This window comes from Candidatus Gorgyraea atricola, from assembly GCA_030765235.1.
GTDB classification, from domain to species: Bacteria; Omnitrophota; Gorgyraeia; order Gorgyraeales; family Gorgyraeaceae; genus Gorgyraea; species Gorgyraea atricola.
Genome location: JAVCCW010000004.1, coordinates 1 through 45,573, shown reverse-complemented (window position 1 = coordinate 45,573; position 45,573 = coordinate 1). Strand labels below are relative to the sequence as shown.

Here is a 45,573-nt window from a genome sequence, read left to right as displayed (position 1 = left end):
CTTGCTGGCCCATTGTGATAATATCCCTTTCTGCCATAATGCCTCCTTTTTAAAGAGTACATTATAGCACTTTCATTTAGGACATTTTAACTTTGCCTAAATAGGACATTATCACTTTGGTATTACATATAATTTAAGGGAATTTAAGGAGGGTAAAGATTTTTGAAAGAAAACGGGGGTTGAGATGTGTCTATATATTAGAGAGGTAATTATGGAAAATCCCAATACTACCAATACTACCAAATCCCAAATAAATCCAAAATCCCAAATCCAAAACACGGAGGTTAAAATGAGTGAAAAATACTACAATTTGAAAGATAGAACATTTAAATTTGCACAGAGGATAATTGACATAGTTGAGCAGTTGCCTAATAATACTAGATGTGAGATAATAGGTAGGCAATTAACTAAAGCAGGTACGTCAATTGGTGCTAATGTAGAAGAAGCTGATGGAACTTTAACAAAGAAAGATTTTGTTAACAAAACGGTGATAGCTAGAAAAGAAGCCAAGGAAACAAGATATTGGCTGAGACTTTCTTCTGGCAGATATATCGAAGAAAAAGACATTATTATGGATATAAAAGAATGTCAAGAAATTATCAGCATTCTGAGCGCAATTATAAGTAAATCTAGATGATTGAAAAAATTGGGATTTGGAAATTGGGATTTATTTGGTAGTATTGGTATTTATTGGGATTTGGGATTTTTCAATATGCTACAAGGTTTAGGGTGTGGCGTTGGCTGTCTTGTTCGAGGATAACGCTGTTCTGGGTGATCTCAACTACTGTTGCAGTGCCGAGCGAGTCTCCTACTTTAATAACGTCACTATTGATGATCGCAAGTGGATTGGCTGGGTCCCACATAATGCCATTCAGGACAAGGCCTTCGAGCTCAATGTCTCCTGCTCCTGCCGAGCCTAAGGTAAAAGGATCGTGACCCCAACCTTCCTTTATGGTTGTCTCCTCTATCTCTGGCGCCTCAAAAGAGATCGGCACTGACAGAGAAGACGTCACTACATCTTGCTTTTTAGCCATGGAGGCCTTTTTAGTCTGAAACTTCTGCACATTGCCTATGACCATAAATATCAAAAATACGATACCAATAGCAGTTATCGCAATCTCAGTCTTCTCTTTTTTACCTAAATTTTCCAGCATATTATTTTCCCAGCATAAAGGCGTTTAATTCCACCTCTGTATCTACATTAGGTGAACTAGGTTCACTTTTTACTATACTCACTCTCTCCACAGAAACTAGCGGCAGCCTACTTTCCTCAAGACTCATGAGAAATTCACCCAATGCCTGATACCTTGACTGTACTTTCAGCGTCAATGGCATACATTTACAAAAATACTCTGATACCTTGATCTCTCCCCCGTGCTCGTCTTTATACATAACTAGATTCTTCGGCTTTATAGAAACTACGTTTATCTTAAATCTCTTTGCCTCTCTATTTAACTGCTTGATGATATTTGACACCTCTTTTTCAAAAGGAAACGCGCCCTCCAGCAGAGACATCTCCCTCCGCATATTGACGATATTATCCTTCAGATTCTCCTGGCCTCCGATAAAACTATAAAGCTCGTCTATATCTTTTTTTACTGTCTTATGTTCTGCCTCGAGTTTCTTTACCTGTCTATGTTTTGGAAAATATATAAACTGAAACACTATTAGCAAGATAGCTATAAAAATACCTGCGTGCATTAAACTTTTTTTATCTTTCAAGTTAAGCTTTACATTCATTACTGCCTCGTCAGATTAGCTGTGATCTCAAAATCCAATGCGCCTTTAGAATAATCCTGATTTCTCTCGCTGAATATCAATTTTACCTTTTCAAACATACTAGACTTCTCAAGACTGGACATAAACTCGCTCAACTCTTCTCCTTTTACAACAACACCTGATAACTCTATATTTGGCTCTTTGTCCCTTATAACCACATTGCCTAGCACCATAGAAGAGAGCACGATATTGCTTAATTCTTTCATTATCTTGCCTGTTTTTATGCTGCTAGAGGAAATAGTATTTACTGCTCCGCCGAGAACGATCATCTTATCCCTGATTACTCTTATGTCCTCGACTGTCTCTAAATGGGCTTTATATATCTGGAGTTCTTTGGTTAGATTAACTGCCTTGACTGACAAAAATCCATACGATAATAAAAATATAAATCCAGCCACTATAGAGATCATCCTTAAAGAAATATTTTTTAAGGCACTGCCTTTTTCTTCCTTGAATTTCGCTGGAAGCATGTTTAATTCATTGCTGCTGACTATAGCCAGGCCAACTGCTTCTGCGATCTCAGGAAGCGCATCTGTTACCTCAATGCCCATTTCCTTGGATAGATATTCCTTAAGGCCTTTTAACTTTGCGCCGCCTCCTGCAAGTATGATCTTTTTGACAGTCGCGCATCCAAACTGGTGCTCGCAATATTCAAAAGACCTCTTTATCTGAGTAACGAATCTCTCTAGAACCGGCCTCATCATTGACAAGATCCTCATATCATCTGAGACGCCCTGCTCGCGCTTTATCTTCTCTGCCTCTTCTTTTGAAAGCTCTATCTTACCTTTGTCTGAAAGAAGCGTGCCTGTCATTGCATCAGTAATGGTATCGCCGCCTATTGCCACGTCTCTTGTAAAAAAAAGTTTTTTGTTTTCAACTATAGATATTCTTGTAGTAGCGCTTCCTATATCTACGATAGCAGCAGTTTCGTCTGGAGATATTAAATTTTGAGAATTTATATAACTGGCAAGCGCGAATTCAGTAGGGATAATACTCTGTACATTCAGGCCAAGGCCCTTTAATTCTTTAACCTTTCTTTCAGCATCCTTTTCATTATATACTAATGCAATTACATCTATCTTCTTAGAGCCATCCTGTGCCTCTTTTTCTCCTATGATACTAAATTTTATCTCTGAGTTATCAATATCTGCCTGGATCTGCTCTTTCAGTTCCCACTTTAGCGCCTCTTTTATTTCCTCGACAGGCATAGAATGTATTCTTACTCGTTTTATTGTCAATGCCTCTCCGCTAAAATTTATAGCTACCCTCTCATCATCACCTATATTAAGCTGCGCAACCAAATCCTTAAGTGAGGACTTTTCTTTTATTAAGGTGTCTTTAAGCGGTATCTCTTTTACGCCCTGCCTAATTCTCGCAGCCCTGAAAGAGCTTGTGCCTAAATCCAGGCCAATGATACTTCCAGACTTTGCCTTTAGCCCTATGTCTGAAAGTATGGATTCGCTCTCTTTTTTAAGTTGTGCTAAAAGATCTTTCATATCTTTGTAATTATACCATAACTACAACGATTCTTGCCATCTAAATTACAAGCCTTCCCATGAATCAGGCTCAACTGAGATATGTCCATCAAAGCCTTCTGGTGGAACCGAAGGAAGACTTGTTGTGCTATAGGTTATTGTAGAATTTACAATGCGGTCATTTGTATATTGACTGGCAACTACTGATCCTGTAATCGTGGCATTATTCAGTCGTGTATACCCAGAGTTTGCCCCCCATTGATAGACAAGGCCTGTAGCTGATGCGCCATTATTTATAATCAAGCCAGGGTCCCTGCTTGAAACACTGATTACACTGCCAGAAACCAATGTTCCACTATTGGTAATCTGTAAATAATTATTATCATTAGAAAGATCACTTACATATAAAGTAGAATTTGTAACCTGAGCCCCGTTTTGTACAATAATCCTCCTTCTTCCAATAATAAAAGCTGAATCGATATCCGTGGTTGTGGCAGCGTGTTTACGAACTCTCGCTAACTGGTTATTGTTAGTCTGAGCCCTTGAATAAAGATAAGTGAGGCTGCCATCTCCACTACTTATTGTTACATTGGTGTCAGCCTTTGTAGAATTAACAGTAACATTCCTTGCTGCAAGAAAATAGATATTTCCACCCGAAGGCGTTATTGTGAGTGTTCCTGATGCGCCATTAGTAGAATGTAAATTAATATTCCGGTCCGCTACTATATAACCATAGCCTGCTATAGTAATATTGCCATTTGTAGTAAAATTCTTACAACCAATAATATCACCTGCCAATGTTAAATCTGTAGATTGATTGCGATTGCTGTTAGTTCCATAAGTATTGATGTATGAATTATAGGTACTGATCAAGCTATTATAATAACTCTCGTCTATCTGTGGCATGGACAGATATGGTGAATCTATCTTTTCTTCTGTGTAACTTCCTGCTCCAGTTATATCTCGATTGCTTGGACAGTAAGCAGTGCCAGCAACAGAACATCCACTTTTAACATCTGTAGTCCCCCTCGACCACAGGTCGCCATTGACCGTGGTAGAAGTTCTCAACTCTAACCACGATCCTGCATCTCTGCCCCAATATACAGCAAATCTCATGGCTTGCGGCTGTTTCTTCGCTGTTATATTTATATAGCGAGTTATATCCTGACCCTCTGAGGCACTAACGACTTCTCCTGTAGAGTTTATATCTATACTCGTTGAACTGACATTGGATACCGTTATAGTAAAAGACCCATTGGCAAAAGATTTTGTCTGGTTAGTTTCATCAGTCCAATCCGTATCATCATTTAACTGTTGTAAGTACCATTCAAGCCCGGCATGGGCAAGCCAGAAGGCCTGTGCTGACTGAAGGCCTCCTACAGAAGAATGACCACTCTTTGAAGTCAATAGCGACACCCCCACCAGCCCAAATAAAGAACATATGAGCATAACAACAACAGCTGCTGCTAATGCCTGGCCTTTCTGGTTAGTCATCTGTGTAATCATTAAAAAAATACCTCATTTGCATGCCTCAGGTTTCTGGGCCTTACTTGTGATTCATAATAAAGCGTTTGATCGCCACTCTGGAATTCAAGAGATATATCAATACGTCTTATGTCAGTCTCATTCGGGCTAACAACAGGTGTTGATATCGTACTGCCGCTGTCACCGTAATAAGTAAAGCTTAAACTTTGTACATCACTTGCCAGGATATCAGAATTCCGCATTAGATTCATACTGCTTAAAGAATAGCTTATCGTATTACTATTGACGTCATCAAACGAAAATTGAGAAGAAGCTGCAGTATTGACACTTGAATCATCTTTCAGCCTTCGCATCTCCCTTGCCATCCTGCTCAAGGCTATATCTGCGGCCTGATCCATTCCCGCCCTGCTAATTAAAAAAGTAACTGAGTCTGATATGGCTAATAATAAAGGGGTAGCGGTACTAGCAATAATACCGAGGATAACTATGACTATTACAAGTTCTATTAGAGTAAACCCTTTTTTCTTCATAATCTATCAGTTATTCGTAACAACAGTTGCCAAAGTAACGCTTCCTATGATGCCGTTTGACACAGTTACTTCTACTTGCTTGTAGTCAGTCATGCCTGGATCAATGGCTAAAGCAGTCGGCACAGCGCTCACAGTGATCTGCCAGGTATAATTTGAAAAATTTCCAGAAAATGCTGTTGGTCCATCATCAGCGACATCAGAATAACGAAAGCTAGTAACTTCTTCCATCTTTTGTTCAGACAATGCTGTAGCCACCTGCATAACCTCTGGCTCGGCATATGTCTTCATAACCTGACTGAACAAGAACGCAAGCGAGAGAATAGATATACCCGCTATCAGCATGGCAATTACCAATTCGATTAAAGAGAATCCTTTTGAATTACGGCACATCTTGAGTATTCACCCTCCCAGTATTCTGAGTTACTATAACATCCCTCGTCCCATTAATCCTGACCCCGGCAGGGTTCGTTAATAATGTTGCGACGCCGGTTGCGATATTATAGTCATAAGGTGTACCAAACATATCGAAAACTAAAGGCCTGCCAGCCACATTAAAAAATACCAAAGTAATGTCTACACCCGCAAATTCATTCTGATTTAGCTGGATCGTAAAATCATTCCTTGTCCTTGGATCTTTGACTATCACCCAGCTCCCAGGAGAATCTTCTATGTATACTGTATAATTATCATTAACACTGCTAAAGAACACCCCTGTCCTTTTCTGAATATCCATTGCCATTTTCTGGGCATACCTTATATCCGACTGCACCTTCTCAGCAGCCAGATTTATCCTCAGATTTGTTAAATCTATCTTAGGGATAGCTATAACTGCCAGAATCCCTAAAATAACTATTATCACCACCAGCTCGATTAATGTAAAACCTTTACATCTTCCCATAATATACCTAAACCTTACCCCATACCCCTAAAAAAGTCAACCTAGAGCATCATATGTCATTGCGAGGAACGAAGCGACGAAGCAATCTCATGAGATTGCTTCGGCTGGCTTCGCCAGCCTCGCAATGACAACATAATCACTATCAGTGTTATAAATGTTATTATTACTCCTATCTTAAATAAATATGGGTCATATATGAATTTTACAGTATGCTTGCCTGGCTCAAGATGTACAGCGCGTAAGATGTAGTCTGCCCTGTAGATCTTTGTTTGCTTGCCATCCACGTACGCCTTCCATCCAGGATAATATGAATCGCTCAATACAAGAAACTTTGGACTGCTTACTTCAGCCTCTACAATAACTTGATTAGCCTTATAATCCAAAATCCTAACCTTCCCTTGCCTGCCCCGTACCGGAGCGAAGCGACTGGTACGGGGTCCCTCTTCTAAAATCACCTCTTCTTCCGGCTTAAAGTCTTTGCTCGTCAGTTTCTCCAGGATCTCTTTTTCGTCCTTAATAACCACTGCCTTATCCACGAGAAACGCCCGCGGCAGCACATTTTCATTCTCGTAGATATTTGCCTTTTCACCCTTTTTGACCAGCCTGTATCCACTAGCCTCAAAATCCTTTGGTGAGATCACGTATTTTACATTCAAAAGGTCTAATAGATTTGTCTCAGTAGGCAAATCCTTTTCTGTTATTGCTTCTATCACCTGATCGTGTCTTTTATTGTAAAGCGAACCATACCCATATGCATCATATATGCCAAAGCTAACACCTCTATTCGACACCATCCTTTTCTTTAAAGCTGTCACGCCATCGAAATAATCCCTTTCTGGAACAAAGGTATTTTGTCTCAAGGTTGCAGGAGAATCGAATATCCTGAATAGGTCATTGTCCTTTTTCAAAAACTCTATACTCTCTCCAGGCCGCAGATGATCATTAGTATCCATATTCAGATAGAGATTTTTATTTGCTGTAAAAATATCTATTAGCGATATAAAGATCAATATCGGCAAAGCTATATTTAATCCTATCTTTTTCCTCGACGGTAAAAACATCAAAAGCAACAAAAGCATTAAAATACCAAAACCCCTTTTTATATTGTAAAGACCCACGCATACCAGCTGACCAAGTTCTGCTTTTTTATCTATAAAACCCAATACCTCGTTGTAAAAAAAGCTATAGATCTCTACGAAGTTTAAATTTATCAAAAGATACAGAATCGATGATATAAATCCTATGGCCAAGCCTATTTTCAAAAATCTTTTTAGCGCTAAAACATTCTGCCTGTAATAATCCAACCCCATACCTGCCAAAACTGCCAGAGAAAATGTCACCATGAAAAAGAATTTTATAGGGTATCGCGACAGGCTAAAACCTGGCATGAGTTTATACAATAAATAATATATTGGCGTGTATTTCCCAAAAGAAAGTACTAAACCAGCTGCTAAAATATAAAAAAACGCCTTTCTTCTCTTTGTGGTGTTAAACTTCAAAGATATGAAGGCGCAGATAATGCTAAACAACCCCATATAATAAACCAAAAGCCAACTTTGCCGCGTCCAATAATCCTTATAAAGGTAATCTGTTTCACTTAAATAGGGTACAAGAAGATCCAGAAGCGCATACGGAGGGAGCGACCACATAGCTGCTTCACTAAATGCCATGCTAGGCCGTGAGGAATGAAATAAAAATTCAATAAATGGTAAAATCTGAAAAGCAGTAAGCCCTATGGCGACAAGCAAAGATATTAAAAGGGCTTTATGCCTACCTAGAAATAACAATATTAAAATCGTACCAAAGATAATTGCTGGCTCGCCGCCGCCTAAGACCATAAAAGCCAAACAGATCCCAGTCCATATATAATTCTTTCTATCGTAAAATAAAATTATAAGCGGTAGCCATACTACTGAGCCGAGCGAGGCCAGAAGATTTATTACAGAGATGGTGTATCCACTCACCATAAATACCGACGCTGACAAAAACGAGGCATACCTAGAGTAGCTCCAGTGCCTCATCAAAAGATATGTAAAGAATCCTGCCAAGAACACATGAAATACTATGAAATAATTAAAGGCCTTCGCAAAAGGAAATAACAGATAGATTATACTGAAGGGATAAAATACGCAGGTCTGAAATTCTGCCAGGTGAGGACTGCCGCAATGTATGTACGGATTCCATAGCGGGATCTGGCCGAGTTTAAACTGCGTTACGCTAAATTCTCTTAGGGGATAAAAAAATCTTAAAAGGTCGCGGTGGATAAAGATTTTGTTTCCAAAAAATATATCAGAGAAAAATAAAACCGTAAATACTGCTAAAATAGAAATGGGGATAGTATCTTTCCACCATCCCCATCTAATATCTGTGTTAATCCGTTTCAAATCCGTTTAATCCGCGTTTTACCAGTCGTCTGTCTCGCTTGTTCCGTCAGAATATGCGCCTGCCCTGCCAGATGCTGATATATACCACCATCCATAATCTGCAGATGTGGCTGTGGCGCTTCCTGGTGCAGCAGTTGTAGCAACTACACCTGTAGCATCGTTTAACTTATTAGTGGGAATCCTCTCATCCGCAAATAAATCCGTTGTAATCGCAGAAGGGAATGCAGCAGTGCCAGAGGTGGCGCTCTTTGCATACTGAATGGCAATTACTGAGCGAATAGCGCCCAGTCCGCTCTTTGTAGCATTATCCTTTGCCATAGTCTGTAGATCTACAAATTTGGGAATAGCAATAGCTGCTAAGATACCAAGTATGACAATCACCATTACGAGTTCAATTAATGTAAAACCTTTACTATTCCTCATTTCTTGCCTCCTTTTTTTACACTCCCAGTTTTACTGTCGTACAGGAACCTATGGCCATATGGATCCACAGGATATCTTCCTTCGTCAAAAAACTGATCGTCTAAATACCTTCTTTCGTATATACTGTCGTCTATTTTTAACTTGTACTTCTTATCAAGCTCTCTCAGATCCTCAGGGTGCCTACCTTCCAATATCATATACAATTCTAATGACAATTTGATGTTTGTCAATTGATTTTCAAGCGTAACCTCTCGTGCCTCCTTAAGATTTACAATCCAGTACCTAGTAAATACAGCTGAGATAATAAATATAACCAGTACAGTAAAGGTGATCTCTATTAAGCTCCTGCCCAGCTTATTATCAAACATGGGCCCCGGTCTTATACAAATAATACGCAATAAAAAGTATTGTCAGGCCTGAGCATACGAGACACAGCCCAATACCCTGATTATATTGACAGACAAAATTATCTATATTACTCATCATCCTACTGACTTTCATATTCATCTTTCTTACTCCATCTGGAGATACCAATAATAAAATACCAAAGATTAGTGCTATTGTCCCTGAGACTATTAGAAAAGTCATTTTGTGCCTTCTCAAATGAGGCCATCACTTACGACAATCGAAGATTGACGTAAGTGATTTGGCCGAATTTGACCCCGCACCTTTTGACCATTCACGCTTTTTAAAGAAAAGCATGAATACAAAAAGGTGCGGGGTAAGTTCGGACTTATGAGTTACGACAATCTTAGATTGTCGTAACTCATGTCCTCACTTAATGTCTAAAAAGTGAGATCAGATTCCACATGGGCAAAAATATCGCCAATGCCAGGATCAAAACCATGATCCCCATTATAAATATCAGTATCGGCTCTATCAAGACCGTGAGGTTTTGGACCGTATAATTTACCTGCTCATCATAATAATCCGAGACCTTCATAAGCAATTCGTCTATCTTACCTGTCTCTTCTCCGATCTTCACCATCTGTATCACTATAGAAGGAAAAAGGCTGGTCACCTTCATTGAAGCTGCTATGCCCTCGCCTTCACTAACACCATTTATGATATTCTCAACTGAATTCGCGATGATCCTATTTCCAACCGCCTCTTTAACGATCTCCAGCGTATTTATTATAGGGACACCGCTTGCAGAAAGCGTAGCTGTCATCCTGCAAAATCGCGACATTGAGATCTTTAAGATAAGCGGGCCAAAAACAGGGATTTTTAATTTAATATTATCCCAGATAGCCCTGCCAAGATTGGTATTGATTAGATATCTAAATCCTATTATTAAAACAACGACTCCGACAATAACAAGCGGCCAGTAATTGACTAACATAAAATTCAAGGCCAGGAGTATACGCGTAGGAAGCGGGAGCTGGGTATCAAACCTTGCAAAAAGCGTGCTGAACTTAGGTATAATGAACATGATTGCCACGGGAAATGCAATACAGATGCTTGCTATTACGAGCAATGGATAGCGCGTTGCCTGCTTTATCTTCATCCTTATGTCAAGTTCATGCTCGAGGAGAGTGGCTAATCTATCCAAGATATTGTCCAGGATGCCAGCTGTCTCGCCTGAGCGTATCATATTGATATAGATATCGGAAAATACATCAGGAAACTTAGCAATCGAATCTGAAAGCGATTTGCCTGCCTCTATTGTGTGGGAGATCTCATTGATGGTATTTTTAAAATAGGCATTATTGACCTGCTCGCGGATGGCCTCGAGACTGACCAGTATTGACACGCCTGCGCGCTGCAGCGTCATTAGCTGTCGCGTAAAAACAATCAGCTCTTCTAATTTTACCCGACGAAAAAATCTTTCAAAGGGGTTAAATTTCTTTAAGGTGGGTCCGGCCTTTTCTATTGAGGTAGGCGCATAGCCCATGCGCTTAAAATGCGCTGCCACTGCCTCTTTAGACTCGCCCTCTATCGTGCCTGTAGAGGCCCGGCCATATTTGTCGCGGATCTTGTACTTGAAGTTTGGCATTGTTATTGTCACACTAAAGTGTGACCTACATATTTGTCGCAACGTCGCCCACCTCTGTAGGCCAGGTTTAAACCTGGCCTACAGAGGTGGGCGACTAAGGCCTTCATAAACAGGCAGATTAAAATCTGCCTATTCTCGGCCTTTGCCTTTATTCCTCTTGTGTAGCCTTGATTACCTCATCCGCAGTGGTAATGCCTCTTGTTGCCTTGTCCAGGCCATCACTGCGTAGCGTCTTCATGCCTGCCTCAATGATCTTTTTCTTTATGACATCGCTTGAGGCCTTAGCTACAATAAGTTTTTTAATGTCTTCATTCATGACTAACAGCTCAAATATCCCGATCCTTCCTTTATATCCAGTATTCTTGCAGGCATTGCAGCCTTTGCCTTTGAACAGCTTACCTTCCTGCATGATACCCAGGCCTTTTGAAATTTCTTCTGATGGCTTATCCTCTTGTTTACACTTCTCGCAAACCACCCTTACAAGCCTCTGCGCCAGGATACCTATGACAGAGCTCGAGATCAAAAACGGCTCCACTCCCATATCTACGAGTCGCGTCAATGCACCTGCAGCATCGTTTGTATGAAGCGTGCTAAAAACCAGGTGGCCTGTCATTGCTGCCTGCACAGCGATCTCCGCTGTCTCTTTATCGCGTATCTCTCCTACCATTATTATGTCAGGATCCTGCCTAAGGATCGAGCGAAGGCCTGAAGCAAAGGTAAGGCCAGCCTTTACATTTACCTGTGACTGCCTGATCCTACCCAGGTGATATTCTACTGGATCCTCCACAGTAATAATGTTTTTCTCTTCTGAATCAATTGTAGAAAGCGCTGAATAAAGCGTGGTGGTCTTACCACTGCCAGTAGGCCCTGTCACCAGGACTATACCGTGCGGCCGCTTTATCAATACCTCGAACTGTTTCTTCATATCCTTAGAAAAACCAAGCTTATCCAGATCAACCAAGACAGAACCTTTATCTAAGATCCTTATTACAATATTCTCACCATATATGGTAGGGAAGGTCGACACCCTGAGGTCCACATTCCTGTTTTCTACCTTTATATTAAAGCGTCCATCCTGGGGTTTTCTCTTCTCAGCTATGTCGATTCTAGAAAGTATCTTTATTCGAGAGAGAAGCGCTGACTCCAAATGCTTTGGCGGTGAAAACATCTCGTGCAGTACTCCATCGACCCTAAAGCGCACCTTTAGGCTGTCTTCCTCTGGCTCTACATGTATGTCGCTCGCCCTATCCTTTACTGCCTGCATGATTATAAGATTCACGAGCTTTATTACAGGTGCCTCTTCTGCCATTTCAGCAAGCTTTTTTGAATCTACCTCGACCTGTGGGCCTTTTTTCTTTTTTCCTTTATCAATATCCTTTATCACATCATCCACTGAACCTGTTACGCCATAATATTGATCTATTGCATTTAAGATACTGCTCTGGCTGGCCAATACAGGCTCTATCTCGCATTTGGACCGACGTGCCAGATCATCTATGGCCATAATATCCTTTGGATCTGACATAGCTACAGTAAGGCTGGTTCCTATTTTAAAGGTAGGGATGGCCTTGTGCTTACGCGCCACACTTTCAGGAATAAGCTTTAGGATGTTAGCATCCACTAAATAATTACTAAGATCGATATATGGCATCCCTAAGATCTCTGACATAGCCTGAGTATAATCATCTTCATTCACAATACCTGAACGCAGCAAGATTTTACCCAAGGCAATACCTTTTTTCTTAGAATCCTCTTTTGCCTTCTTAAGCTGTTCCTGTGTGAGAAGAGAACGCTCTATCAAAATCTCTTCTACAGTCTTTTTTGCCATTATTACCTCTCAGTACGTATGTCTTTCGGCAGCGTGAACGAGAATTTCGAACCTCTACCCACTCTGCTATTCACCCAGATCCGACCCCTATGTGCCTCGACTATCTCTTTTGTAATAGGCAGTCCTAAGCCAGTGCTCTTCATGCCGCTAGATTTTGCCTTGCTGACTGTGTAAAACTTATTAAATACCTTATTGAGGTCATTCTCTGCTATGCCAGGGCCGTTATCTGTTACACTCACCTCTACAAATTTTCCCAGATCTTCTAATTCTATATTAACTATGCCATTATTTTGCGTAAACTTGATGGCATTTCCTATGAGATTTGTAAATACCCTTTCGATCTGATCGCGATCAAACCACATCTCTAATTTCTTATGCGACAGATCCAACTTAAGTCTTACATCTCTTTTGTCAGCGTCTATCTTCATGGTCTCATAGGCCTCTTTTGCCACGACACATATATCCTGGAAACTTCTTTCTGTATCAACCTTACCTGCCTCGAGCCTGGAAAGATCCAAAAGTTCTTCTATGAGGCGCAAGACTCTATCTATGTTACTCTTTGAAATAGTAAGGAACTTTTTCTGGTTAGGATCTACTTCCCCTGTTAGCCCGTCGAGTAAAATATTCATGGCCTCTTTTACCGACGTAAGAGGCGAGCGCAATTCATGCGAGACCGTAGCTACGAAATCCAGCTTTAGCTGGCTCAATCTTTTTATCTCCTCATACTTCAAAGACTTATCGATCGCTCCAGAAACATGCGAGGCCATCTCTTTTAAGATATCGAGATCATTTTCCTGGAAGGTCTCTTTCGATGCCTTATTATTTACATTAATAACGCCAAGGAGTTCGTTGTTCGCCACTAGCGGCACGCTCAATAAAGAATTATTATGATAACCCTTGCTTCTTCTGCGAAACCTTTTATCCCTGGCTATATCCTTTATAAGAAGAGGCTCTTTATTTTTCGCAACCCATCCAGAAACGCCCTCTCCTACCTTAGTCTTGGCCTTTTTGATAATATTTTCATTCAGGCCCTTTGCTGCCCTAATAGAAAGCTCCTGGTTCTCTTTATCTAACAGCATCAATGAACCTCTTTCCACGCACAATAAGTCAGAAACCTTCTCCATGGAAGTCTTCAAGCACGCATCCAGGTCCAACTGCGCATTTATATCCCTAATTATCTCGCTCCAAACTTTCGTATCCATATATAGTCCTATCTGACAAATCCCAAATCCCAATACATACCAATACTACCAAATAAATCCCAATTTCCAAATCCCAAACATGGTTTTGGATTTGGGATTTTGGATTTATTTGGGATTTGGTAGTATTGGTAGTATTGGGATTTCATATCTTAAGTATCTCTTTTACCTTAGTAATTAAATCGTCCAGCTCAAATGGCTTTTCAATATATCCACTGATCTTCTGAAAGGCAAATAAGTCCCTGACCTTTTCTTCTTCCTTGCCGCTTAACATGAGAATAGGGATATCCTTTGTCTTTGGAAGCTTTCTTATGTCTTTTAAGCAGCTAAACCCATCTACCTTGGGCATCATGATATCCAGGATGATCAGATCAGGCAGCTCCTGTTCTGCTGTCTTCAATCCGATATCCCCATCGCCGGCTGTTACTACCTGAAAACTCTCCTGCTCAAGCCTCACCTTTAAAAGTTTCTGCATGTCCTCTTCATCGTCGATTACTAGAATCTTCTTCTGTATACCTGCCATCTTCTCCTCCTCTACTTTTCTAAAAGTTCTTTTATCTTATCCACCAGCACCTTTGGTTCAAAGGGCTTGGTTATATACGCGTCCGCGCCCATTTCTTCGCCGACTTTTTTATCTTTGTCTGTTGCGCGGGCAGTAAACATAATAATAGGTATATGTTTATGCTTCTCGTCAAATTTAAGCATCCTGCAGACCTTGTAGCCATCCATCCTGGGAAGCATCAGATCCAGCACTATTAAATCCGGGTTTTCAGTCCTGGCCTTGTTCAAGCCCTCCTGGCCATCAATTGCTTCAGAAACTTCATAATTTACTGCCTCGAGGCGAAACTTCAACATACTCCTTAAATCATCCTCGTCATCTACTATAAGTATTGTTTTTTTGTCTGTCATAATAAGCTCCTTATTTTCTGTAATAAATCCCTTGTTTCAAAAGGTTTTTCTACAAAAAACGCTATCTCCTCAAGCGCAAAGAGATCCCCGACTTTCCTCTTCTCCTTTGCTGTTAAAACAATGACCGGTATATCTTTATACTTCTCTTCTTTTCTCATCTCTCTTAAGGCAGTATAACCATCCATCTTAGGAAGCATGACATCCAATAATATCACGTCAGGCTTTTTGATCTTGATAATATTAAACATCTCTTCGCCATTCTGGGCGCTCATAAATTCATATCCCTCTGTCTCCATCCGCAACTTCAGCATTTTTAATAAATCAACGTCGTCATCGACTACTAATACCTTCTTCTTATCCATGCCACCCTCCACTTTTCAAAGAATATTCTTCTTGTCTTTCAATTCTTTTTCTATCCCTTTTATCAACTCTCCTTTTACCTGCGTTTTGTCAGGATAAGTCCCTATGCCGAAATTAAGGGGGGCCTTAACCTTTTTCTTCAGTCTCTTTAATATCTTCTCAGCGCCCTCAAGGTCTGTACCCGCCATTACAGCGATTAAGTCCTTATCGTCAAACCTTACCACCTTGTCTTCAGGCCCCCTCACTGCGGATTGGATTGTTTTTTCCAATTCCGCGAGTGTATTCTCGTTCGCGTCTTTGGGATTTTTAAGTCCGAAGATTATTAATGTGAGCTTCAGATCATTATACTTAGCCCTCTCTATTGCCCAGTCCAACAGAAAATTAAATTCATTATTCCTTTTGTAGACGGGTAATGTAAAAATAAACCTGCTGCCAAGTCCTTTTTCAGACTCAACCCATATGCTTCCGCCATGAAGACGTACTATGCTTTTTGAAATAGCAAGTCCAAGTCCTACGCCTCCGTAAGAACGTGTCATGCTGGCATCAAGAGGATTAAACTCCTTAAAAAGCTTTGGTAGATTCTCTTTTGAAATACCAGCGCCTGTATCCTCCACAATGATCTTTATAGATTCGCTGTCGCCTACGATCTCTTTAGTGCTGGATATCTTTATCTCTCCCTTTTCTTTATTAAATTTTATCGCATTAGACACTAAGTTATTCAAGACCTGAGTTATTCTGTCAAGGTCAAGCCACGTCGGCTCCAATTCTCCTGAAAGATCCAGCGAGAACGCAAGGCCCTTCTTGCCTGCCACATCCTTTACTCTACCATATACACCCTCTATGAGCCTATTTATATTTTCCTTTCTGCGATGCATGGTGATCCTGCCTGATTCTAATTTTGAAAAATCAAGTATATCAGTTATGATCTTTACAAGCCTGTCTATATTAGTCTTTGTTATGCTCAAAAACTTCCTTTGCTCTTCATTGAGGGGACCTGTGACTCCCTCTAACACCAGAGATACGCTTTCCTTTATAGAGGTAAGCGGCGTACGCAGTTCATGCGAGATTATTGATACAAAATCCGACTTTACCTTAGAGAGCTTTTCAATATCCTTATTCGCCCTTAAAAGTGATTGTTTTAACTCTCGAATTTCTCTCTGCGACTCTTTCATGATCCTCTCTCTATTCCCCTAGTAGTTTTTTAATTTTAGCGAGAAGTTCCTTGGATTCAAACGGCTTTGTTATATATGCCTCGGCCCCTGCCTGTCTGCTCTTTTCCTCGTCTGTTTCCTGTGCCCGCGCTGTAAACATAAGCACTGGTATCTTTTTATATTTCTCGTCGGACTTTAAGGCCTTACACACATCATAGCCAGGCATCTTAGGCAGCATAAAATCCAGTATGATCAGATCAGGGCGCTCTTTTTTTGCCTTATCCATGCCCTCCTGGCCGTCTCCCGCAGTAATAACTTCGTAGCCGCTACTCTTTAGACGATACGCCAGGGTCTCGAGTAAATCCTTTTCATCATCAACAATTAAAATCTTTCTCATTTTAATAGCTCCTTTATCTTTGCTAAGAGCGCTTCTGGCTCAAACGGCTTAGTTATATAAGCGTCTGCATGCACGTCCTTGCCTTTTTTCTTATCTGTTTCACCAGCACGCGCAGTGAGTATTATTATAGGTATATCTTTATAGTTTTCGTCGAACTTAAGCATAGCGCTCACCTTAAAACCATCCAGCTTAGGAAGCATTAAGTCCATTATGATTAAGTCAGGCTTCTCGCCCCTTGCCTTATTAAGCGCAGTCATATAAGTTTACCTGATAATCCATATTTCTACAAGGTCAGGGAAAAATATTTTATTTTCTTGAAAGAAAATGGGCCTCGAGATGTGTCTATATATAAGGGATTAGTCAAAACTCTCATCACTGATGAGAGAATATAATATTTTAATATATTGACAAAATATGAAAATATGGTATAATTGATATGGAAAGAGGGGTGGTTGTCATGTTAAGGAAATTAGGGCAAAACTACCAGATTGCCCTGCCTAGAGAGGTAATAAAAAACCTCCATCTTCATATCAATGATTATCTCGATATAAGAGTAAAGGACAGGAAAATCGTGCTAGAACCGCAGATTGTAATACCCAAGGACCAGGCCTATTTTTATACACCCGAGTGGCAAAAGGAAGAGTCTGAAGCCCATGAGGATATCAAAAAAGGCCGTGTCACAAAGACAAAAAATCTCAAAAAACTATTTAAGAAACTGGATGAGTAATGCACATAGAAACCACCCAGACATTCATAAGGCTCTACAAAAAACTCCCTGAAGAAATCAAAGAGAAGGCCAAAAAGGCCATAGAGTTCCTTCAAGAAAATCCTTCACATCCATCTCTGGGGCATAAAAAAATGGTAGGCCAAAAAGATATATATGAGATCAGAGTTTCTAATAATTACAGAATAACGTACCAGAGGATAAACAATACTGCCTATTTAAGAAAAATAGGTACCCACGACTTGCTGCGCAACCCCTAAAATTATTTTGTATATGCGGAGATTGCCTTGTCCCAGAGACCCTGGGATTTGAGGATTAGCTCGATGAGTTCGCGGACTGCGCCTTTGCCACCGTGTTTTTGGGTGGTGTAGTGAGAGAGGTTTCTTACCTCGTCTACTGCATTTGGAGGTGAAACTGCAAGGCCTGCTCGCTTTATTAGGGGTAGGTCAAGTAGATCGTCTCCCATGAAACAGACCTCTTCGTCTTTTACGTGGAATTTTCTCAAGACCTTTTTGTAGATGCCAAGTTTATGGTGATTTGAATACACTTCTGCGACGCGCATATCCTTTGCCCTTTTTAGCACTGCCTTGGTTTTTTTAGCAGTTATGATGACTGTCTTTATGCCAGCCTTACGAAGAAGAAATACGCCCAGGCCATCGGTTACATTGAAAAACTTCAGCTCATCGCCAAAGTTGTCGTATACGATACGGCCGTCGGTCAATACACCATCGACGTCGAGGATTAATAGCTTTATTTTTCTTGCTTTTTCTTCTATCATAACATCATGAAAAATCCCAAATCCCAATAAATACCAATACTACCAAATAAATCCCAATTTCAAAATCCCAAACATGTCTTGGGATTTGGGATTTTGGATTTATTTGGGATTTGGTAGTATTGGTAGTATTGGGATTTCATACAAGTCCTGCCTTTAGAAGATCCTGCACATCCACCAGGCCTATTGCGCGGCCTTTTTCATCTACTATTGGGATCTCGTCTATCTTATGTTCTCGCAAAATCCTGAGCGCCTCTACTGCGAGGCGGCCTTTTCTCAGGGCCTTTGGATTTTTTGTCATTATGTCTTTTACTTTTTTCTTTGAAGGGTCATGCCCTTCTTCCAGGTGTCTTCTTAAATCACCGTCTGTAAATATGCCTTTGAGTTTTCCATTTGCATCAACTATTGTGGCACTTCCAGCACGGGCTTTTGTAACCTTTAAAAGTACACTCTTTACCTTGGCATTTTCTTTTACTATTGGATTCTGAGCGCCTTTTCGCATTATATCTTCTACCTTTAGAAGAAGCTGCTTTCCAAGGCTTCCGCCAGGATGTAAAAACGCAAAGTCCGTCTTTTTAAAACCTCGCTTGTCGATCAAGGCAGCGCAAAGCGCATCGCCCATTGCAAGCATGGTAGTGGTGCTTGCCATTGGCGCAAGGCCTAAGGGACACGCCTCTTCTTTTATGGATACATCAAGTGTGGCATCGCTATTCTTGACAAGGGTTGAACGCGGATTTCCTGTTATGGCAATAAGTTTTGCGCCGAGCTTTTTTATATTTGGGATAAGTCGTACAATCTCTTCTGTTTCTCCGCTATTTGAGATAGCAACCACAACATCCTGTTTTCTTACGCGGCCAAGATCACCGTGAATCGCCTCTCCTGAATGTAGCCACAGGCTAGGCGTGCCAGTGGAGGCAAGTGTGGCTGAGATCTTGTTGCCAATAATACCAGCCTTGCCCATGCCTGTTACAACTACCTGGCCTTTACAGGCAAAGATAAGCTTAACTGCCTTCTCGAAATCTTTGTTTATGCGAGAAGAAAGACGTCTAATAGAATCCGCTTCGATTTTCAGAACTTGCTTTGCGCGTTTTTTCAACATTTCACAACCTTATCTATTTTTTTTATTTCTTTCAATAATTTCTCTAGTGTTTTTAAATCAATCATATTCGGTCCATCGCAGGGGGCTTTGTCTGGATCTTTGTGAACCTCGAGGAATAGGCCGTCGCAGCCCATGGCTATTGCTGCACGTGCAAGGCCTGATACAAACTGCCGCTCTCCACCAGAAACAACGCCTTCGCCACCTGGAAGCTGCACGCTGTGAGTTGCATCATAAATTACAGGATATCCATACTTGGCCAAGATCTGCAATGAGCGCATGTCACTTACAAGATTATTATAACCAAATGTGGTGCCGCGCTCTGTAATAATTATATTTTTATTTCCCGCGGATTCGATTTTTTCCAAAACATTTTTTATATCCCACGGTGCCAGGAACTGGCCCTTTTTTATATTCACTACTTTGGCTGCTTTTGCGATCTCCATAATAAAATCAGTCTGCCTGCACAAAAATGCAGGTATCTGGATCATATCCAAAACTTTCTTTGCCTCCGCTAGCTCAGTCCTGCAATGAACATCGCTCACAACAGGTACGCCAAGATCCTTTTTGATCTTTGCCAAAATCTCCAACCCATTAGTAACGCCAGGACCTCTATAAGAATTTATGCTCGAGCGGTTTGCCTTGTCATAGCTGGATTTAAAAATAAAAGGTATCTCCTGTTTTTCGCAGATCTCTTTTATTGCCTTTGCATGATCTACCGCGTGCTTCTCGCTCTCTATCACGCAAGGCCCTGCAATCAAGGCAATAGGATTCTTAGCGCCTATCTTTATGTTTTTTATCTTTATCTCTTTTGTCATAAGAAACTCAACTGCCTTGATCCTTTTACAAGCTCTGTTGCCTTGACCAGATCCTCAGGCGTATCTATGCCAACAGTATCATGTTTTGTCTCTATCACCTTTATCTTATAACCATTCTCGATCACCCTGAGCTGTTCTAATTTTTCTATTTTTTCAAGCCTTGACTGCGGCAAACTCTTAAAGGTAAAAAGAAAATCCTTTGTATAAGCGTAAAGCCCAATGTGCTTGTAGTTATTAGTATTTCGCGAACCATATGGTATAGCTGCGCGCGAAAAGTATAGTGCAAGACCCTTTCGGTCAAATACTACCTTTACGACATTCGGATTTAAAAGCTCGTGCTCGTCACTGATCCTATGACAAAGTGTTGCCATTTGTATTGTATTATCTTTTTGAATAGCATCAACTACATCATCTATCATTGCAGGATGCATGAGTGGCTCATCTGCCTGGATATTCACCACGATATTTGCATCAATAGATGCGACTGCTTCGGTTAGTCTATCTGAACCGCTTTTGTGTGCCTTTGACGTGTATATGGCCTTTGCGCCAAACCCTTTAGCAACATTATAGATCCGCTTATCGTCAGTAGCTATTATAAGGTCTTCGATTGCTTTTGACTTCCTGGCATTCTCCCATGTATGCTGGATCACTGGCTTACCACAGAAATCCGCCAATAGTTTGCCTTCAAACCTTGTTGCCCCAAATCTAGCTGGAATTATGCCGATTGCTTCCATAATTATTTCATCCTCGCAAGAATCTCTTCCTGTGTTGCCACGGCAATGCCGACTTTGCCTACGACAATACCTGCTGCGGTGTTCGAGATGCGCGCTGCATCAACCATGTTTGCGCCAGCTGCAAGCGCCAAAGTAAAAGTGCCTATCACTGTATCGCCTGCGCCTGAGACATCAAACACATCCTGCGCAAATGTTGGAATATGCGTAACGCGGCCCTGTTTTTCAAAAAGCTGCATGCCATCCTCGCCGCGCGTCATCAATACTGCCTCGCACTTCAGTTTATTAAGCAATACCTTGCCTATCCTGGCAATGCTCTCTGCATCCTTTGCCTTTATCCCGACTGCCTGCCCTGCCTCATGGTGATTCGGAGTAATCGCTGAGACACCTTTATAATAATGAAAATGCTCTTCTTTGGGATCCACTGTCACTATTTTTTTATGCCGTCTGGCCAATCTCAAGACCTCCTGCAGGAGCTTCGGCGTCACAACACCCTTGCCATAATCTTCTATTATGATAGCGTCGATATTGCATATTATCTCTTTTACATAATCAGTGATCTGCTCGATCAGGCCACTGCTCAGGCCATCCATCTTTTCCTTGTCGATCCTCACGACCTGCTGATGATGCGCTATAACCCTTGTCTTCAATGTAGTAGGCCTTTCACCGTCAATAACTATGCCTTCTACATCCATGTCCTTCTTAGCGAGTTCACTTGTAAGGATCCTGCCGCGCTCATCCATGCCCACTACGCCTGCCAGATATGCCTTGCCGCCAAGCGCGTGAATATTATTCGCCACATTTGCCGCGCCACCTGGCATAAATGACTCTGACTTCACTCGCACAACAGGGACCGGCGCCTCTGGCGAGATCCTTGATACATCGCCCCATAAAAATTCATCCAGGATCAAATCGCCTATCACTAAGACATTTGCCTTGGAAAATTTTGATATAATTTTTTTGAATTTATCTTTCTTCTTCATAGTTTTTCAACAATCGCCTGGGCGAGAAGTGGTATCATTATCTCGTGGTGGCCAATAATGGTATAGCCTGCGCCGCCTGATTTTATAGGGCGCTTCACCACATTCTGATAAGGCCTATAATGATTTATCATATCAAAATTACACGCGGTGAAATTCTTGACCTTATGACCGAGATTTCTCGCTACATTCAAGGCCTTTAAAAATACCTCTGGTAAAATCACTGAGGAACCGATGTTTAATACCACTCCGCCATCACCAAGCATTGAGACCACTTCTATAAGATCATGAAAATCCCTGAGCGAGGCCTCTCCTAGATTCGCTCCATCGCAGCTCGCATGCTGGTGTATGATGTCAGTACCTATTGCAATATGCACAGTGGCCGGCACATTCTGTTTTACACAATTATACAAAAGGCTCAAATTCTTAAAAGACAATTTCTCTTCCTCTATCACCCGGCCTATTGCCTGGCCAGCGCCGATCTCGCGCTCAACTGCCTCGCCGAACGCACCGTTTAGATAAAGAGCTGTTTCTTTTACCATGCCAAAACTTCCATCCTCGAGAGAGACTTCGACATCTTCTGAGGTCTTGCCAATAAGTGCGATCTCAAAATCATGTATCGCGCCAGAGCCATTCAGCGCAATAGCGGTAATCACCTTTTTCTTTATGAGCTCTATGATAACTGGATTAAGCCCGCATTTTATTACGTGAGAACCCATCATTACTATTACAGGTTTTTTCTTTTTATGCGCCGAGACAATCGCGTCCACGACTTCTCTGAAACTATTGCCAGCAAGTATGTTAGGAAGGGTCTTTAAAAAATCAGAGAAAGACGCGTCCTTAGAAGGGGATTTTGCAAAATCCTGGTGCCGGACCTTGCTCTTCCTCTTTGATATAGGATAGGTCTTGAGTTTAGCTAAATCTATCTGAAGTCTATCTTTAGGCATATGCTATTCTAACATTACTTCTTTTCAGTGTCAATATACTCTATTTTTTGAAGCGTTATTTTAACAGTGCCCACAAACGGTATACCGCTTGTCACCATTAAAAGCGGTATCCTTTTCTCGTCTGCTGAAAACCACATAGTGGCCTTTGCCTTGCGCTTGATCTTTCCCTGAAACCACGGCAACGGCTCGACCATAAAGGCCTCCCACTCACCTACATCTTTAATACTTATGATACCCTTCTTATGTATCTTGGCCTCCAGGAGATAATTCTTTTCATCCGCGATCACGTCTGCAAAAACCGAACCTCCTATCTCTACATCCTGCAACCTAAGATAATACATACAGCTCAATGTATCCTGCACCCTCTTAGGTATATCATATTCTTTTTTGCTGTGGTTGAGTCTCGAAAAATATACTGCCTTACCTTTTTCCTGATAAAAATCTGTGTATTCGTCTGAGCGATAGCCGCCTTCTCGCTGTTTCTTTTCGAATCTCACAGGATAAAGTTCTTCTACATCTATATAGGTAGAGACCCTGTCTTCTACCTTATATATCTTTGAGATGATAGGTGTGCTCTCTGCCAACGCAAGTATATGATAGACCTTGCGGCCGTTGCGCTCTGTGATCCCCTCCACAGACAATGTGGCAATACCAACATCCATGCCAAGCCATTCTGCCTTATAGGTAAGTTTTTCGCCCACATGCAATTCCTTTGTTGGGGCCTTTATCTCGACCTCTTCGGAGCTCTTTATAATCCTATATCTTGTCGCAGAACCACATCCTAATGTCAAAAATATAACAAGAAATATTAAAATCGATCTCACTCTCATAGAAATTTACCTGCCTTTTCAATAAGTTCTTCCACAGTGATAGAGTTAAGGCACAAAAAACCTTTTTTGCAATTATGCGCGAGGCAAGGAGCGCAACCCGCATCTTTATGAAGCACTGCGGTTTTGGTTCCGAGCGGCCCCCATCTCTTAGGACTCAGGCCCCTTTCGTTTCTGCTAAAAATAGAGACTACAGGTGTGCCGATTGCACACGCTATGTGAACTGGTCCGGAATCATTTGATATAAATAGCTTCGTTCTCTTAAAAAGCGCTGCCAGATCCCCGACCGATGTTTTACCGCACAAAAAGATAGGTTTATTTTTCATCAAAGACCTGACCTTATCTCCTATATTGACCTGTTGAGGGCCTGAAATCAATATTACCTGCACGCTAAATCTTTCGATCAAGATATCTGCTGCCTTTGCAAATTTTTCAGCAGGCCATATCTTTGAGATATGACTCGCTCCTGGATGGATCACGATAAACTTCCCGTCCTTTTTTAATCCCAACTCCTCAATATGTTTTTCATTCTCCTTGTTAACTGGCACAACTAAAGGAGAGGACTCTACATCTATGCCGAGCGAACGCAATACATCCAGAGAATATTCTGCCTCGTGCTTTTCTCCGAGCCGCTTCGTGTATTCCAGCTTATCTGTCAAAAGAAAATCCATCTTGCCTCGTGCATATCCTACCCTTTTTAGAATCCTTGCTAAAAAGGTTATCAGATTTACCCTATTTGTAGAATGTAGAATTAGCGCCAGGTCAAATCTCTTTTCCCTTAACCAATTCGCAAAGCGCAACGCATGAAAAATACACTTTTTATCATATACGATTACTTCATTTATATATGGGTTGCCTTTTACGATCTCTTTGGCCTGCGAAGAGACCATTACAGCAATATACGCGTCCGGATAGGCCTTCCGTATCGCTGTAATCGCAGGCGTAGAAAGCACCACATCCCCAATCCTATCTGTCCTGATAACAAGTATCCTCATATCCTTTGCCTTAACTTGACACTTGGCATCCCCGCAACCCCTCTTGTAGGCCGGGTTTAAACCCGGCCTACTTTACATTTAAGGTCTTACCTTAAATGTAAAGTTATCTCCTGGGCGCTAAGTTGGCTCATGCACTCGTGGTTGAATTTGCAAAGTGCCTTTTTGCATGGACTGCATTTGAGATCCTTGCGTATGACTACGTCGTCTTTGCCTGTAGGGCCATACTCGCGAGCGTCTGTTGGCCCGAATATTGCAATGACCTTCACACCCAGATCACATGCAATATGTAAGCTAGCGCTATCACAGGTCAAAAGCAGCTGCATCCTCTCTATTAATGCAAAAAGTTGATTTAGATTTGTCTTGCCAGTTAAGTCAATAACATCCTTATGAGAAAATACCCTCTCATTAGACTCTCCTATAAGAACAATCTTATACCTTCCTTGCCTCAACACCTCATTTATTACCTCTATAAATCCATCTGCGCTCCATCGCTTCAGGGAACTGCGGGATCCAGGGCTTATACCTAAAATAACATCCCCTTTTTTAACCCCATTTTCCTCGAGCAGCTTATCTACGAATCTTTTATCTTCATCAGAAATATAGATGTTCTGCTTATTCTTATATTTTATTCCGAAACTGCTCAATTTTTCTAAATGCGCTGATCTTTTATGTATCTTTTTATTTTTAGAAAAAAGAAGCGTCTTTTTTTTAGCGCCGATTAAAATAGGCAGGAGGCTATTTCTCATATCCACTGCCAGATCGTATTTTTCTTTCCTTAGTTTGCTCACAAAGGCTATCTTATCTTTTAAGGAAGCGTGTTTATCGTATGTAAAGATCCTATTAATTCGAGGATCTTTGGCAAAGACATGCTTTGGCCTTGGCCCGACCACGACATCTATCTTTGCTCCAGGAAAATTATCCTTTAGCGCGGTTAAGACCGGCAAGGTCAAGATCACGTCCCCTATATTACTGAGCGTAATAAAAATGATCTTCATGAAATCGCCTCCACCACATCATTGACGCTTATATTGCTCATACATTTATTGTCCTTACATGAAAGTCTGTAACATGGGATCTCGCAATCTATCTTCTTCTGTAAAATCCTGTAATCGCCGTCCCCGTAAGGGCCTGTTATTCGAGACGATGTTGGGCCAAATAACGCGACAACGCTTGAATTTACTGCTACTGCGATATGCATGGGCCCAGAGTCACTGGACACGACCTTTTTTGCCCTTTCAAAGACTGCGCCAAGCGTCTTTAGATCTGTCTTGCCGCAAATAAGTATTGGTTTTTTCTTCATCATACTAGCAATCTCCTGGCACAGTTTTATATCTTTTTCTGCGCCAGCCAAAATCACCTTTATATCTATCTTATCGCCCAGCATGGCAAAGTTTTTAGCAGGCCATCTCTTTAAATCCCAGTTGCCGCCAGGATTTAGCACTATAAAATCTTCATTATCTTTAATTCCCAGGTCCTTTAAAATATTCTTTGCCTCAGCCCTGTCTTTATCTGAAATGAAAAAATCATAATTTACGCTTTTCGGTCTTATGCCTACACCTCTTGCAATGTCTAAAAAATGCTCTACTCTGTGTAAATCCTTGGATGGCAACGCTATTTTCTTTGTCAGCAAGAATCCCGATTTCTTACTGTCGTATCCTATCCTATTGGGTATCCTTGAAAGAAAAAGAAGTATGGTCCTGCTCAAAGACCTGCGCAATATAAATGCTGTATCAAAACGCCTCGATCTTAGGTGTAAAATAAGTGAAAATTTGCCCCTATCATATGTAATAATCTCGTCTATATGGGGATTGTTTTCAAGCACCTCTTTACATCTCGAATGCGTAAGTATAGCCACATAAGAACCTGGAGAACTTTCTTTTACAGCCCTTATGAATGGTGTTGCAAAAATCGTATCTCCTAGCCAATTAACATTTACAATAAGTATGCGTTTCATCAGTCCTCGTCCCGATGTTCCTTTACCCACGTATAAAACCCAGATGTCTCTATCCAGAATACGAGCATGCTATCCGATGTCCTGGATATGCGCACGCGTTTCATCGCAAAGAGATCATGGTCTGGATAATCGTTCCCTGGATTAGTGGCTACTGCGATTCTATACCCTGCTTTCCTGACTTTTTCTTTTGCGCGATCATCAAAAGCGCCTATAGGATAGCTGAATGAAAAAACCGCTTTTCTAATATGGGTTTCTATTGCGCGCTTGGAATCAGCTATCTCTATATCTAACTTCTGCTCTGCTAAACCTGGCAGATACGCGTGCGTCATCGCGTGACTGCCAATAGATATAACGCCACTTTCAGACATCTCAATGATCTGATCCCATGTCAAATATCCCTCATAGCCTATAAGCGCAGGTGATATAAAAATCGTGGCTGGGATCCCCAGCTCCTTTAAAACAGGATAGGCGCATGTGTAATTATTCTCATATCCGTCATCAAATGTAATCGCGATTGTCTTATAAGGGATTTTATTTTCTCTTACTAACTCAGCCAACTCCTCAAGTTTTACAATATTATAGTCGTGCCTTTTTAAAAAAGAGATCTGATCTCTAAAACTTTCCGGAGTAACGTTTAATTTGGAAATCCCAGCCTTATCATTAATCTTGTGATACATAATAACAGGCACAACATACTGCTCTTTGGCCCACAAAAATCCAGCTATTACAAAGACTATTAAGATTGCAAAACGACGCCATCTTTTCATTTGTAACTTTCCGAAACCTCTCCATACAGCTTCTCAACCTTATCCGCCATGCCATTGATCGAAAATTTCTGTATCACCATCTCCCTGCCAGCCTGAGACATCTTTTCATAAAGGGCCTTGTCTTTTAACAATCTCACTGTGGGCTCGACCAGAAGTTTATGCCTTGAAGGCTCGACCAGAAAACCATTGATACCATCCTTGATAATGCTTGAGACGCCGCCCACATTTGTAGCCACTGCAGGCTTGCCTGCCGCAAGCGCCTCTAAAAGCGCGAGCCCCAGGCCTTCTTTTCTCTTCGGCGTAAACATAAATACATCAATCACAGAGAGAATATTGACTGTGGATATCTGTGATTTTACAAATATTACATTGTTTGACAGGCCCAGACGCTGCGCCATGTCTATCATCTCTAAGCGCTCCTTGCCATCGCCGACAAAAATAAGCTGAACATTCGGCTTTTGTTTTAATATCTCAAAAAGCGCGTGCAAAAGCACATCCTGCCCCTTGTCAGGCGTGAACCTGCCTATTGTGCCTATAATCGAATGGTCTTTGCGGATCCCGAATTTATCCTTTAGCGCATCTCTTTCCTCTTTTGAAAAATCCTTGAGGAATTTCATGGCATTGACCCCATTATAGATCAAGGAAATCCTGTCCTTGCGTACATGAAAATCTTTTATCAGGTGCCCTTCTACTGCATCGCTTATCGCGATCACGCGATCGCCCCACGCAGGCAAAATCCGCCTTCCTATCTTTGGCCTAAAAAATCCATGACAGGTCGTGACAAAGGCCTTGCGGCATAATTTTGAGACAAAAAATCCTATGACTTGAGCAACGCGCGTCTGCGCGTGTATTACATCTATGTTCATTTTCTTGACTACTTTTCGGAGCTCAAAAATAGACGCCAGGACCTTAGGGCTTAACTCTGATTTGGTGAGCATGTTGATCTTTATATGCGAAACTCCGCTAGCTGCCAGATCAGATAATAACACCCCTCCGCTGGAGGCAACAAAAACCTCGTTCCCTTTTTTCTTCAATGCCCTTGCCAGGCTGACAGTATACGTGCCAATACCGCCGATATTTAAATGTGTAGTAATTAATAATATCTTCATATCTTCCCCATAATTAATTTAAAAACCTCATCCACACCGATCTTCTCCATACATATATGCTTTTTACACTCGGCCTTGTAGCATGGCCCGCAATTTACCTTTTTTTGTATCACAATACCTTTAGGTGTTGGCTCAAAATGCCTCCTGGGATCAGTGGGTCCGAACAGCGCAATGAAATTTACATCCATTGCCGAGGCAATATGCATAGGAGCGCTATCTCCTGTAATAAACACCTTACATTTTTTTATCAATGCTGCCAGCTGTGTCAGGGTCGTCTTTCCAGTTATATTGATCACCTTGCTATGCGTTAGTTTCATAGCATCCGCGGCCAGGTCTGATTCTTTCTTTGATCCTGTAAGAATCACCCTGATGTCCTTTGCAGCCAGCATATCTGAAAGCCTTGCTAAATTTTTTAAAGGCCATGTCTTTGTCTTCCAGCTCGAGCCAATATTAATACCCACCAGGATCTGATTTTCCCTCACCCATTCATTCTTTAAAAGATTTTCCACGTACAGAGAATCCTCTTTTGTAGGCCATACCTCCAGACGTTTAGAAACGCCTATGGTGTTGATGCCTGATCGTTTAAGCACCCTGAATTGATCTTCAACAGGCCCTGCATCGATCTTCAAATGCCTTAATCCATGATTTAGCAAAAATCCAAACTTATTATTGCGATAGCCAAAACGATTAGGTATAGCGCCCAGCCATGCAATGATATGGCTGGCTCTATTATTCTGAAAATCAAAAGACCTATCAAAGGCCTTGCGCTTCACAATGTTTGAGATCTTCCCCAATCCCCTGATTCCCCTATCTCTATCTCTCCTGTCATAAAGTATCAGATCATCTATATGCGGGCACCTTTTCAATACATGCCTGGATTCAGTACCTATGAGGACTGTAATAAACGCGTCTGGAAAACTATTTCTGATCGCCCTTAGACTCGGCACCGCAAGTATCACATCACCTATTGCGCCTATTTTTATCACCAGGATCCTTTTCTTCCTGGATGCCTCTTCGTAAAGCTTTATTGTGCGCTCAGCCATGCGAATCAGGCTATACTCCTTCTCAACTTTTTTCCTCGCCTCGATCGCAAGGCCCCTAGCAAGGCTGCGATCCTTCAAGAGCTTCACGATAGAATCCACCATCTCCATTATGTCGCCCGGCTTTACAAGCATGCCTGTCTTTTTATCCTCTATGATATCTACAGCACCACCTATGCGAGTCGCTATCACTGGCACGCCGCATGCGCCTGCCTCGATAATGACCCTGCCAAATGCCTCCTGGCCCACAGACGGCAGCACCAAAAGATCCAGCCCGGATATGATCTCAGGTATATCGTGCCTGGATCCTAAAAACTCTACGAACTTTTCTATGTTGAGTTTTCGTATCAATGCCTTTAGATTTTCCTTGTACTCAGGCTTACCCTTAGGCGCGTCTCCCACGATCAATATCTTTGCCTTTGGAAATATGCGCACCACCCTTGCGATCGCCTGTAAAAAAAAGGCATGGCCTTTTATAGGCGTGATCCTGCCGATAATACCTATCTTGTATTCTGTCTTCTGGCGCGATGCGTCTATCGGGTTAAATCTAAACTTCTCAAGGTCAACTCCCCTTGGAATAAATCTTATCCTCTCGCGCGCCACGCCAAAATCCTCTATCATATGGCGGCCTATAACATTAGAGGCTACGATTACAAATTTGCCCCAGCCCATGACCCTGCTCAAAAGATGCGTTGAGTAATAACCATGCGCGGTAGTAATGAAGCTGGCGCTGGTGCGCCGTGTTGCAAAGAACGCGATAATAGCTGGTACGCGGGAACGGGCATGCACAATATCCACACGCTCTTCTTTTATAATCCGCTCCAGCGCCTTGACCATGGCAATGACTGTAAGCAAGGATTTTTTATATACTGGAAGTTTGATATGCCTTGCCTTCATGTCCAAAAGCTCACTTACCATTTTGCCGCCGCCAGATACAACAATGACCTTATGCCCTCGCTTAATAAGCTCCTTAGACAGATCCACAGTCCCTGTCTCCACTCCACCCACATCTAACATTGGTAATATTTGTAAGATATTCATTCGTTTAGTCCGTTATGTCCGTTAGTTCCGTTATTCCCGTTAACTTTACTTGGCAAGGCTGGACCTCGGCTTTTTTAAAAAAGCCGAGGTCCAGCCTTGCCAAGTAAAGTTAGGTCATATTAAGCTTATTAGCCTCTTCAGTATCTTCTCTTTATCTTCGAGTTTCTTTGCTTCTGGCTTTTCTGTCAAAATCTGTTTTACTGTATCGCAAATCTTGTCTGATGTAGAAGTTTTTATGTAACCCTGTACCTCGAGATTTGCAATAGCTTGATTGTACTTTCCCTCTGCCTTGCCAAAGACTACAACATGCCTACCAGAACTCACTGCCTCTGAGATCATGGATATAGATTCTGGCGAAACAATTATAACCTCGCTCTTGTCAAAAATCTCCTGCACCGCGCCTTGTTTATTATTCTCGTTTGCTATTACTAATGATTTACATTTTTCGCCTAATTTTTCTTTAATAAGTCCATCTATTTCAGGCGAAGTCCTCCTGGAAGTAGAAACAAACAAATCCCGCCCGATCTTCAATACTCCATCCACCACTTTCTCAACATCCTCTTTTTTCAACTTGAAGTTTTTCGCATCTCCTCCAACAAGCAACCCAACCCCCATGTCCCTTGTCCCATGTCCCTTGTCCCTAACCCTATTCGGCGCAATCTCTGTAATAAGCATATTCGATTTAGGCTTCTGAGATGCATCGTGTCTCGGCAAAATAACTAAATCAAACTTCCTGCTTCGTCCCAATCCTGGCTTCATGATCACAATGCCCTTCGCGTTATTCTCGTATTTTAAAAATGTACTCGCGGCTACAGTAGAAGCGCCGCAAGAGATGACTATATCAGCATATCCCTTGATCTCATTGAAGCTTTCTTTCTTTAAACAAAACTTCATACATCGTAAACACCCTTGGCATCGCTTTCCAGCAAAAAAACTCGCCATATCTAAAAGCCTTCTCGTCAGCTTATTTTTGAATTCTACTTTCGCCACCTTGATCTTAACAATAGGCTGTTCTTTTATTCCTCGTGCCTTGAGTCTCGAACCTAAAGCCTCTTTTACCATCTCTGCCACAGCCAATGCCTGATTAAGATGTCCTGCCTTGCCATCGTCTAAAACCAGGACAGTGCGTTGGGGCGAAGATTTCCACCTCTTGTGCGACCATAGCCACTGGTCAGGAAATCTCTTTATACGATCTTCGAAGATATTAGTGACATTTCTCAAATTCGCCTTCAGATCTTCTTCTTTATTGCCAGTATTTATTAACTTTAATGGCTCATCGATTTCTAAAACATGCTCCGCGCAACCTAAACGCCGAGGAAACGTAGGAAGGATCGCGGCGCCTGTTTTCACGGCAAAGCTGATCGGCCCTTGTGCCGTAGAAGCAGGCCTGTTCAAAAAATCAACGAACACGCCTTTTGCCCCCGCATCCTGATCAACGAGCATAGCCACAACGCCTTTATCTCTAAGGATCCCTATCATATCTCTAATTGAAAATCCCTTTGTAATAACATTGCATCCGCTCATCTCTCTGTATTGATTCAATAATCTATTGAGTCGTACATATTTTTGTTTCCGTACAAAGATAGAGATGTTCTTTCCTCTCGCGCTAACAGCCAGTGACGCTATCTCCCAATTCCCAAAATGCGCCGCAAGAAGAATAATTCCTTTACCCTTCTCTATCACATCATTGATCCTGTCAAAATTCTCAATGCGCACATGTGTATTTAAATATTTTTTGCCCATAACAGGCAATTTCAATAACTCTACAACACTTGAGCCAAGATTTCTGTAATGTGACTTCAATATCTCTTTGATCTCACGTGAGCCCTTTTCAGGAAAAGCGGATTTTAGATTAGCGTACGCTATAGATCGGCGCTTAACATTAACTAGACGCGCGAGATCTCCGCCACGCCGGCCTATCCATAGCACGGCCCCTAAAGGCATACAGCAAAGAATAGCGCTGAACACCTTAACCAGTACAAATCCCAGAAAGTCTATTATAGAATCCTTGTTCATTTTCAGTTATTTCGAGTTGGACGCGCAAAACCAACACAGGGACAAGGGACAAGGGACAAGGGACAAGGGAAAGTCTTACCGCGTCTTTTTCTGTTGTGATTATTGTGTCTATTCCATTTTTACTGCAATAGTTCTCTATTTTCTTCAAGTCGCCTTCTTTGTACCAATGATGGTCACGGAAGATGAAATGTTTTTTGAATTTTAATCCAAGACTCAAGATAGTCTTTTCAAATGCGTCAGGATTACCGATCGCTGAGAGAAGCGCAACACTATTATTCTTTAACTTTGTCCCATCAACGATCTTATCATCAGAGAGTCTATAAAAATACTGGGGGCTGTGGCTGGATTTTAAGATAGCTGCTTTTGGATTTATTTTCTTAAGGGTCTTCTCCAGCTCCTTTGATCCATTTTTATCGTGCGCCAGATCAACCTTTGTGATCAAAAAGATATCCGCTCGCCTCAGGCTACTCATGCCCTCGCGCATTGAACCAGCTGGTATGACCCAGCCATTGCCAAATGGATCTGTGGCATCTATGCAGACAATATCCAGATCTCTTTTTAATCGCCTGTATTGAAAGCCATCGTCCAGCAAAATAGTCTTTACTGAACGACCTGCTAGTATAGCCTTTCCTGTCTCAACCCTATCCTTCCCCGCCACAACAGGAATAGCAGGCGCCAATTTTGAATAAAGTATCTCTTCATCATCACCATATCCTCTTAATAAAATCGCTGGCTTTAGTCCACGGCCAAAAAGAAGATTTGCTATAAATGCGGCTGCTGGTGTCTTTCCAGTGCCGCCCCAGGTGATATTGCCCACGCTTATGACCTTTGCGTCGAGCCTGTACGAACGAAAAATGCCTATCTTATAAAAAAAGTTCCTGATAGAAATGACCGCGTAATAGAGAAATGAAAAAGGTATGAGTAAGATTTTCATTTTTAAAAGAATCCCGCGAAGATCAGGATGCTGATGAAGACAAGGGCTGCTACAGCTACTACTGTGCCTGAAGAAAGCCATGCCTTGATGGTGATAGGACTTCTGGATTTTTTGCTTATTGCTATGCCCAGAATACTCGCTGCGTGGCCAACAGGTAAGCCATTTGCCCCAAAACCAACGCCCATGGCAAGTATCCACCACAATGAATCGCCATTTATGCCTAAGCCTGAAATCGTCTTCATGATAGGCAGCATGACCATCGTAAGGGGCACCGCGCCTATTATTGATGAGAATATCCCTGTCATCCATAATAGCGCCACTTTATATAATCTGATATCTACCTCTGCCAAAATAGCTGTCTTTTTTGCGATCTGCGACAGGATGCCTGTTTCCTGAAGTCCGCCTATAATAACAAAAAAGCAGGCGAAGAATGCCAGAACCCCCCACTCAACATCATGGAATATCTCTTCGGGATCAGGCTGCAATAACACGAACGCGAGGCCCGCGCCGATCAAGGCTATGAATGACGGATATAGACCAATATGATCATGAAAGAAAAACAATGTAAATGTAACGGCAAGCGCTATTAAACACTTTACCATTCCCTTAGGATCCTTTATTGCCTTGCGCGCGTCTATATTCAATACTGCTTTAAAATTCGTGGGCTCTTCAGACAGGTGTCTCCTGTGTATGAATTTTAATATAAAAAGTGAATAACATATTGTTACAAGGGTTATTGGAAAAAGATTTTTTAAAAAATCATTGAAGCTGAGGCCTGCGGCAGAACCGATAAATATGTTAGGCGGATCGCCCACCAGCGTCGCGACGCCTCCTATTATCGAAAGTAATATCTCTGCCATGAGAATCGGCAGGGGCGTAATGCCAAGTATGTCGCACACAAGGATCGTGATAGGCACCATTATTACGACTGTAGTGACATTGTCCACGAGCATGGAGAGAAATGCCGTTGACACGCCTAAAAGCGCCATAAGCGCCCAGGGTTTTCCTTTTGAAAGCCTTGCCAGACTGATGGCAATATAATTAAAAAAGCCGGTTCTTTTGAGTATCGCGGCCATGATCATCATGCCCAGCAAAAGACCTAATGTATTAAAATCTATTGCCTCTAGCGCCTTGGTTTGAGAATAAAATCCAAGCATCCTGCCTGATATGATCATCAAAAGCGCGCCAGACGATACAGCTATGACCTTGTCCACCTTTTCAGTTGCCACAAGATACAGCACCACCAGAACTATTACCGAGGCTATTATTATACCGATCATGATCTACCTATGTCCCTATTTTCAAAAAATGCCTTGCAGATGTCACCACGCGTAATTGTACCTTTCAAGACTCCATCTTTTTCCACAAGGATCCTGCGGACATTGTTCTTTAACATCATAGCTACTATCTTTAAAAGCGAGGCGTTCTCTTCTACGGTTATCGCGCCCTTCTTCATAATATCCTCTGCCACAAATAGCTCAAACGTAGGCATTGATTCAAACTCCTCATCAAGCGCTCCGAAATCATCTATGAACATGATGTTCTCGCCCAGCATATCAAAATAATCCGGCAAAAGCACTGCAAGGATCTCCGCCTTTGTGATCATACCGAGAATGCGCCTTTCGTCATTAACAACTGGTATGCCCCCATAGCGAGTCTTTTTAAAGATATCGTAGATCTCACGTATCCCCGTAGATAAAGATACTGTCACTATATCCGTTGCCATAACGTCTTTAGCATTCATCTTGCCTCCATATACATCATATAATAAGCTATTATTCTATTATAAATAGGGGGATTTGTCAACCTATGGACAGGGGTAGAATAAGATCGATAGTGCGCTGGCTGGAGCCTGAATTTTTGTCCACAGTATGCTTTGCATTGGCACCAAGCCTCTTTTTTTCCGCAGGATCATCCAGAAGCAGTTTAATAGAAGAATACAATTCATCTTTATCTTGTATCTGGATGGCTCCTTTATTCTCAAGAAAAGATTTTGCCGCATCCCGGAAATTAAACATGTATTTTCCAAATATAACTGGCCGTGACAAAGCTGCCGGCTCAATAGGATTCTGCCCGCCTTTTTTAACCAGGCTCCCGCCAATAAACACAATATCCGCAGCAGAATAGATGCTTTTAAGCTCGCCTATGACATCTAAAACAAGCACCTTGTCCCTTGTCCCTTGCCTGCCCCGTACGAAATCTTCGATTTTCGTATGGGGTCCCTTGTCCCTTGAGTACTTTCTAGACTCTAAGCCAAACTTGGCCAAAAGGTTTTCTATCTCCTGTGTGCGTTCGACATGGCGAGGCGCTAGAAGAAGTTTTATATTTTTATGATCCTCTTTCAATCTTAAAAAACAATCCAATATTATATCTTCTTCTCCTTTGTGCGTACTGCCTGCGACCAGCAGGATTTCTTCTTTAGCAATGCCTAATTTATCCCTTATCTCGTGCCTCCTATTGCCAGGCCCTAATAACAAGAGATCAAACTTCAGGTTGCCAACAGTAAAGATCCGCTCTTTTGGCGCGCCTAAGTCCAGGACCCTTGCTGCGTCCTCGTCTGACTGCATAAGGATAAGAGAAAATTTTCTCAAGAGCCTTGAAACTATAAGCCTTATCCTTTTATACCCGATGTAAGACCTGTTGGAAATCCTGCCATTTACCAGGATGATCTTTGCGTTGAACCTGTAGAGTGAAGAAATAAGATTGGGCCAGAGTTCTGTCTCAAGACACAAGAATAACTCAGGTTTTATAATCTTAACGACCTTGTTTGTAATAAAACTCAGGTCAAACGGGAGATAAAAGACCTCTTCCTCTGGCGTAGCCACTGTTTTGGCGACCTTATTTCCTGTATGAGTCACGCTCGAGAATATAATTTTATGAGAAGGGAATTTTTCTCGCAAGAGGGGCGCCAAGATACTCGCTGCCTTCATCTCTCCCACGCTGACCGCGTGTATCCAGATGACCTTACCTCTGGAAGAGATGGCCCTGAGGCGTTTAGAGAGAATACCGAATCTGCTGGCCATACCATACCTATATCGCTTCGTCACGACGAGATATGGCAGGTAAATCACACCGAATATAATGAATGCTAAATCGTATATGAAGCGCACGAGGTATCCGACTCCCAGACAGATATTGACTTAACGGGAAGCTTTTTCTTTTTCAACTCTTCAAAAATATATCTGGCAATATTCTCCGCAGAGGGATTCTGTTTCTTAAAAAAAGTCAATTTATTGAGATGCGAATGATCTAATTTTTTTAACACACTCTTAAGTTTTGCTTTCAGGACCTTAAAATCTACTGCTATGCCAATATCATTTAAAGAATCGCTTTCAAATCTCGCTTCTATCTTCCAGTTATGGCCATGCAGCTCTTCGCACTTGCCTTTATATCCCCTGAGATTATGCGCTCCACTAAAATCTGCTTTTACAAGAATCTCATACATAGTCTGCTCTCCTGGCCTTGTAGATTTTTTTCCCTAAAAATTTCTGTCCGACCTTTACGAATTGCTCTACCGCGTCTGTTGCAAAGAATCTATGCATAGGAATCTTGGAACGTGATGCTAATCTGTTATTCATTTTCAATGCATCTCTAATCTCTTCTGCCACTGAACTCGCGGAATCAACTATCCTCACCTTTTTCCCAGTTATCCTTGAGATTGAATTTTTCAAAAGCGGGTAATGCGTACATCCCAGAACAAGCGTATCTATATCTTTTTTCATTAGCGGCTCAAGATATTTTTTTACAATACTAAGTGTGATCTTGCCATTCAACCAGCCTTCTTCAGCAAGAGGCACAAATAAAGGACATGCCCTGGAAATTATACTATTTCTGGATAGAAGCTTGATCTCCTTTTCATAGGCCTTGCTCTTTACTGTGGTCGGCGTACCTATAACGCCTATCCTGCCATTCCTGGTAACCTTTATAGCACTTCTCGCGCCAGGTTTTATTACACCTATAATAGGAACTTTGAATTTTTTTCTCAAAACAGGCAATGCAATACTAGAAGCAGTGTTGCAAGCCACCACTATAAGTTTAACCTTAAAGCTTTTAAGAAACTGCGCATTCTCGACTGAAAATCGTTTTATCGTCTCATTAGACTTCGTGCCATAAGGAACCCTGGCAGTATCACCCAGATACACAATCTGCTCCTTAGGCAGGGCCTTCATAACCTCCCTAACCACAGTAAGCCCCCCAACTCCAGAATCAAATATCCCTATGGGTCTATTGTCCATAATTGAAATCTTTTGATGTCCCTCGACGCGCCTAATAATGTTCCTATTCGTCACATTATTAGGCTTGCTCGGGATCAATCTCGCCTTCGGCGAGATTGGTGGAGGCGGCGGAAATGGAATCCGTCGCTTCGACTTCCCGCTTGTCACTTCGTGACAATTCTCAGCCTCCGCTCCTTAAGGGAAAAACCTGATGTTTTTCCCTTAATATTCCCTTTTCTTCCGCAAAGAAGTTTACTACGCCGATAGGGGGAAACAATCTAGCCGCCTCACATTCTCGGCGGCGTTCGTAGCTTGTTCGCACTTATTCGTGCGAACACTCACTCCCTAATACCCCCTTTTGCGGCTTCGATTTTTCAATTTGGTGGAGGCGGCGGAAATCGAATCCGCGTCCTCTGGCATCCCAAAAACAGTATCTACATGCTTAGGTTACCTTTTGGTCTCGCCTGATGAGCTCCGGTAAACGGGATATCATCAAACAAAGCCCTTTTCATGCTCCTCAGCCATTCCAAAAGGACATAAAGAAATGACCCAGCCTGCTAATAGCGTCTGTCAAGTCCCGCAGGCAAGACCTGTAGACGGGTTGCCTAATTAATTAGGCAACAGCGAGCGCCTCGCTGGAGGTAAGAATACCCTCAGCTTCAGCTACTGCATCGTAGTTGGCGTTTAATATGTGCCAGGTGTTTTTCGAGGCCTCCTGACAACCTCGGCATGCTGCTCTTCCCAAGCTTACCACAGTCGAAACCTTTCGCCCCCAAATTTTGCGAAGCAAAATTTGATCCCGAGCAAGGCCGCCAAAGGCGGCCGCGTCGAGGGACCAAATTTCTGACTTATAGTTCGCCTTTAAATTATCCTTTGTGCCTCTTCGCGCGCGCAATCGTGCGCTCTGCTTCCTTGCGCTTGATCGCCTCACGCTTGTCGTAGTGCTTCTTTCCTTTTGCTAGTCCTAATTCGACTTTCGCAAGACTCTTCTTAAAATAAACCCTTAAAGGAATAAGCGCAAGCCGCTTTTGCAAAACCTGAACCATGAGATACTCTATCTCTCGTCTATGCAAAAGAAGTTTCTTGGGCCTCAGTGAATCCTGCTCTTCCTGCTTAGTATATTTATAAGGACTGACATACATATGGTACAAAAATATCTCTCTGTCCTCTACTTTACCAAAGCTCTCAGCCAGACTCGCCTGGCCAGCCCTTATAGACTTTACCTCGCACCCTTTAAGCTCAATGCCTGCCTCTACAGTCTCCTGTATAAAATAATCCCGCCTGGCAGCCCTATTAGTAACGACTCCATTCTGCTTCATATGATATATCACTATATCAAAAAATCACCCAAAAATCAAGAAATAGCATGTTTGGACAAATTGTAAACCTGATTTACAATTTGTCCAATATAAAATCACAATTATATACGAATAATTGACTAATTTGAGAATTGAGGGTATACTAAATTAAAATATAAGCGGAAGTGGCGGAACTGGCAGACGCGTACGCTTCAGAAGCGTATGACCGTAAGGTTATGAGGGTTCAACTCCCTCCTTCCGCACCAGTTTTCATCTTTATCGACGATAAAAACTCTAACCCACCCCATCCTGGCACGCTTCTGGCACGCAAAATCTGCTATAGGCAATAAACTGTAAGGCAGGAAATTGTGACTGAGGAGCAGGGGATTGGGAGTTAAGATTTGTAAAGATTATACCCCAGTTAATATATATTGTACAGATTGACGGATTTCTAGAATAGGGCTTTCTTGTAAAGGCTTTAAAGTATTTTCATCTATATTCCGCGCGTAAGCTTCTTTAAATGAATCAAAAGCAACACGAGAACCTCGTGCAAGTCGACTGGCAATTTCATAAAATTCCACCAAAAAATTCTGATGTGTTGCTTCTCGTAAAGAATAAATATTTACAAGATCTATTCTAAAAACTTCTTTCGCTGCTCCCCTAACTACAAACTGTTCAAGATGAGTATCTCCTGCAATTAAACTATGATTATGAAGAGCTGCAAGTGTTTCTCCTAGCCGCAGTCCCAAATTTCTCATTAGTTGCTCATTCGTAGCATTTTCCGCTATGAAATTATGCACATTGGGCCCTATCCATCCGGAAATAAAAACAAGAAACCTATTTTGAGTCATATTATGGAAAAACTCTTCTTCCGCTAGTCCTAAATCGCGTGCTGCCTGTATATAATCTTCTCTACTTCTAAGTTCCGCTAGTTCAAAAAGCCCCTCCTGTTCTGCCTGCCTTAGAAAAGAGATAATCTCAGATGGTAAATCAGATTCATCTTTATACTGAGTCACCATTTCTTTTTTGGCCATAGATCCTTCAATATCTAATTTTAATAGAGGGGCATATACACGAAAAACCTGTGGAGTAGTTCTTCTGTTATTAGCTTGACGCGCTCTTATAGCAGCAATATAATTTCTAATTATTCTCTTATCTGGATAGATACCGCGCACATGTACCTGCTGTTTAAGCGAATCTTTGGCAATAAATTCTGTTCTAAAGCCATCGGATAACATAAGGGTGCTAAATGATAGTTTTGTAATATTTTCTGTAGATTGTTCTTTAATCTCCTCCCCCGACGCAAGATTTGGCTGGTCTTCAGATTTTGAGGCGAGCTGGGCATTTGCCCTTGTTAACAACTCTCCTACATTAGGCATCCTATCTTCTCCCCATTGGCTACTTACATGATTTTTAGGGTCAAACATTGAAAATTCTAATAAAGTTTCTTTTGGCACGCCATAGGTTTCTCCAATAGTAATATATTGCCTAAGAAGAAAAACTTGTAATTTTAACATTTCTGTAAATACTTCGATTAGTATAGGCCTGTCTCCGTCTTGAGGCTGTTTTCCTGATACCAATAATAACTTTTTTATCTTCTGTTTGCATTGCTTCAGCTTTAAATACCTTAAGTTGAATTCTTTGAATAGCTTTATCCCTAAATTGCCAAATAAACTTTTTGCATCACCTTCATCGTTAAGATGTGGGTTTACTAAAAGATTGGAGTAACCTGTTGATGCGATTTGTCCTAATTCCGGTGTTTTGAGCAACTCCTTCGCTCTTAGTTTTTTTAATATATTTGTAATCAGATTAAGGCCTCCAGATTTGCCCCAGGCACTATACATGCACAAGAATAGCCGTTGCTCCATAGTTTGCTTTTCAATTTCTGGCTGTTTTTCTTCAATAGTTTCAGTCAAAGAAGTTATAATTTTCCGTCTTTTCTCCGAAATAAACTTGGCTTCGTAAACAAGCCCATTGAATTCATTCGCGGATACAAATTGAGATAGAATCTGCAATTCATTATCTGTTAATGATATTTCTTCACTGTTTAAAAGCATATTAAAGATATCATTCCTTACATTATTTCTCCTGCCTTTAAAAGTTTTGCCCATAATCTTAATAGTGCACTTTGGGCCTTTTCTTTTTATGTATGAAGGCGCTAATAAATCATTGGTTTCACTTTGGCGCTCATTCACTTCTCTATCCATCGGAAGTCGCAAGGTATCATCTGAATAGGTAATGCTCTGCCCTAAAAACACCCCTACTAGCATCAATATCAAAGCTACAATATGTCCTTTTCCAATCTTCCTCATAATCCACCCATAAAAATAGCCCTGTAAGGCTATATAGCTCCTATGTAAGTAATTATACCATATAAATGTGGCTTTGGGAAGTTTTCTTAAAGAACTATCCTGGCACGCTTCTGGCACGCAAATGCTTTAAAATCGGTCCAAAATGGCTATGTAACTGGAGGCAACTTAACGTAACTGGAGGTAACTAAACGTTGGGTTTTTAAGGGGTTAGGGAATTCGTGAGGAAATCGGGGATTTTACGTATTTCATCCCTCCTTCCGCACCAAATTTGCGAAGTAAATTTGATCCTGAGGATGCGACGAAATAGGAGCATCCGAAGGACCTATCCCACCCCATACAATATACAATCAGGGACACTTTGAAGATCAATTCCAGGACAGCTTGGTAAGGGATTTCCAAAACGGTACAAGATTATATTATAATAGCATAAACAACACCCTTACCCTTCCAGAAGAAGACAAGGTCATCGTACATGGTATTATGATAGAGGGATTAGGTGAGTTAGTCCATAGACTGTGGGGCAGGAAATAATGACTGGGAGAACTATAGTTCGTCCCTTGCATTCTGCAAGTCTTTGAATTTCTCACATAGAGATACAGTAAGGGGAATACATCTTAGGTTATCTATTTCAGCTATATGGCTTACTCGTTCATCTTTTTCCCACTCTAACTTCTCTAAGCCAAGTTCCTTAGGAGTCCTGAATTGCACGCCTTTTAGGTCAATGCCTTTGAGTTTGGCTTCTAAGCTGTCCTTGGTTTCCTTTGTTAGTAGAACTATAGGGATATTGCCTTCATTGGTCTTTAGTTTGACTAAGGCGTCTTTGAAGTTGTCTGGATTAGTGGTCACTTCTGTATCTAAGAAAAGGGTTGGGGTTAGCTTGAGGTTGGAAACATGGCTTAAAGGCGTAATTGTAATCACGGGTACAGTTTCTTCGATTTCATTTTCTTGGCGGTCATAAGTAACCATCCCTGTGGGTCCATCTTCATAGTTAAAGACAAAGTCTCCATAGGATTTCTGTATGTCTACTGCTTTTCCAATATGCCCCTCATTAATAGATCCATCAACGCTATATTCGTTATTCGTTTCCCTTGCTATTTTATAAATTTTGGATAGCACATTACTGATTTCCTTTAGGTTTACTATGCTTTCTGCTGCAATTACTGCTTCATAGACAACTTCATAGCCTCTCATGTTATTCTTATTTTTTATTAAACCATCTATAAAAAGTAAGTAGCCGCTTGCTTCTTTTAATTCTGTAACATTCTTTGCCAATTTGGCTATTTGAGGCATAGAATAATGAAATACCCCCTGTGCTAGTTTTTTATTCAAAATTTGCAAATAATCACATATCTCTTTTAATTCTGTTATGTTGGAGGATAATCTAACTATTTCTAACGGTAATTCAGGAAATATATATTTAATCTGTTTGTGTCTCGTTCGAGACCGATAGGTCATAGTTGGTTTCTGGCGTAAAAAGGTATACCCACCTACAAAATTTACAGGAGACTCCTTCAGAAGAGTAAAAATTGATCGTAACGTTTCTTTCCTTTCATTAGTTGTCTTAAATTTAGCGTATATGGCTTTCTTTATTGCCATCCTTTCTCTAACGGTAAGCCAAGGTTTGAAATTTTTGGATTTCATATCTGGTGGCAAAATTTCGAATTTTTCTTCTTGGGTCGTACTTGCACTTATAATTCCATAATATTCATCCATTCCATCTTTATAACCCCGAGCAATAACATGTGGGGTATATAGTAATTTAAAATCTCCATACTTTCTCTGAAGCTTAATCGCCTTACGTACACTATCTTCTTTAGTAGCAATTACATCTACAAGGAATTTCACGTCTCCAGGATGATATTTTAATATACTATGTGCTTTACGTATTTGTTTACTAATTTTTGGTAATACCGAATCATACAACAACCTTAGGTCATCAAAATCTTCTAAGACAGCGTCAGACAGATTTGAAATTTCATAATTAGTATAGTCCAAGTTCGATTTTATGCTACTAAAATATTTACATATATCTTTAAATTCATCGCTATCTTTTGCTAATTTTACTGCAACTGGTAATATTTTTTCAAACGCCCATTTATGACTCACTTTTCTCGCCTTAATACCTCTTCTAAGTATTGTTAAATATTGCAATGCCTTTTTTCTTTCATCGGTATTTTTAAATTTCTTATTAATACATTCTTCTGTCCGGCCCCAGTAGTCCTCCTGCCAACCGCTAAATCTAAGTTTTTCTAAGTTAGATACCTCGTTCATTCCTATGCGCAATAAGTCAATAAATTGATCATAAGACAACTCCAATCTTTTCTTTATGTCGCCCTCGTGTTTTTCTATATCTGCTAAATCAATTTTTTTAAATAATTTTATAGCTAATTTTCTCTTTCCATCTCTTTCCCAAAAAGACCTCTCAAATTCTTTCAATTCTACCTTCATTTGACTCTGGTCACTAGCATTTTGATGCTTAATTACTATATCTAATATCGCCTGAACGAGCTTCCCCTCATAAGTAATATATCCCCAATGAGACTTTATTCTCTCTAAAATCTTTATCGTCATTTCCATATTGACTACAAGTTCTTCCCCTAACAGGTATTCCATTACTAAATCATACGCCTCAACATATTTCCTTCCGCATACTGCTTCATGAGCAGCTGCAACTTGAAGCCTCTGTCTTTCTTTCTCCCCATTAGTCATTATGTTAGGTCTTAGAATATCTGAAGAATAGGCGATATTAGTAAATAGAAAGGTTATAACTATGGCAAAACTAATTATCTTTCTCATCTTATGCCTCCTTTGATAATACTTTTTTAAGTCCAAGCGTATTGCAGGTAAAAAAATAGCCTTCCTTTATCTCTAAAGGCTATATTTGGTTGGTTCATGCTATATTTTTATTATACTCCTATAGACGTGTTTTAGCAAGGAGTTTTTAGGGGTAAAACTATAGTAGACTGAGAGGGATCTTGTAAGGGATCTTGTACCGTTTGGGATTTACATCGGCAAACTGTCCCTTTCTGTAAGATTAAAGCTGTCCCTGTGTTTATTTCTGAAAGAATTTGACTCTCAAATGTGTCTAATATTAGGAATCTTGTACCGTTTGGGATTTACATCGGTAAACTGTCCCTTTCTATAAGATTAAAGCTGTCCCTGTTTTTATTTCTGAAAGAATTTAACTGTCAAATGTGTCTAATATAACAGGGGGTGGTTATTATGGCTAGATGTTCCAGGATATTGATTGACAATGCCTCTTATCATATTACTGCAAGAGGCAATCAGCAGCAATGTATATTCTTATGTGCTGAAGACTACGAAAAGTATCTTTCCATGGTCAAAAAAGCAAAGAGAAAATATAGGATATTCCTATATGCCTATTGCCTTATGAAAAACCATGTACACATGCTTATCGAAGCCATCAAATCAAAAGATATCTCTAAATTCATGCATTGGGTAAGTCGGGGCTATACTGCATATTTTAATGCTAAATACGGAAAAACAGGTCATCTGTGGCAGGGTAGATTCCAGAACAGTCCCATTATAAAAGGTCAGTATCTTATAAATGCAGCGACTTATATTGAAAATAATCCTGTACAGGCAGGGATAGTAAATGACCCCGCTGATTACCCTTGGAGTAGCTATAGAGCAAGGTGTTTATTTGCCAATAATAATATAGTAGATGAGATGAAGATTGATTGCAGGTATGTGAACTGAAGAGACACTGTTAATCTTGGAAATGGGGACACTTGCAAGGGTGAATTTCCAAACGGTACAAGATTTCCACAAGATTTCCGAGGATGCGATGTACCCCGTAACAAAATCTACGATTTTGGTATGGCACAAAACTTACATGCTTTTAATTAGTTAATGGTAATTCACCTAAAATTAAGTTAGGATTTATACCATCTTTTGTTAGAATTATCTTTGAATTTTTACTTAAAGAATTCTCGGTAACTTCTAACTTCTTTAATACTACAGCATTACCTACAAAGTATTTCTCAGCAGCTTCATTAACGAGTTTAATAGCTTTAGCTTTCCCTTCAGCTACTTTAATCTCTGCTTGCATAGCACCATCAGCTTTCTCGATAGCAGCAAGCTTATCCTGTTTCGCAGCTTCATACCTACCTGTAGCTTCTAATTCAGCAGCACGCCTAGTCTGTTCCGCTGTCTTCTGT

General features: G+C 41.1%; 48 protein-coding genes, 1 tRNA gene and 1 other RNA gene. 5 read left to right on the top strand and 45 right to left on the bottom strand.

Translation table 11 applies throughout. The features are described from left to right. Positions 1-211 precede the first annotated feature (211 nt). On the top strand, positions 212-637 hold the full coding sequence (locus tag P9L93_01060; GenBank protein ID MDP8229673.1) for a four helix bundle protein: 426 nt from the start codon (positions 212-214) through the stop codon (positions 635-637). A gap of 70 nt (positions 638-707) precedes the next feature. Here the strand turns inward: P9L93_01060 and P9L93_01055 are convergent, their stop codons facing one another. The 20 genes from P9L93_01055 to P9L93_00960 all read right to left on the bottom strand — a co-directional run bounded on the left by P9L93_01055 (position 708) and on the right by P9L93_00960 (position 17,071). Continuing rightward, a complete protein-coding gene (locus tag P9L93_01055) occupies positions 708-1,154 on the bottom strand; it encodes a hypothetical protein (protein ID MDP8229672.1) in 447 nt (148 codons plus the stop codon). Between the two features lies 1 nt (position 1,155). Continuing rightward, a complete protein-coding gene (gene pilO / locus P9L93_01050; GenBank protein MDP8229671.1) occupies positions 1,156-1,740 on the bottom strand; it encodes a type 4a pilus biogenesis protein PilO in 585 nt (194 codons plus the stop codon). Next, positions 1,740-3,275, bottom strand: a complete 1,536-nt coding sequence (gene pilM, locus P9L93_01045; GenBank protein MDP8229670.1) for a pilus assembly protein PilM — start codon at positions 3,273-3,275, stop codon at positions 1,740-1,742. Before pilM ends, pilO begins: the two co-directional genes overlap by 1 nt. A gap of 45 nt (positions 3,276-3,320) precedes the next feature. Further along, a complete protein-coding gene (locus P9L93_01040) occupies positions 3,321-4,760 on the bottom strand; it encodes a hypothetical protein (protein MDP8229669.1) in 1,440 nt (479 codons plus the stop codon). Continuing rightward, entirely contained in the window at positions 4,760-5,269 is a 510-nt protein-coding gene (locus tag P9L93_01035; protein MDP8229668.1) for a prepilin-type N-terminal cleavage/methylation domain-containing protein, read from the bottom strand. Before P9L93_01035 ends, P9L93_01040 begins: the two co-directional genes overlap by 1 nt. 6 nt (positions 5,270-5,275) lie before the next feature. Beyond that, positions 5,276-5,659 (bottom strand): prepilin-type N-terminal cleavage/methylation domain-containing protein, encoded by a 384-nt coding sequence (locus P9L93_01030; GenBank protein MDP8229667.1) that lies wholly within the window; start codon positions 5,657-5,659, stop codon positions 5,276-5,278. After that, positions 5,649-6,167: a prepilin-type N-terminal cleavage/methylation domain-containing protein gene (locus P9L93_01025; GenBank protein ID MDP8229666.1), complete on the bottom strand. Its 519-nt coding sequence runs from the start codon at positions 6,165-6,167 to the stop codon at positions 5,649-5,651. Before P9L93_01025 ends, P9L93_01030 begins: the two co-directional genes overlap by 11 nt. A 56-nt stretch (positions 6,168-6,223) precedes the next feature. Further along, positions 6,224-8,551: a YfhO family protein gene (locus tag P9L93_01020; GenBank protein MDP8229665.1), complete on the bottom strand. Its 2,328-nt coding sequence runs from the start codon at positions 8,549-8,551 to the stop codon at positions 6,224-6,226. Positions 8,552-8,569: 18 nt separating this feature from the next. Further along, the gene (locus P9L93_01015) at positions 8,570-8,974 is read right to left on the bottom strand and encodes a prepilin-type N-terminal cleavage/methylation domain-containing protein (protein ID MDP8229664.1); all 405 of its coding nucleotides are present in this window, start codon (positions 8,972-8,974) and stop codon (positions 8,570-8,572) included. Next, positions 8,971-9,342 (bottom strand): type II secretion system protein GspG, encoded by a 372-nt coding sequence (locus tag P9L93_01010; protein ID MDP8229663.1) that lies wholly within the window; start codon positions 9,340-9,342, stop codon positions 8,971-8,973. The genes P9L93_01015 and P9L93_01010 overlap by 4 nt, the downstream gene beginning before the upstream one ends. Next, positions 9,335-9,562: a hypothetical protein gene (locus P9L93_01005; GenBank protein MDP8229662.1), complete on the bottom strand. Its 228-nt coding sequence runs from the start codon at positions 9,560-9,562 to the stop codon at positions 9,335-9,337. The genes P9L93_01010 and P9L93_01005 overlap by 8 nt, the downstream gene beginning before the upstream one ends. A gap of 190 nt (positions 9,563-9,752) precedes the next feature. After that, complete coding sequence (locus tag P9L93_01000) at positions 9,753-10,970, bottom strand: type II secretion system F family protein (protein ID MDP8229661.1); 1,218 nt, start codon at positions 10,968-10,970, stop codon at positions 9,753-9,755. A 148-nt stretch (positions 10,971-11,118) separates the two neighbouring features. Beyond that, on the bottom strand, positions 11,119-12,798 hold the full coding sequence (gene gspE / locus P9L93_00995) for a type II secretion system ATPase GspE (GenBank protein ID MDP8229660.1): 1,680 nt from the start codon (positions 12,796-12,798) through the stop codon (positions 11,119-11,121). A gap of 2 nt (positions 12,799-12,800) precedes the next feature. Then, positions 12,801-14,000, bottom strand: coding sequence for a GAF domain-containing sensor histidine kinase (locus P9L93_00990; protein ID MDP8229659.1), 1,200 nt, complete (start codon positions 13,998-14,000; stop codon positions 12,801-12,803). Between the two features lie 142 nt (positions 14,001-14,142). Further along, on the bottom strand, positions 14,143-14,520 hold the full coding sequence (locus tag P9L93_00985; protein MDP8229658.1) for a response regulator: 378 nt from the start codon (positions 14,518-14,520) through the stop codon (positions 14,143-14,145). A gap of 11 nt (positions 14,521-14,531) precedes the next feature. After that, positions 14,532-14,906: a response regulator gene (locus tag P9L93_00980; GenBank protein ID MDP8229657.1), complete on the bottom strand. Its 375-nt coding sequence runs from the start codon at positions 14,904-14,906 to the stop codon at positions 14,532-14,534. Then, entirely contained in the window at positions 14,903-15,268 is a 366-nt protein-coding gene (locus P9L93_00975) for a response regulator (GenBank protein MDP8229656.1), read from the bottom strand. The genes P9L93_00980 and P9L93_00975 overlap by 4 nt, the downstream gene beginning before the upstream one ends. 15 nt (positions 15,269-15,283) lie before the next feature. Beyond that, positions 15,284-16,438: an ATP-binding protein gene (locus P9L93_00970; GenBank protein MDP8229655.1), complete on the bottom strand. Its 1,155-nt coding sequence runs from the start codon at positions 16,436-16,438 to the stop codon at positions 15,284-15,286. A 10-nt stretch (positions 16,439-16,448) separates the two neighbouring features. Beyond that, positions 16,449-16,814 carry a response regulator gene (locus P9L93_00965; GenBank protein MDP8229654.1) on the bottom strand — a complete coding sequence of 122 codons (366 nt, stop codon included), beginning with the start codon at positions 16,812-16,814 and terminating at the stop codon, positions 16,449-16,451. Then, complete coding sequence (locus tag P9L93_00960) at positions 16,811-17,071, bottom strand: response regulator (protein MDP8229653.1); 261 nt, start codon at positions 17,069-17,071, stop codon at positions 16,811-16,813. The genes P9L93_00965 and P9L93_00960 overlap by 4 nt, the downstream gene beginning before the upstream one ends. 200 nt (positions 17,072-17,271) lie before the next feature. Here P9L93_00960 and P9L93_00955 point away from each other — a divergent pair, with 200 nt between their 5' ends. Both P9L93_00955 and P9L93_00950 read left to right on the top strand, forming a co-directional pair. Beyond that, positions 17,272-17,541 carry an AbrB/MazE/SpoVT family DNA-binding domain-containing protein gene (locus tag P9L93_00955; GenBank protein ID MDP8229652.1) on the top strand — a complete coding sequence of 90 codons (270 nt, stop codon included), beginning with the start codon at positions 17,272-17,274 and terminating at the stop codon, positions 17,539-17,541. Further along, positions 17,541-17,798 (top strand): type II toxin-antitoxin system RelE/ParE family toxin, encoded by a 258-nt coding sequence (locus tag P9L93_00950; protein MDP8229651.1) that lies wholly within the window; start codon positions 17,541-17,543, stop codon positions 17,796-17,798. The genes P9L93_00955 and P9L93_00950 overlap by 1 nt, the downstream gene beginning before the upstream one ends. Before the next feature lie 2 nt (positions 17,799-17,800). Here the strand turns inward: P9L93_00950 and P9L93_00945 are convergent, their stop codons facing one another. The 22 genes from P9L93_00945 to smpB all read right to left on the bottom strand — a co-directional run bounded on the left by P9L93_00945 (position 17,801) and on the right by smpB (position 39,101). Next, complete coding sequence (locus tag P9L93_00945; GenBank protein MDP8229650.1) at positions 17,801-18,316, bottom strand: HAD-IIIA family hydrolase; 516 nt, start codon at positions 18,314-18,316, stop codon at positions 17,801-17,803. Between the two features lie 136 nt (positions 18,317-18,452). Then, the gene (locus P9L93_00940; GenBank protein MDP8229649.1) at positions 18,453-19,412 is read right to left on the bottom strand and encodes a KpsF/GutQ family sugar-phosphate isomerase; all 960 of its coding nucleotides are present in this window, start codon (positions 19,410-19,412) and stop codon (positions 18,453-18,455) included. After that, entirely contained in the window at positions 19,406-20,227 is an 822-nt protein-coding gene (kdsA, locus tag P9L93_00935; protein ID MDP8229648.1) for a 3-deoxy-8-phosphooctulonate synthase, read from the bottom strand. Before kdsA ends, P9L93_00940 begins: the two co-directional genes overlap by 7 nt. Continuing rightward, positions 20,224-20,961 carry a 3-deoxy-manno-octulosonate cytidylyltransferase gene (gene kdsB, locus P9L93_00930; GenBank protein ID MDP8229647.1) on the bottom strand — a complete coding sequence of 246 codons (738 nt, stop codon included), beginning with the start codon at positions 20,959-20,961 and terminating at the stop codon, positions 20,224-20,226. The genes kdsA and kdsB overlap by 4 nt, the downstream gene beginning before the upstream one ends. Before the next feature lie 2 nt (positions 20,962-20,963). Further along, entirely contained in the window at positions 20,964-21,941 is a 978-nt protein-coding gene (rfaE1, locus tag P9L93_00925) for a D-glycero-beta-D-manno-heptose-7-phosphate kinase (GenBank protein MDP8229646.1), read from the bottom strand. Continuing rightward, complete coding sequence (locus tag P9L93_00920) at positions 21,938-22,885, bottom strand: hypothetical protein (protein ID MDP8229645.1); 948 nt, start codon at positions 22,883-22,885, stop codon at positions 21,938-21,940. Before P9L93_00920 ends, rfaE1 begins: the two co-directional genes overlap by 4 nt. A gap of 14 nt (positions 22,886-22,899) precedes the next feature. Beyond that, positions 22,900-23,709 (bottom strand): DUF3108 domain-containing protein, encoded by an 810-nt coding sequence (locus tag P9L93_00915; GenBank protein MDP8229644.1) that lies wholly within the window; start codon positions 23,707-23,709, stop codon positions 22,900-22,902. A 2-nt stretch (positions 23,710-23,711) separates the two neighbouring features. Then, positions 23,712-24,707 carry a lipopolysaccharide heptosyltransferase II gene (gene waaF, locus P9L93_00910; GenBank protein ID MDP8229643.1) on the bottom strand — a complete coding sequence of 332 codons (996 nt, stop codon included), beginning with the start codon at positions 24,705-24,707 and terminating at the stop codon, positions 23,712-23,714. 86 nt (positions 24,708-24,793) lie between these two features. Then, on the bottom strand, positions 24,794-25,702 hold the full coding sequence (locus P9L93_00905; protein MDP8229642.1) for a glycosyltransferase family 9 protein: 909 nt from the start codon (positions 25,700-25,702) through the stop codon (positions 24,794-24,796). Then, positions 25,699-26,661: a lipopolysaccharide heptosyltransferase II gene (gene waaF, locus P9L93_00900; protein ID MDP8229641.1), complete on the bottom strand. Its 963-nt coding sequence runs from the start codon at positions 26,659-26,661 to the stop codon at positions 25,699-25,701. Before waaF (P9L93_00900) ends, P9L93_00905 begins: the two co-directional genes overlap by 4 nt. After that, the gene (locus tag P9L93_00895) at positions 26,661-27,428 is read right to left on the bottom strand and encodes a polysaccharide deacetylase family protein (GenBank protein MDP8229640.1); all 768 of its coding nucleotides are present in this window, start codon (positions 27,426-27,428) and stop codon (positions 26,661-26,663) included. The genes waaF (P9L93_00900) and P9L93_00895 overlap by 1 nt, the downstream gene beginning before the upstream one ends. Further along, on the bottom strand, positions 27,425-28,537 hold the full coding sequence (locus P9L93_00890; GenBank protein MDP8229639.1) for a glycosyltransferase family 4 protein: 1,113 nt from the start codon (positions 28,535-28,537) through the stop codon (positions 27,425-27,427). The genes P9L93_00895 and P9L93_00890 overlap by 4 nt, the downstream gene beginning before the upstream one ends. After that, positions 28,534-30,618 (bottom strand): glycosyltransferase, encoded by a 2,085-nt coding sequence (locus P9L93_00885; GenBank protein ID MDP8229638.1) that lies wholly within the window; start codon positions 30,616-30,618, stop codon positions 28,534-28,536. Before P9L93_00885 ends, P9L93_00890 begins: the two co-directional genes overlap by 4 nt. A gap of 114 nt (positions 30,619-30,732) precedes the next feature. After that, on the bottom strand, positions 30,733-32,634 hold the full coding sequence (locus P9L93_00880) for an ELM1/GtrOC1 family putative glycosyltransferase (protein MDP8229637.1): 1,902 nt from the start codon (positions 32,632-32,634) through the stop codon (positions 30,733-30,735). Further along, complete coding sequence (lpxK, locus tag P9L93_00875) at positions 32,588-33,568, bottom strand: tetraacyldisaccharide 4'-kinase (protein MDP8229636.1); 981 nt, start codon at positions 33,566-33,568, stop codon at positions 32,588-32,590. The genes P9L93_00880 and lpxK overlap by 47 nt, the downstream gene beginning before the upstream one ends. Positions 33,569-33,570: 2 nt before the next feature. After that, entirely contained in the window at positions 33,571-34,848 is a 1,278-nt protein-coding gene (locus tag P9L93_00870; GenBank protein ID MDP8229635.1) for an ArsB/NhaD family transporter, read from the bottom strand. After that, positions 34,845-35,312 carry a CBS domain-containing protein gene (locus tag P9L93_00865; protein MDP8229634.1) on the bottom strand — a complete coding sequence of 156 codons (468 nt, stop codon included), beginning with the start codon at positions 35,310-35,312 and terminating at the stop codon, positions 34,845-34,847. Before P9L93_00865 ends, P9L93_00870 begins: the two co-directional genes overlap by 4 nt. Positions 35,313-35,370: 58 nt before the next feature. Then, positions 35,371-36,591, bottom strand: a complete 1,221-nt coding sequence (locus tag P9L93_00860) for a 3-deoxy-D-manno-octulosonic acid transferase (protein ID MDP8229633.1) — start codon at positions 36,589-36,591, stop codon at positions 35,371-35,373. 65 nt (positions 36,592-36,656) lie between these two features. Continuing rightward, positions 36,657-37,013 (bottom strand): 6-carboxytetrahydropterin synthase QueD, encoded by a 357-nt coding sequence (queD, locus tag P9L93_00855; protein MDP8229632.1) that lies wholly within the window; start codon positions 37,011-37,013, stop codon positions 36,657-36,659. Further along, entirely contained in the window at positions 37,006-37,803 is a 798-nt protein-coding gene (gene murI / locus P9L93_00850) for a glutamate racemase (protein ID MDP8229631.1), read from the bottom strand. Before murI ends, queD begins: the two co-directional genes overlap by 8 nt. A gap of 359 nt (positions 37,804-38,162) precedes the next feature. After that, positions 38,163-38,556: a transfer-messenger RNA gene (gene ssrA, locus P9L93_00845) on the bottom strand. Between the two features lie 92 nt (positions 38,557-38,648). Further along, a complete protein-coding gene (gene smpB / locus P9L93_00840; protein MDP8229630.1) occupies positions 38,649-39,101 on the bottom strand; it encodes an SsrA-binding protein SmpB in 453 nt (150 codons plus the stop codon). Between the two features lie 158 nt (positions 39,102-39,259). Here smpB and P9L93_00835 point away from each other — a divergent pair. Then, positions 39,260-39,346 (top strand) — tRNA-Leu (locus tag P9L93_00835). Between the two features lie 144 nt (positions 39,347-39,490). Here P9L93_00835 and P9L93_00830 read toward each other — a convergent pair. Beyond that, a complete protein-coding gene (locus tag P9L93_00830; protein MDP8229629.1) occupies positions 39,491-41,392 on the bottom strand; it encodes a hypothetical protein in 1,902 nt (633 codons plus the stop codon). Between the two features lie 543 nt (positions 41,393-41,935). Beyond that, positions 41,936-44,188 (bottom strand): hypothetical protein, encoded by a 2,253-nt coding sequence (locus P9L93_00825; GenBank protein ID MDP8229628.1) that lies wholly within the window; start codon positions 44,186-44,188, stop codon positions 41,936-41,938. A 426-nt stretch (positions 44,189-44,614) separates the two neighbouring features. Between P9L93_00825 and P9L93_00820 the strand changes: the two genes are divergently transcribed. Further along, on the top strand, positions 44,615-45,112 hold the full coding sequence (locus P9L93_00820; GenBank protein ID MDP8229627.1) for a transposase: 498 nt from the start codon (positions 44,615-44,617) through the stop codon (positions 45,110-45,112). A gap of 142 nt (positions 45,113-45,254) precedes the next feature. Here P9L93_00820 and P9L93_00815 read toward each other — a convergent pair. Beyond that, a partial coding sequence (locus tag P9L93_00815; protein MDP8229626.1) for an SPFH/Band 7/PHB domain protein occupies positions 45,255-45,573 on the bottom strand: 319 nt, incomplete at its 5' end.

Bases quoted from the DNA above. Each gene is read 5' to 3' on its own strand.
- P9L93_01060 (MDP8229673.1), top strand. From the start codon at position 212: ATGGAAAATCCCAATACTACCAATACTACCAAATCCCAAATAAATCCA.
- P9L93_01055 (MDP8229672.1), bottom strand. From the start codon at position 1,154: ATGCTGGAAAATTTAGGTAAAAAAGAGAAGACTGAGATTGCGATAACT.
- pilO (MDP8229671.1), bottom strand. From the start codon at position 1,740: ATGAATGTAAAGCTTAACTTGAAAGATAAAAAAAGTTTAATGCACGCA.
- pilM (MDP8229670.1), bottom strand. From the start codon at position 3,275: ATGAAAGATCTTTTAGCACAACTTAAAAAAGAGAGCGAATCCATACTT.
- P9L93_01040 (MDP8229669.1), bottom strand. From the start codon at position 4,760: ATGATTACACAGATGACTAACCAGAAAGGCCAGGCATTAGCAGCAGCT.
- P9L93_01035 (MDP8229668.1), bottom strand. From the start codon at position 5,269: ATGAAGAAAAAAGGGTTTACTCTAATAGAACTTGTAATAGTCATAGTT.
- P9L93_01030 (MDP8229667.1), bottom strand. From the start codon at position 5,659: ATGTGCCGTAATTCAAAAGGATTCTCTTTAATCGAATTGGTAATTGCC.
- P9L93_01025 (MDP8229666.1), bottom strand. From the start codon at position 6,167: ATGGGAAGATGTAAAGGTTTTACATTAATCGAGCTGGTGGTGATAATA.
- P9L93_01015 (MDP8229664.1), bottom strand. From the start codon at position 8,974: ATGAGGAATAGTAAAGGTTTTACATTAATTGAACTCGTAATGGTGATT.
- P9L93_01010 (MDP8229663.1), bottom strand. From the start codon at position 9,342: ATGTTTGATAATAAGCTGGGCAGGAGCTTAATAGAGATCACCTTTACT.
- P9L93_01005 (MDP8229662.1), bottom strand. From the start codon at position 9,562: ATGACTTTTCTAATAGTCTCAGGGACAATAGCACTAATCTTTGGTATT.
- P9L93_01000 (MDP8229661.1), bottom strand. From the start codon at position 10,970: ATGCCAAACTTCAAGTACAAGATCCGCGACAAATATGGCCGGGCCTCT.
- gspE (MDP8229660.1), bottom strand. From the start codon at position 12,798: ATGGCAAAAAAGACTGTAGAAGAGATTTTGATAGAGCGTTCTCTTCTC.
- P9L93_00990 (MDP8229659.1), bottom strand. From the start codon at position 14,000: ATGGATACGAAAGTTTGGAGCGAGATAATTAGGGATATAAATGCGCAG.
- P9L93_00985 (MDP8229658.1), bottom strand. From the start codon at position 14,520: ATGGCAGGTATACAGAAGAAGATTCTAGTAATCGACGATGAAGAGGAC.
- P9L93_00980 (MDP8229657.1), bottom strand. From the start codon at position 14,906: ATGACAGACAAAAAAACAATACTTATAGTAGATGACGAGGATGATTTA.
- P9L93_00975 (MDP8229656.1), bottom strand. From the start codon at position 15,268: ATGGATAAGAAGAAGGTATTAGTAGTCGATGACGACGTTGATTTATTA.
- P9L93_00970 (MDP8229655.1), bottom strand. From the start codon at position 16,438: ATGAAAGAGTCGCAGAGAGAAATTCGAGAGTTAAAACAATCACTTTTA.
- P9L93_00965 (MDP8229654.1), bottom strand. From the start codon at position 16,814: ATGAGAAAGATTTTAATTGTTGATGATGAAAAGGATTTACTCGAGACC.
- P9L93_00960 (MDP8229653.1), bottom strand. From the start codon at position 17,071: ATGACTGCGCTTAATAAGGCAAGGGGCGAGAAGCCTGACTTAATCATA.
- P9L93_00955 (MDP8229652.1), top strand. From the start codon at position 17,272: ATGTTAAGGAAATTAGGGCAAAACTACCAGATTGCCCTGCCTAGAGAG.
- P9L93_00950 (MDP8229651.1), top strand. From the start codon at position 17,541: ATGCACATAGAAACCACCCAGACATTCATAAGGCTCTACAAAAAACTC.
- P9L93_00945 (MDP8229650.1), bottom strand. From the start codon at position 18,316: ATGATAGAAGAAAAAGCAAGAAAAATAAAGCTATTAATCCTCGACGTC.
- P9L93_00940 (MDP8229649.1), bottom strand. From the start codon at position 19,412: ATGTTGAAAAAACGCGCAAAGCAAGTTCTGAAAATCGAAGCGGATTCT.
- kdsA (MDP8229648.1), bottom strand. From the start codon at position 20,227: ATGACAAAAGAGATAAAGATAAAAAACATAAAGATAGGCGCTAAGAAT.
- kdsB (MDP8229647.1), bottom strand. From the start codon at position 20,961: ATGGAAGCAATCGGCATAATTCCAGCTAGATTTGGGGCAACAAGGTTT.
- rfaE1 (MDP8229646.1), bottom strand. From the start codon at position 21,941: ATGAAGAAGAAAGATAAATTCAAAAAAATTATATCAAAATTTTCCAAG.
- P9L93_00920 (MDP8229645.1), bottom strand. From the start codon at position 22,885: ATGCCTAAAGATAGACTTCAGATAGATTTAGCTAAACTCAAGACCTAT.
- waaF (MDP8229643.1), bottom strand. From the start codon at position 24,707: ATGAGGATACTTGTTATCAGGACAGATAGGATTGGGGATGTGGTGCTT.
- P9L93_00905 (MDP8229642.1), bottom strand. From the start codon at position 25,702: ATGAAGATCATTTTTATTACGCTCAGTAATATAGGGGACGTGATCTTG.
- waaF (MDP8229641.1), bottom strand. From the start codon at position 26,661: ATGAAACGCATACTTATTGTAAATGTTAATTGGCTAGGAGATACGATT.
- P9L93_00895 (MDP8229640.1), bottom strand. From the start codon at position 27,428: ATGAAAAGATGGCGTCGTTTTGCAATCTTAATAGTCTTTGTAATAGCT.
- P9L93_00890 (MDP8229639.1), bottom strand. From the start codon at position 28,537: ATGAAGATATTATTAATTACTACACATTTAAATATCGGCGGTATTGGC.
- P9L93_00885 (MDP8229638.1), bottom strand. From the start codon at position 30,618: ATGAATATCTTACAAATATTACCAATGTTAGATGTGGGTGGAGTGGAG.
- P9L93_00880 (MDP8229637.1), bottom strand. From the start codon at position 32,634: ATGAACAAGGATTCTATAATAGACTTTCTGGGATTTGTACTGGTTAAG.
- lpxK (MDP8229636.1), bottom strand. From the start codon at position 33,568: ATGAAAATCTTACTCATACCTTTTTCATTTCTCTATTACGCGGTCATT.
- P9L93_00870 (MDP8229635.1), bottom strand. From the start codon at position 34,848: ATGATCGGTATAATAATAGCCTCGGTAATAGTTCTGGTGGTGCTGTAT.
- P9L93_00865 (MDP8229634.1), bottom strand. From the start codon at position 35,312: ATGAATGCTAAAGACGTTATGGCAACGGATATAGTGACAGTATCTTTA.
- P9L93_00860 (MDP8229633.1), bottom strand. From the start codon at position 36,591: ATGGCCAGCAGATTCGGTATTCTCTCTAAACGCCTCAGGGCCATCTCT.
- queD (MDP8229632.1), bottom strand. From the start codon at position 37,013: ATGTATGAGATTCTTGTAAAAGCAGATTTTAGTGGAGCGCATAATCTC.
- murI (MDP8229631.1), bottom strand. From the start codon at position 37,803: ATGGACAATAGACCCATAGGGATATTTGATTCTGGAGTTGGGGGGCTT.
- smpB (MDP8229630.1), bottom strand. From the start codon at position 39,101: ATGAAGCAGAATGGAGTCGTTACTAATAGGGCTGCCAGGCGGGATTAT.
- P9L93_00830 (MDP8229629.1), bottom strand. From the start codon at position 41,392: ATGAGGAAGATTGGAAAAGGACATATTGTAGCTTTGATATTGATGCTA.
- P9L93_00825 (MDP8229628.1), bottom strand. From the start codon at position 44,188: ATGAGAAAGATAATTAGTTTTGCCATAGTTATAACCTTTCTATTTACT.
- P9L93_00820 (MDP8229627.1), top strand. From the start codon at position 44,615: ATGGCTAGATGTTCCAGGATATTGATTGACAATGCCTCTTATCATATT.